General features: G+C 68.9%; 58 protein-coding genes (2 of these 58 cut by a window edge). 32 read left to right on the forward strand and 26 right to left on the reverse strand.

Annotation, left to right across the window (positions count from 1 at the left end):
* Together Pmi06nite_RS18290 and Pmi06nite_RS18295 are read right to left on the reverse strand one after the other, a co-directional pair.
* Window positions 1-159, reverse strand: the beginning of a protein-coding gene (locus Pmi06nite_RS18290; RefSeq protein WP_239094923.1) for a tetratricopeptide repeat protein. It extends 174 nt beyond the left edge of the window; only the first 159 of its 333 coding nucleotides appear in the window; its start codon is at window positions 157-159; its stop codon lies beyond the left edge, outside the window.
* An 88-nt stretch (window positions 160-247) separates the two neighbouring features.
* Window positions 248-1,102: an alpha/beta fold hydrolase gene (locus tag Pmi06nite_RS18295; RefSeq protein ID WP_203954248.1), complete on the reverse strand. Its 855-nt coding sequence runs from the start codon at window positions 1,100-1,102 to the stop codon at window positions 248-250.
* 240 nt (window positions 1,103-1,342) lie between these two features.
* Here Pmi06nite_RS18295 and Pmi06nite_RS18300 point away from each other — a divergent pair, with 240 nt between their 5' ends.
* Window positions 1,343-2,116, forward strand: coding sequence for an SDR family NAD(P)-dependent oxidoreductase (locus Pmi06nite_RS18300; RefSeq protein WP_203954249.1), 774 nt, complete (start codon window positions 1,343-1,345; stop codon window positions 2,114-2,116).
* A gap of 23 nt (window positions 2,117-2,139) precedes the next feature.
* On the opposite strand, the gene Pmi06nite_RS18305 is transcribed toward Pmi06nite_RS18300, so the two are convergent.
* A complete protein-coding gene (locus Pmi06nite_RS18305; protein ID WP_203954250.1) occupies window positions 2,140-2,949 on the reverse strand; it encodes an ion transporter in 810 nt (269 codons plus the stop codon).
* A gap of 164 nt (window positions 2,950-3,113) precedes the next feature.
* Between Pmi06nite_RS18305 and Pmi06nite_RS18310 the strand changes: the two genes are divergently transcribed.
* Window positions 3,114-3,521: an IclR family transcriptional regulator gene (locus Pmi06nite_RS18310; protein WP_444544156.1), complete on the forward strand. Its 408-nt coding sequence runs from the start codon at window positions 3,114-3,116 to the stop codon at window positions 3,519-3,521.
* On the opposite strand, the gene Pmi06nite_RS18315 is transcribed toward Pmi06nite_RS18310, so the two are convergent.
* The gene (locus Pmi06nite_RS18315) at window positions 3,518-4,432 is read right to left on the reverse strand and encodes an SDR family oxidoreductase (RefSeq protein ID WP_203954252.1); all 915 of its coding nucleotides are present in this window, start codon (window positions 4,430-4,432) and stop codon (window positions 3,518-3,520) included. The two genes, Pmi06nite_RS18310 and Pmi06nite_RS18315, sit on opposite strands and share 4 nt — an antisense overlap.
* A 201-nt stretch (window positions 4,433-4,633) precedes the next feature.
* On the opposite strand from Pmi06nite_RS18315, the gene Pmi06nite_RS18320 reads away from it, so the two are divergent.
* Together Pmi06nite_RS18320 and Pmi06nite_RS18325 are read left to right on the forward strand one after the other, a co-directional pair.
* Window positions 4,634-5,572 carry a LysR family transcriptional regulator gene (locus Pmi06nite_RS18320; RefSeq protein WP_203954253.1) on the forward strand — a complete coding sequence of 313 codons (939 nt, stop codon included), beginning with the start codon at window positions 4,634-4,636 and terminating at the stop codon, window positions 5,570-5,572.
* Between the two features lie 73 nt (window positions 5,573-5,645).
* Window positions 5,646-5,846 (forward strand): hypothetical protein, encoded by a 201-nt coding sequence (locus Pmi06nite_RS18325; protein WP_203954254.1) that lies wholly within the window; start codon window positions 5,646-5,648, stop codon window positions 5,844-5,846.
* A 3-nt stretch (window positions 5,847-5,849) separates the two neighbouring features.
* On the opposite strand, the gene Pmi06nite_RS18330 is transcribed toward Pmi06nite_RS18325, so the two are convergent.
* Window positions 5,850-6,935 (reverse strand): mandelate racemase/muconate lactonizing enzyme family protein, encoded by a 1,086-nt coding sequence (locus Pmi06nite_RS18330; RefSeq protein ID WP_203954255.1) that lies wholly within the window; start codon window positions 6,933-6,935, stop codon window positions 5,850-5,852.
* A gap of 127 nt (window positions 6,936-7,062) precedes the next feature.
* Between Pmi06nite_RS18330 and Pmi06nite_RS18335 the strand changes: the two genes are divergently transcribed.
* Together Pmi06nite_RS18335 and Pmi06nite_RS18340 are read left to right on the forward strand one after the other, a co-directional pair.
* On the forward strand, window positions 7,063-7,731 hold the full coding sequence (locus Pmi06nite_RS18335) for a GntR family transcriptional regulator (protein ID WP_203954256.1): 669 nt from the start codon (window positions 7,063-7,065) through the stop codon (window positions 7,729-7,731).
* A gap of 193 nt (window positions 7,732-7,924) precedes the next feature.
* Window positions 7,925-8,917, forward strand: a complete 993-nt coding sequence (locus Pmi06nite_RS18340; protein WP_203954257.1) for a YihY/virulence factor BrkB family protein — start codon at window positions 7,925-7,927, stop codon at window positions 8,915-8,917.
* A 21-nt stretch (window positions 8,918-8,938) separates the two neighbouring features.
* On the opposite strand, the gene Pmi06nite_RS18345 is transcribed toward Pmi06nite_RS18340, so the two are convergent.
* Window positions 8,939-9,124, reverse strand: coding sequence for a hypothetical protein (locus tag Pmi06nite_RS18345; protein WP_203954258.1), 186 nt, complete (start codon window positions 9,122-9,124; stop codon window positions 8,939-8,941).
* A 64-nt stretch (window positions 9,125-9,188) separates the two neighbouring features.
* Entirely contained in the window at window positions 9,189-10,034 is an 846-nt protein-coding gene (locus Pmi06nite_RS18350) for a sulfurtransferase (protein WP_203954259.1), read from the reverse strand.
* 131 nt (window positions 10,035-10,165) lie between these two features.
* On the opposite strand from Pmi06nite_RS18350, the gene Pmi06nite_RS18355 reads away from it, so the two are divergent.
* Window positions 10,166-10,657, forward strand: a complete 492-nt coding sequence (locus tag Pmi06nite_RS18355; RefSeq protein ID WP_239113999.1) for a MarR family winged helix-turn-helix transcriptional regulator — start codon at window positions 10,166-10,168, stop codon at window positions 10,655-10,657.
* 24 nt (window positions 10,658-10,681) lie between these two features.
* On the opposite strand, the gene Pmi06nite_RS18360 is transcribed toward Pmi06nite_RS18355, so the two are convergent.
* The 6 genes from Pmi06nite_RS18360 to Pmi06nite_RS18385 form a co-directional block, all read right to left on the reverse strand.
* Window positions 10,682-12,163, reverse strand: a complete 1,482-nt coding sequence (locus Pmi06nite_RS18360; RefSeq protein WP_203954261.1) for a glycoside hydrolase family 130 protein — start codon at window positions 12,161-12,163, stop codon at window positions 10,682-10,684.
* 5 nt (window positions 12,164-12,168) lie between these two features.
* A complete protein-coding gene (locus tag Pmi06nite_RS18365) occupies window positions 12,169-13,188 on the reverse strand; it encodes a glycosyltransferase (RefSeq protein WP_239114000.1) in 1,020 nt (339 codons plus the stop codon).
* Window positions 13,185-14,345 (reverse strand): glycosyltransferase, encoded by a 1,161-nt coding sequence (locus Pmi06nite_RS18370; protein ID WP_239114001.1) that lies wholly within the window; start codon window positions 14,343-14,345, stop codon window positions 13,185-13,187. Before Pmi06nite_RS18370 ends, Pmi06nite_RS18365 begins: the two co-directional genes overlap by 4 nt.
* Before the next feature lie 160 nt (window positions 14,346-14,505).
* Window positions 14,506-15,513 carry a glycosyltransferase family 4 protein gene (locus tag Pmi06nite_RS18375; RefSeq protein WP_203954262.1) on the reverse strand — a complete coding sequence of 336 codons (1,008 nt, stop codon included), beginning with the start codon at window positions 15,511-15,513 and terminating at the stop codon, window positions 14,506-14,508.
* A 57-nt stretch (window positions 15,514-15,570) separates the two neighbouring features.
* Complete coding sequence (locus Pmi06nite_RS18380) at window positions 15,571-16,407, reverse strand: undecaprenyl-diphosphate phosphatase (RefSeq protein WP_203954263.1); 837 nt, start codon at window positions 16,405-16,407, stop codon at window positions 15,571-15,573.
* Window positions 16,404-17,057: a DedA family protein gene (locus Pmi06nite_RS18385; RefSeq protein ID WP_239114002.1), complete on the reverse strand. Its 654-nt coding sequence runs from the start codon at window positions 17,055-17,057 to the stop codon at window positions 16,404-16,406. Before Pmi06nite_RS18385 ends, Pmi06nite_RS18380 begins: the two co-directional genes overlap by 4 nt.
* 127 nt (window positions 17,058-17,184) lie before the next feature.
* Here Pmi06nite_RS18385 and Pmi06nite_RS18390 point away from each other — a divergent pair, with 127 nt between their 5' ends.
* The 5 genes from Pmi06nite_RS18390 to Pmi06nite_RS18405 all read left to right on the forward strand — a co-directional run bounded on the left by Pmi06nite_RS18390 (window position 17,185) and on the right by Pmi06nite_RS18405 (window position 21,094).
* A complete protein-coding gene (locus tag Pmi06nite_RS18390; protein ID WP_239114003.1) occupies window positions 17,185-17,574 on the forward strand; it encodes a BlaI/MecI/CopY family transcriptional regulator in 390 nt (129 codons plus the stop codon).
* 10 nt (window positions 17,575-17,584) lie between these two features.
* Window positions 17,585-18,523, forward strand: a complete 939-nt coding sequence (locus Pmi06nite_RS18395; RefSeq protein WP_203954265.1) for a M56 family metallopeptidase — start codon at window positions 17,585-17,587, stop codon at window positions 18,521-18,523.
* A gap of 186 nt (window positions 18,524-18,709) precedes the next feature.
* Window positions 18,710-19,714 carry a metallophosphoesterase family protein gene (locus Pmi06nite_RS18400; RefSeq protein WP_203954266.1) on the forward strand — a complete coding sequence of 335 codons (1,005 nt, stop codon included), beginning with the start codon at window positions 18,710-18,712 and terminating at the stop codon, window positions 19,712-19,714.
* A 187-nt stretch (window positions 19,715-19,901) separates the two neighbouring features.
* Window positions 19,902-20,261, forward strand: a complete 360-nt coding sequence (locus Pmi06nite_RS41950; RefSeq protein ID WP_239114037.1) for an MFS transporter — start codon at window positions 19,902-19,904, stop codon at window positions 20,259-20,261.
* Complete coding sequence (locus tag Pmi06nite_RS18405) at window positions 20,198-21,094, forward strand: MFS transporter (RefSeq protein WP_239114034.1); 897 nt, start codon at window positions 20,198-20,200, stop codon at window positions 21,092-21,094. The genes Pmi06nite_RS41950 and Pmi06nite_RS18405 overlap by 64 nt, the downstream gene beginning before the upstream one ends.
* Before the next feature lie 7 nt (window positions 21,095-21,101).
* On the opposite strand, the gene Pmi06nite_RS18410 is transcribed toward Pmi06nite_RS18405, so the two are convergent.
* The 7 genes from Pmi06nite_RS18410 to Pmi06nite_RS18440 all read right to left on the reverse strand — a co-directional run bounded on the left by Pmi06nite_RS18410 (window position 21,102) and on the right by Pmi06nite_RS18440 (window position 29,363).
* Complete coding sequence (locus tag Pmi06nite_RS18410) at window positions 21,102-21,899, reverse strand: COG4705 family protein (RefSeq protein ID WP_203954268.1); 798 nt, start codon at window positions 21,897-21,899, stop codon at window positions 21,102-21,104.
* A 566-nt stretch (window positions 21,900-22,465) separates the two neighbouring features.
* Window positions 22,466-23,773, reverse strand: a complete 1,308-nt coding sequence (locus Pmi06nite_RS18415; RefSeq protein WP_203954269.1) for an MFS transporter — start codon at window positions 23,771-23,773, stop codon at window positions 22,466-22,468.
* A gap of 9 nt (window positions 23,774-23,782) precedes the next feature.
* Window positions 23,783-24,931, reverse strand: a complete 1,149-nt coding sequence (locus Pmi06nite_RS18420) for an ABC transporter ATP-binding protein (RefSeq protein WP_239114004.1) — start codon at window positions 24,929-24,931, stop codon at window positions 23,783-23,785.
* Between the two features lie 27 nt (window positions 24,932-24,958).
* The gene (locus tag Pmi06nite_RS18425; RefSeq protein ID WP_203954270.1) at window positions 24,959-26,686 is read right to left on the reverse strand and encodes an ABC transporter permease; all 1,728 of its coding nucleotides are present in this window, start codon (window positions 26,684-26,686) and stop codon (window positions 24,959-24,961) included.
* 85 nt (window positions 26,687-26,771) lie between these two features.
* Window positions 26,772-27,923 (reverse strand): ABC transporter substrate-binding protein, encoded by a 1,152-nt coding sequence (locus Pmi06nite_RS18430; protein ID WP_203954271.1) that lies wholly within the window; start codon window positions 27,921-27,923, stop codon window positions 26,772-26,774.
* Window positions 27,920-29,044, reverse strand: a complete 1,125-nt coding sequence (locus tag Pmi06nite_RS18435) for an ABC transporter substrate-binding protein (protein WP_203954272.1) — start codon at window positions 29,042-29,044, stop codon at window positions 27,920-27,922. Before Pmi06nite_RS18435 ends, Pmi06nite_RS18430 begins: the two co-directional genes overlap by 4 nt.
* A gap of 88 nt (window positions 29,045-29,132) precedes the next feature.
* Entirely contained in the window at window positions 29,133-29,363 is a 231-nt protein-coding gene (locus Pmi06nite_RS18440; RefSeq protein WP_203954273.1) for a hypothetical protein, read from the reverse strand.
* Window positions 29,364-29,673: 310 nt separating this feature from the next.
* On the opposite strand from Pmi06nite_RS18440, the gene Pmi06nite_RS18445 reads away from it, so the two are divergent.
* Entirely contained in the window at window positions 29,674-30,927 is a 1,254-nt protein-coding gene (locus tag Pmi06nite_RS18445; protein ID WP_203954274.1) for an MFS transporter, read from the forward strand.
* Between the two features lie 66 nt (window positions 30,928-30,993).
* Here the strand turns inward: Pmi06nite_RS18445 and phtC are convergent, their stop codons facing one another.
* Together phtC and Pmi06nite_RS41955 are read right to left on the reverse strand one after the other, a co-directional pair.
* Window positions 30,994-31,740 carry a 3,4-dihydroxyphthalate decarboxylase gene (phtC, locus tag Pmi06nite_RS18450; RefSeq protein WP_239114005.1) on the reverse strand — a complete coding sequence of 249 codons (747 nt, stop codon included), beginning with the start codon at window positions 31,738-31,740 and terminating at the stop codon, window positions 30,994-30,996.
* Window positions 31,727-32,095, reverse strand: a complete 369-nt coding sequence (locus Pmi06nite_RS41955; RefSeq protein ID WP_239114006.1) for a hypothetical protein — start codon at window positions 32,093-32,095, stop codon at window positions 31,727-31,729. The genes phtC and Pmi06nite_RS41955 overlap by 14 nt, the downstream gene beginning before the upstream one ends.
* Window positions 32,096-32,203: 108 nt before the next feature.
* Between Pmi06nite_RS41955 and Pmi06nite_RS18455 the strand changes: the two genes are divergently transcribed.
* Window positions 32,204-32,971, forward strand: a complete 768-nt coding sequence (locus tag Pmi06nite_RS18455) for a FadR/GntR family transcriptional regulator (RefSeq protein ID WP_203954276.1) — start codon at window positions 32,204-32,206, stop codon at window positions 32,969-32,971.
* Window positions 32,972-33,199: 228 nt separating this feature from the next.
* Here Pmi06nite_RS18455 and Pmi06nite_RS18460 read toward each other — a convergent pair whose 3' ends face one another.
* The 3 genes from Pmi06nite_RS18460 to Pmi06nite_RS18470 all read right to left on the reverse strand — a co-directional run bounded on the left by Pmi06nite_RS18460 (window position 33,200) and on the right by Pmi06nite_RS18470 (window position 36,529).
* A complete protein-coding gene (locus tag Pmi06nite_RS18460) occupies window positions 33,200-34,204 on the reverse strand; it encodes a PhnD/SsuA/transferrin family substrate-binding protein (RefSeq protein ID WP_203954277.1) in 1,005 nt (334 codons plus the stop codon).
* Between the two features lie 179 nt (window positions 34,205-34,383).
* Window positions 34,384-35,565 carry an FAD-dependent monooxygenase gene (locus Pmi06nite_RS18465; RefSeq protein ID WP_203954278.1) on the reverse strand — a complete coding sequence of 394 codons (1,182 nt, stop codon included), beginning with the start codon at window positions 35,563-35,565 and terminating at the stop codon, window positions 34,384-34,386.
* Between the two features lie 169 nt (window positions 35,566-35,734).
* A complete protein-coding gene (locus Pmi06nite_RS18470; protein ID WP_203954279.1) occupies window positions 35,735-36,529 on the reverse strand; it encodes an IclR family transcriptional regulator domain-containing protein in 795 nt (264 codons plus the stop codon).
* A 578-nt stretch (window positions 36,530-37,107) separates the two neighbouring features.
* On the opposite strand from Pmi06nite_RS18470, the gene Pmi06nite_RS18475 reads away from it, so the two are divergent.
* From Pmi06nite_RS18475 to Pmi06nite_RS18545, 15 genes are all read left to right on the forward strand, one after another.
* Entirely contained in the window at window positions 37,108-38,106 is a 999-nt protein-coding gene (locus Pmi06nite_RS18475; RefSeq protein WP_203954280.1) for a cupin domain-containing protein, read from the forward strand.
* Between the two features lie 203 nt (window positions 38,107-38,309).
* Complete coding sequence (locus Pmi06nite_RS18480; RefSeq protein ID WP_203954281.1) at window positions 38,310-38,558, forward strand: hypothetical protein; 249 nt, start codon at window positions 38,310-38,312, stop codon at window positions 38,556-38,558.
* A 426-nt stretch (window positions 38,559-38,984) separates the two neighbouring features.
* Complete coding sequence (locus tag Pmi06nite_RS18485; RefSeq protein WP_203954282.1) at window positions 38,985-40,268, forward strand: NAD(P)/FAD-dependent oxidoreductase; 1,284 nt, start codon at window positions 38,985-38,987, stop codon at window positions 40,266-40,268.
* 107 nt (window positions 40,269-40,375) lie between these two features.
* Window positions 40,376-40,708, forward strand: a complete 333-nt coding sequence (locus tag Pmi06nite_RS18490) for a 2Fe-2S iron-sulfur cluster-binding protein (RefSeq protein WP_203954283.1) — start codon at window positions 40,376-40,378, stop codon at window positions 40,706-40,708.
* Between the two features lie 108 nt (window positions 40,709-40,816).
* The gene (locus tag Pmi06nite_RS18495) at window positions 40,817-42,103 is read left to right on the forward strand and encodes an aromatic ring-hydroxylating dioxygenase subunit alpha (RefSeq protein WP_203954284.1); all 1,287 of its coding nucleotides are present in this window, start codon (window positions 40,817-40,819) and stop codon (window positions 42,101-42,103) included.
* A 16-nt stretch (window positions 42,104-42,119) separates the two neighbouring features.
* Window positions 42,120-42,608, forward strand: coding sequence for a hypothetical protein (locus Pmi06nite_RS18500; protein WP_203954285.1), 489 nt, complete (start codon window positions 42,120-42,122; stop codon window positions 42,606-42,608).
* 89 nt (window positions 42,609-42,697) lie between these two features.
* Window positions 42,698-43,531 (forward strand): 3-methyl-2-oxobutanoate hydroxymethyltransferase, encoded by an 834-nt coding sequence (locus tag Pmi06nite_RS18505; protein WP_203954286.1) that lies wholly within the window; start codon window positions 42,698-42,700, stop codon window positions 43,529-43,531.
* Window positions 43,532-43,612: 81 nt separating this feature from the next.
* Window positions 43,613-44,461 (forward strand): alpha/beta fold hydrolase, encoded by an 849-nt coding sequence (locus Pmi06nite_RS18510; protein WP_203954287.1) that lies wholly within the window; start codon window positions 43,613-43,615, stop codon window positions 44,459-44,461.
* Between the two features lie 143 nt (window positions 44,462-44,604).
* Window positions 44,605-45,723 carry a zinc-dependent alcohol dehydrogenase gene (locus Pmi06nite_RS18515; RefSeq protein WP_203954288.1) on the forward strand — a complete coding sequence of 373 codons (1,119 nt, stop codon included), beginning with the start codon at window positions 44,605-44,607 and terminating at the stop codon, window positions 45,721-45,723.
* Window positions 45,720-46,409, forward strand: coding sequence for a 4-carboxy-4-hydroxy-2-oxoadipate aldolase/oxaloacetate decarboxylase (locus Pmi06nite_RS18520; protein WP_239114007.1), 690 nt, complete (start codon window positions 45,720-45,722; stop codon window positions 46,407-46,409). Before Pmi06nite_RS18515 ends, Pmi06nite_RS18520 begins: the two co-directional genes overlap by 4 nt.
* 37 nt (window positions 46,410-46,446) lie before the next feature.
* Complete coding sequence (locus Pmi06nite_RS18525; RefSeq protein ID WP_203954289.1) at window positions 46,447-47,469, forward strand: amidohydrolase family protein; 1,023 nt, start codon at window positions 46,447-46,449, stop codon at window positions 47,467-47,469.
* 3 nt (window positions 47,470-47,472) lie between these two features.
* Entirely contained in the window at window positions 47,473-48,465 is a 993-nt protein-coding gene (locus Pmi06nite_RS18530; RefSeq protein WP_203954290.1) for a substrate-binding domain-containing protein, read from the forward strand.
* Window positions 48,466-48,496: 31 nt separating this feature from the next.
* Window positions 48,497-49,309 carry a phosphoglyceromutase gene (locus Pmi06nite_RS18535; protein ID WP_203954291.1) on the forward strand — a complete coding sequence of 271 codons (813 nt, stop codon included), beginning with the start codon at window positions 48,497-48,499 and terminating at the stop codon, window positions 49,307-49,309.
* Window positions 49,310-49,386: 77 nt separating this feature from the next.
* Entirely contained in the window at window positions 49,387-50,502 is a 1,116-nt protein-coding gene (locus tag Pmi06nite_RS18540; protein WP_203954292.1) for a cupin domain-containing protein, read from the forward strand.
* Window positions 50,503-50,548: 46 nt separating this feature from the next.
* Window positions 50,549-52,189, forward strand: a complete 1,641-nt coding sequence (locus Pmi06nite_RS18545; protein ID WP_203954293.1) for an ethanolamine ammonia-lyase reactivating factor EutA — start codon at window positions 50,549-50,551, stop codon at window positions 52,187-52,189.
* 70 nt (window positions 52,190-52,259) lie between these two features.
* Here the strand turns inward: Pmi06nite_RS18545 and Pmi06nite_RS18550 are convergent, their stop codons facing one another.
* On the reverse strand, window positions 52,260-52,973 hold the full coding sequence (locus Pmi06nite_RS18550) for a FadR/GntR family transcriptional regulator (protein WP_203954294.1): 714 nt from the start codon (window positions 52,971-52,973) through the stop codon (window positions 52,260-52,262).
* 344 nt (window positions 52,974-53,317) lie between these two features.
* On the opposite strand from Pmi06nite_RS18550, the gene Pmi06nite_RS18555 reads away from it, so the two are divergent.
* The 3 genes from Pmi06nite_RS18555 to Pmi06nite_RS18565 form a co-directional block, all read left to right on the forward strand.
* Complete coding sequence (locus Pmi06nite_RS18555) at window positions 53,318-54,265, forward strand: ABC transporter substrate-binding protein (protein ID WP_203954295.1); 948 nt, start codon at window positions 53,318-53,320, stop codon at window positions 54,263-54,265.
* Window positions 54,266-54,351: 86 nt separating this feature from the next.
* Window positions 54,352-54,807: an RpiB/LacA/LacB family sugar-phosphate isomerase gene (locus tag Pmi06nite_RS18560; protein WP_275409582.1), complete on the forward strand. Its 456-nt coding sequence runs from the start codon at window positions 54,352-54,354 to the stop codon at window positions 54,805-54,807.
* Window positions 54,808-54,922: 115 nt separating this feature from the next.
* A protein-coding gene (locus tag Pmi06nite_RS18565) for a sensor histidine kinase (protein ID WP_203954297.1) crosses the window boundary here: on the forward strand, window positions 54,923-55,776 show its 5' portion. The gene runs 691 nt beyond the window's last position; 854 of the gene's 1,545 nt are visible here — the first part of the coding sequence; the start codon lies at window positions 54,923-54,925; the stop codon falls past the right edge of the window.

Below are 55,776 nucleotides of genomic sequence, written 5' to 3' on the forward strand. Positions count from 1 at the left end.
CACCAGCGTCCGGAAGGCGTCCTCCGCGCGGCTGAGCTGGGCGCTGTGGAAGTACGCACGCCCCAGCAGTTCGACGACCGCGCGATTGCCCGGATCCCCCTCGGCGATGGGCGCGAGGATACGGCTCGCCTCGGCGTAATCCTTGGCGTCGAAGAACATCTGGCCGCGCTGGAACTCGTCGTAGGACACCGCTTGTCTTCCTCTCCACGTGGCCGCCGCCGCACCGATGCGGCGGTGCCCGATCCCCTCAACCATCCGCCGTGTCCACGTCTTCCCGGCCGGACTTCGCCCCCGGCCAGGCCAGGACGTCGCCCAGGATCGCCGCGAACTCGCCGGGATGGGACCAGTAGCCCGTGTGGTCACCCGGGAAGTCGACGACCTGCTTCTCCCATCGGACGGCCAGGGCGGCAGCCGGGCGATAGGGGAAATGTCGCCGCGAGTCGCGGCCGCCTGCCGGCACGATCCGCGCCCGCTGAGCGTCCAGTGCCACGAGGTCAGGGTGGTGGCCCGGGGCCTGCCGCACCTCATGACGGAGGAAGTGGTCGAGGTTGCCGGACAGCCGGCCCATCAGCTCGGGGCCGACGTCGGCCGGACGCTCGAGCGAGTCGGCACCGGTGCCGGCCATGAACGATCGCATGGCCGGCGCCGTACCCTCACGCAGGTAGGTGTCGTAGACCTTCGCGAAGAACGCCCGCCAGTCCGCCGCGTCCGGCAGCACCTCGGCGAGGGGCGGCTCGTGAGCGATCAGCCGGGTGACCAGGTCGGGGCTCCGGCTCATGAGGGCGAGCCCGACCACGGCGCCCGCACTGCTGCCGAAGACCTGCGAGGGTCCTCCGGCGACGGTCTCCATGAGGCGACGCGCGTCATCCGCATGCGTCTCGCTCCACCCGGTCGGCTGGGGGCCGTCCAGCGTGCTGCGGGAGAACCCGCGCCGGTCGTAGCTGATGACGGTGTGACGGCCGGCGAGCAGGTCCGCGACGGCGTCGAAGAGCTCGGCGTCGCCGTTGCTCCCGGGGATCATCAGAAGGGCGGGCCCGCGGCCGCGCACCTCATAGTGCAGGCGAGCCCCGGGCACCTCCAGGGTGTGCGTCGAAGAAGGCATGGCATCGTCCTCGGATTGCTTACTTGCCGCCAGGTAAGCAGATTACTGACCGGCCGTCAAGTAAGTAGGAGTTCGCCATGGTTTCACCCTGTTTCAGAAAGTGGGGTTGCTCTCCGGAACCTCGCGGGCACCATCGGGCTCGTCGGCCCAGACCCTGGACTCGTCTCCCGGCACTCCACTCCTGCACGTGACCGGTCCGCTCACCGGCGGCCGGGCGGATGACCAATGAGGATCACGGCCATGGCCACTCCCGTCGTACTCGTCACCGGGGCGCTGACCGGCATCGGCCGCTCGACCGCGTTCACCTTCGCGAAGAACGGCGCGAAACTCGTCGTCTCGGGACGGCACGACGACGCCGGCGAGGCCCTGGTCGGCGAACTGCGCGCACTCGGCACGGAGGCGGAGTTCGTGCGCGCCGACGTACGCCACGAAGCGGAGGTCGAAGGCCTGATAGATCAGGCGGTCGAGCGGTTCGGCCGGCTCGACGTGGCCGTCAACAACGCGGGGACCGAGGGCCGGGTCGCCCCGATCGTCGAGCAGACCCCCGAGAGCTACGCGGCCACCTTCGACACCAACGTGCTCGGCATGCTGTTGAGCATGAAGCACGAATTCCGGGTGATGCTGGCCCAGGGCGGCGGAAGCATCGTCAACATCACGTCCATCTACGGCGAGCTCGGACTGGCCTCGGGCTCGGTCTACGTCGGCAGCAAACACGCCGTCATCGGCATGACCAGGGTCGCGGCCCTCGAAGGAGCCGCTTCGGGCATCCGCGTCAACGCAGTGGCCCCGGGATTCACCGAGACCGCCATGATGCACCGCACCACGGGCACCGACGAGGTGAGGTCGGCGGTCCTGGAGATCATCCCCCAGCGCCGTTTCGGCCGCCCCGACGAGATCGGGGCCGTCATCGCCCTGCTCGCGTCCGACGCGTGCTCCTATCTGACCGGACAGGTCATCACGGTGGACGGTGGCCTCACCGCGGGCTGGCCTCTCATGACGGAGGGACAGGCGTAGGCGTGGGCCACCCCACCCGGGCGTCACCGGCTGAGCGCGGCCCCTTCCTGTTCCTGCCGCGAGTCGCGGAGCTCCGCCCGTAAGGCCTTGAGCTCTGCCATGACGCCCTCGATGGTGTGCTGCTCGGCCTGGCGGGCCTCTTCGGCCTCCTTGGCGTGATCGTCCTCCATCGCCCGCACGACCACGGCGATGAACAGGTTGAGCACGACGAAGGTGCAGATCAGGATGAAGATGACGAAGAAGATCCAGGCGGCGGGATGGACGGCCATGACCTCGCGGGCGACGTCCGACCACGCCTCCCCGGTCATCACCTGGAACAGGGTGAACAACGAGGTGCCCAGGTCACCGAAGTAGTGCGGGGTGGTGGCCGCGAACAGTTTGGTGGAGATCACCGCGGCGACGTAGAGGACCAGGCTGAGCAGCACGGCGATCGAGGCCATGCCGGGCACCGCGGCGAGCAGCGCCGAGACGACGCGGCGCAGGCTGGGCACCACGGAGATCAGCCGCAGCGCTCTCATGATCCGCAGTGCGCGGAGCACCGACAACTCACCGGAATGCGGCAGGAGGGAGGTGCCGATGATCACGCTGTCGAAGATGTTCCACGGGTCGCGCAGGAACTTCATCCGGTAGACGTACACCTTGGCCAGGAGTTCGGCCACGAAGACGTAGAGCGCCACGTGGTCGACGAGCCTGAGCAGGCTCCCGTGGCGGCTCATCAGTGCGGGTGACGTCTCCAGTCCCAGCGTCGCTGCGTTGATCAAGATCACTACAGTGATCACGTGCTGGGTTCGCGGGGCTTCCACTACGGTGCGAACTCGGTCGCGCCAGGCCACGGGGACTCCTGATTCATGCCCGGGTGCAGATGGTCACGTGTGATCGTAGTGAGGTCACGGCGTCACTTGATCACCGACCGAGGAGCGCCCGTGCCCGCCCGGAGGCGGGCGAGGCCGCCTCCATCGCCTGATCCCTGCCGGAGCGGAGCAGATTCACCGAGTCGATCGAGACGACGAGATCGTTGCGCGTCGGCGCACGGACGGGGATGACCCTGCCCGCGCACGGCACGTCGTCGGGCAAGGTGCTCCTCGCCTGGCTGGACCCCGATGAGGTCCGGCGACTGCTCCCTCATGCCAAGCTCGCTCCCCTGACGGATCGGACCCTGACGAGCCGGCGCGATCTGGAGGCGCATCTGGTCCAGGTCCGCGAACTGGGATATGCGGCCAACTTCGGTGAGAGCGAGGACGAGGTGAGGTCGGTGGCGGTGCCGGTGCGGGACACGGGCGGCAACGTGCGTGCGGCCCTGGCCATCTCCGCGCCGCCGTCCCGGCTGGATGAGGCCGCGGTGGCAGGCGTGGCCGCGGTGCTCAAGGAGGGCGCCGCCAGGATCAGCACCGTGCTGCCCGCCTAGATGTCGGTGAAGTAGTGACCTTCTTCCAGGTCCGGGATCAGTGCGGGGTGCTCTGGTCGCCATCCCAGGAGTTCTCTGGTCCGCGTGCTCGATGTCGGGTTGTCGAGCGAAACGAAGGCGGAGAGGAATCCGAAGTGGCCGTCCGCCTCTTCGCGGGAGATGCCGACCGCCGGCAGGTCCAGGCGGCGGCCGATGACGTCGGCGATGTCACGGAACGGCACACCCTCGTCGCCGACTCCGTGCAACCGCGACCCGGCCGGCGCCGCTTCCAGAGCCAGCCGGAAGAGGCGGGCCGCGTCGAGCGTGTGCACGGCGGGCCAGCGGGTGGCGCCGTCTCCCACGTAGGCCGACAGGCCCTTGTCGCGGGCGATGCCGATCAACGCCGGGACGAAACCGTGGTGATCGGCCGAGCTGTGCACGGACGGTGCGAGACGGACGACCGATGATCGCACCCCGCGTTCGGCCAGCGCGATCGCCGCGTTCTCCGCCTCGACCCGGGGCAGCGGGGGCGACCCCGGGGCGATCGCGTCCAGCTCCGTCCCAAGGCGTCCTGATGGGTGCGCGAGCGCGAGCATCAGCGTTCCCGAGGTGACCACGAAGGGCTTGCCGGAGCCCTCGAGCGTCGCGCCGATCGTTTCGACGGCGCGCAGATCGGCTGTGATGGCACCGGCGTAGTCGGAGAAGTCGTGCTTGAAGGCCAGGTGAATGACGCCGTCCGCTGCGGCGGCGCCGCCACTGAGGCTGTCGAGGTCGTCGAGGGCGCCTCGGTGCACCCCGGCGCCGGCGGCCGTCAACGCGGCGGCGGACTCGTCCGAGCGGGCCAGGCCGACGACCTCGTGCCCGGCTCCGAGGAGTTCGAGGACGACTGCGGACCCGACGTGTCCGGTCGCACCGGTGACAAATACGCGCATGTTGCAATCCTTCTGGGCAATTAGGGAGTACCGGCCGGAGACGGCACCCGACGGTGCCCGGCCAGTGATTCCACCTTGCAGCCGCGGGCCGCCGCGGGTCCAATGAATGTTCCGTATGCCGCAATACGGTTCGCGTATCTCCACAGTTCACCGCCATCGCCCGGGACATCGGCCGAGGAAGGCGAGGGCTACGCTGGAGACATGTCCGACTCGCCGCTGCCCCCAGCGGACCTCGACCTGCGGCTGGTGCGGTGCTTCACCATCGTCGCCGAGCACCTGCACTTCGGCCGCGCCGCCGAAGCCCTTCACACCACGCAACCGTCGCTGAGCCGCCAGATTCGCCGCCTCGAACAGCAACTGGGCGCCCGCCTCTTCGACCGCACGCCTCAGGGCAGCCGGCTCACCGAGGCCGGGAACGTCTTCCTGCCTCGCGCCAGGGCGCTGCTGCGCTCGGCCGACCAGGCCGCGGCCCACACCCGGGCCGCCGCGCAGCCGAACCGGATCACCATCGGGTACACGACGGGTCTCATCGTCACCCCCGCGGTGCGCGAGCTGCGCCGACGGCACCCGGACGCCGACGTGCACACCCTGCATCTGGCCTGGAACGAAGCGCGCGCGGCGCTGCTCGATCACGGAGTGGACGCACTGGTGACCCGGCTGCCGTTCCCGACCGACCAACTGCACGTGACGGTCCTCTACGAAGAACCCCGGGTGCTGGTGGTGCCCCTCGACCACCGCCTGGCCGGCAAGGAGTCCGTCACCCTCGACGACATCGCCGACGAACCCCTGCCAAGGGTGCGGCAATCCGACCCGGCCTGGAGCGCCTTCTGGCGCATCGACCCCCGGCCCGACGGACGCCCGGCACCCGACGGCCCGCTCATCGAGGCCCTCGAGGACAAGTTCGAGGTCATCGCCGCCGGGCAGGCCGTGGCCATCTCGGCCGCCCCCCGCTCCGCCAGCCTCCGCCCCGACCTCACCACGATCCCCCTCGAAGGCGTCGAGCCGAGCCATGTCGTGCTGGCGACCCGCGCGGGCGACCGCAACCGCCTGGTGGCGGCCTTCCGCAAGTTCGCCGAAGCCCATCTCACGGGTCCGGGCCCCGCGAGACCGGCGAGCGTCCCGCCCACACGATCCGGGTGATGACCGTCACCGCGCCTGCGACGCCGGTCGGCTCGCACCACGGCCTTCGGCTCTCCCCCTCAGAGAAGTGTGGGTGCACGCCGTCGACCTCGTCGCCGGCGCGGAGCGGCGATGGGAGATCGGCACGCCGGTGGAGGGGACGGCGCGGGGCGAGGCCCCTCCGGTCGTCTCGGGGAGACCGGCCGACCTCACGGCGTACCTGCTCGGACGGCCCGTCCCCGGCCGGCTGGAAAGCACGGCGGGCGGCCCGCCGCCGTTGCCCGGCTGGCTGTAGTGCTCATCCCACCCTTCGGTCGTCGATCGCGTCACGGTCCCACTCGATGCCGAGTCCGGGGGTGGCCGGCGCCAGAGCCTGCCCGTCCACCACCTCGATCTCCCCGTGCGTGATCGCGCGCAACTGCGGGATGTGCTCCAGGTAGCCGCTGTTCGGCACCGCGCAGCACAGGCTCACGTGCAACTCCATCAGGAAGTGCGGGCAGACCGGCACGTTGTACGCCTCGGCCAGGTGCGCGACCTTCAGCCAGGGGGTGATCCCGCCGATGCGGGCCACGTCGACCTGGACGATGCCCGCCGCGCCCCGGTGCAGGTACTCGCGGAACTGCGCCACCGAGTACAGCGACTCGCCGACGGCGACCGGTATCGAACTCGCCGCCGCCAGCGTCTCGTGCCCGGAGACGTCGTCGCCCGGCATCGGCTCCTCGAACCAGTACGGGTCCGCCGGCTCCAGCAGCCTCGCCCGCCGTACGGCCTCGGCCGCCGTGAGCGACTGGTTGGCGTCGAGCATCAGGTCGAAGTGGGGCCCCACGGCCGCGCGCACGGCGGCCAGCCGCTCGGCGTCCTCCACCGGCGAACGGCCGATCTTCAGCTTCGCCCCGCGCCAGCCCGCGGCCCGGCTCGCCGTCGCGCCGACGATCAGCTCGTCCGTGCTCAGGTGCAACCAGCCGCCCTCGGTGTCGTAGAGCGGGATGCGGTCCTTCGCGCCTCCCGCGAGCACCCACAACGGCTGACCGGCGTCGCGGCACCGCCAGTCCCACAGGGCCGTGTCCACGGCGGCCAGGGCCAGCGACGTGATCGCGCCCACGGTGGTGGCCCGGGTCGCGGCGAACAGGTCGTGCCACACCGCCTCCACCCGGCGGGGATCCGCGCCGACCAGCCGGGGTGCCAGGTAGTCGCGGAGAAGGGCGAGCACGGCCGTGCCGCCGGTGCCGATCGTGTAGGAGTAACCAGTTCCGGTGCCGCCGTCGCCGGTCCTGATCTCGACGAAGACGGTCTCCTGCTTCAGGAACGACTGGACTGCGTCGGTGCGTACGGTCTCGACCTCCAGGTCGACCAGATACGCCTCGACATGACTGATCGTGGGCAACGAAGCTCCTCGCGGGGACGTGATTCGTGATCCTATAGGATGTTTCATGGATGATTGGTGGTCCACCCTTCGGACCGTCACGGCTTAACATTCATGAAATTGAGCCGACCGCCGGAAGGAAGCCCGAATGGCACGCCCCGAACCGATCCGATTCCGGCGCTCGACGCTGGGCGAGGACGTGTACGAGACGCTCAAGGGCCTGGTGCTGGAGCACACCCTGTCCCCCGGCGACCGGATCAACATCGACGCGCTGGCCCGCGAGTTCGCGGTGTCGCCCACTCCCATCCGCGAGGCGCTGGCCCGCCTCGAGTCGGACGGCCTCGTGCGCAAGCGTCCCCTGGTCGGCTACACGGTGAGCCCTCTGCTCACCCGCGCCGAGTTCACCGACATGTTCGAGATGCGCCTGCTGCTGGAGTGCGCCGCGACGCGGTGGGCGGCCGAGCGCACCGACGCGGCGCGCCGATCGGCGATCACCACCGAGGCGGCCACGACGGTCGTGCCCGAGGAGGACGACCCCGACGGCTGGCACGGCGCGTTCACGGTGCTCGACGCCCGGTTCCACGACCTCATCGCCGAGGCGTCCGGCAACGATCTGCTCCGCGACGGCATCAACCGGCTGCACGCACACCTGCACCTGCACCGGCGCTACTTCCCCTACGCCCAGGCGGGCGCGACCGTCGAGGAGCACCGGCGCATCGCCGCAGCCATCCAGGCCGCCGATCCGGACGGCGCGGAGGCCGCCATGCGGGAGCACCTGACCCGGGCGCGCGAACGCCATCTGCCGGCGTTCGACTGAGGATCGCGTACGGCGTATCACGACAGGGCGGCGGACGGGCCGCCGACTACAGCGCGATCGCAAATCCGGCGTAACAGGTCTACTCGGATGTTCGACACGTCTTCCCCCGGGCAGCGGAAGCCCATGCGGACACCGCCGGCCCGGGAACGCGCCCGGGCGGCCGGTGAACCCGATGGCGGAAGTGAGGACGGACATGGGAACCGCGACCACGGTGCCGGAGACCCGGGGCATGGCCGGAGAGCAACTTTCCGCCGATGACGCCTACGCCACCATCAAGCGGTACGGCGGCCGGCGACTGATCCACGACTCGTACGTGCGGTTCAGGTACGGCGACGGCGTCAGCAATGCACGCGCCCTGGCATTCCAGGTCTGCCTGGCGATCATCCCCGGGGCGATCGCCGTCGTGGGCCTCAGCTCGGTGCTCGACCACGGCGACATCGGCCGGGTCCTCGAGTTCACGCTCCGGCGCCTCACACCGGGGGGCGGTTCCCAGATCGTCGAGGAGACGTTGTCACCGGGCAGCCGTGGCACGGGCGGCGGGGAGGCGCTCGCCCTGTGGTCCGGCCTGGTGACCGCCCTCGTGTCGCTCACGAGCGCGATGGCCCAGTTCGAGCGCGGCGCCAACCGCATCTACGGCGTCGAGCGCGACCGGCCGTTCCGGCACAAGTACGGCAAGGCGCTGCTGATGGCGGTGACGGCGGGCCTTCTCATGGGGGTCGGCCTGGTGATCCTCGTCGGCGGCGCGGCCGCCGGGGAGGCGGCGGCCGCGGTTTACGGCTGGGGTGACACCACCCGGGCGGTCTGGCAGTGGCTGCGCTGGCCGGTCGGCTTCCTGCTCGCCGTCCTGTCGATCTCTGTGCTGTTCCGCTCGTCACCGAGACGTCGCCAGCCGGCCCACACGTGGCTCGCGGTCGGCGCGACCGTCGCCGTCCTGCTCTGGATGTCGCTCACCTACCTGCTGTCCCTCTACATGGCGGGCAGCGGGACCTTCGGAGCGATGTACGGCCCGCTTACCGCGGTCATGGCGCTGTTGTTGTGGTCGTTCCTCACCTCCACGGCCCTGCTGCTGGGCATGGCGTTCGCCGCCCAACTGGAGGCGTGCCGGACCAGCCGGAGTGAGCCGGTGACACCCGATCCCACCCCCACGCCGCAGAAGGAGGGCCGGGCCGCGGCCCACACCCGATGAGCCGGTCGGCGGGGAGGGCGATCAAGCGTCCAGCACCATGAGGACGATGAGGCCGACGAGGTGGAGCACCACGACGAACACGATGAGGAAGATGAACACGAACTTGGCGGGTCCGTGCTCGAAGTCCTTCCCCTCCTTCAGCGGGGGTCTCAGCGCCTGCCGGTCGGCGATCCGCTCCTCTAGCGACTTCCTCTTCTGACGAGGCATGACAGTTCCCTTGGTGGAGTGAGTACTCATCCGGCCGCCCGCGTATGCCGGTGCGGGCGGCGGTTCACGAGGCGGCGGATCCGCGCTCGACGGGTGCGCCCACGAGTGAGCCGTACTCGACCCATGAGCCGTCGTAGTTCTTGACTCCCGGCCGATCGAGCAGCTCACTCAGCACGAACCACGTGTGGGCGCTGCGCTCGCCGATGCGGCAGTAGACGATGGTCTCCCCTGCTTCCAGGTCGACCGACGCCTCGCCGTACAGGCTGCGGAGCTGTTCGTCGGACTTGAACGTGCCGTCGTCGTTGGCGGCCTTGGACCACGGGACGTTCTTGGCCGTGGGGACGTGGCCGGCCACCTGAGGCTGCTCCTGCGGGAAGTGCGCGGGGGCGAGGATCCGGCCGGAGAACTCGTCCGGGGACCGGACGTCGACGATGGTCTTGGTGCCGATGGAGGCGATGACCTCGTCACGGAAGGCGCGGATCGAGGCGTCGGGTTCCTCGGCGCGATAGTCCGTGGCGGGGCGCCCGACCGGCTCGCCGGACAGCTCACGACCGTCGAGTTCCCACTTCTTGCGTCCTCCGTCGAGCAGGCGGACGTCGCGGTGGCCGTAGATCTTGAAGTACCAGTAGGCGTAGGCGGCGAACCAGTTGTTGTTGCCGCCGTAGAGGACGACGGTGTCGTCGTTCGCGATGCCCTTGCGCGACAGCAGGGCCTCGAAGCCGCTCTTGTCGATGAAGTCGCGGCGGATCGGGTCCTGAAGGTCGTCCCTCCAGTCGATCTTCACGGCTCCGCGGATGTGGTTCTTGTCGTACGCCCTGGTGTCCTCGTCGACCTCGACCAGGACGACACCGGAGTCGTGGAGGCGCTCCAGGACCCAGGCGGCGTCGACGAGCACGTTGGAGCGGGTCATGGCTTCTCTCTCCGACGATGGGGGACGGCATCGGTGACGGATGCCGGCGATGGCGGCCACATAGTTAGTGCACTAACTGTTTGCACGCTAACTGTTATAGCATGACAGTCCGCTGCCCATGGAGGTGCCCTTTGAGTGACCTTGGCGACATTCCTGACCCGCTGGCCCTGGAGAATCAGGTGTGCTTCGCCTTGGCCGTCGCCTCGCGGAGTGTGATCGCGGTCTACCGCCCCGTGCTGGAGCCGATGGGGCTGACCCATCCCCAGTACCTGGTGATGCTGGCGCTGTGGCAACACGCGCCGTTGTCGGTCAAGGACCTCAGCCGGTTGCTCCAGTTGGAGCCCGCCACGCTCTCACCGCTGCTCAAGCGCCTTGAGGCCAACGGGTTCGTCCACCGTCAGCGCACCAGCGACGACGAGCGCTCTCTCGCGGTGACCCTCACCCCGGCCGGGCGTCGATTGCGCGACGAGGCCGAGAAGATCCCCGCGACGATCGTCGGGCGTCTGGGAATGGAGCTGTCCGAGCTTCAGCTCCTCCACCAGATGCTGACGCGGGTGATCGCCGCCGCCAACAACGCCAACCACTCCCACCAGGCCGTCCACGGGCAGGCGCCGGCCTCGTAAGGAGCCCGCGCCACGTCGCCGGCTTCACGCCGCGCGCATCGACCGGATGAGGGTCTCCAGCCGGATGTGGGCGAAGCCGATCCGGGCGTCGCCGGCGCCGTACGGCACCCAGAGGGTGCCCTCGTGCACGAGGCCGCCGCAGGAGTAGACGACGTTGGGGACGTAGCCTTCGCGTTCAGCGGGCCTGGGGGCGAGAAGCGCGCCGGGGAGTTCGGCGATGACGCGCTCGGGGGCGTGCAGGTCCAGCAGGAGGGCCCCGATGGAGTAGCGGCGCATCGGGCCGACGCCGTGGGTGAGGACGAGCCATCCCTGCTCGGTCTCGATGGGAGAGCCGCAGTTGCCGACCTGGATCAGTTCCCAGCCGTGGACCGGGCGGTGCAGCGGGATCGGGCTTCGCCAGCGGTTGTGCCCGTCCAGGGAGGTCAGGCCGATGGTCTCGCCGTCGGAGCGGCACAGGGCCAGGCTCTGGCCGGCGACCGGGCGCGGGAACAGGGCCAGGCCCTTGTTCGCCGCGGCGGGGCCGCGCATGGGGGTGATCTCGAAATGGCGCAGGTCGTCACTGGCCAGCATCCGGGCGTGGATGTGCCGCCCGTCATAGGCGGTGTAGGTGGCCCGGTAGGACGGGACGCCGTCCTCCCCGACCACCTGAACGAAGCGGGCGTCCTCCATGCCCTGGCTCTCGGCCGCCGTGGCGGGCCACAGGACGCGCCGGTCCAGGGGTACCTCGGCGGGGAAGGACACCGCGTAGTCGGCGGCGATCACGCGGCGCAGCGTCTCCAGCGTGCGGTGCGTGGTGGTACGCGAGATCAGGTCGCCGGGGAGTCGCGCGACGGCGCTTTCGAAGTCGTCGTCGTCGAAGAGTTCGGGCAGTGAGTCCAGGACGGTGGCGGAGACCTCGTCGTCCCAGTCCTCGTCGGCGAGCCCGGCGCCGAGCAGATCACGCCGGTGCCGGGTGGCCCCGCGCCGGCCCACGGCCAGCGGCCCGGATCGTTCGCCGACGGCCAGCGCCGTACCGGGGCCGATCATCGCGGTGGCGAAGCCGATGGAGGACAGGTGCCCCTCGCCGATCTGGCGCACGCTGATCGCCACCCGGAGCTCCCCCGGCCCCAGCTCCGACTGGTCGGGGTGGGCCACCATCGACGGATTGCACAGCGCGGCGCCCTCGACCGCGTACTCGTGGCTGAAGTAGGCGCCCACCAGGAGCCGTACCGCCGGAGCAAGCTCGACGTCCTGCGGCACCCGATGCCGGACCAGGTCGTAATGGTGCAGGAAGACCGCCGGCAGGTCGTGGTGACGCCGGCCGAAGCGGCGCAGCGTCTCCTCCAGCATCACGCCGGCCTCGTCCTCGTCCAGATGCCTGATCCGGTCGATCAGACCTCCCGCGCGGCTGCGGGCCAGCGCGGCGTCCTCTCCTGGGACGAACAGCTTGATGATCACTCGGCGCGGGTCGGGGGTGAGCGTCAGGTCCAGGCGGGCGGCCAGGTCCTGGGGCAAGCGCGCGTTCATGTCGGTCATAACAGCCCTCTGGCGTGCTGCATGGTGGAGATGAGGGCGATGGTCGACTCGGCCCCCTGGTTGAGATTGGGGCCGTGCGCGGTGAGGCCGTCGTAGCCGCCCCCGGTCTCCGGGTCGCCCATGGGGGTGCCCCGGTCGTTGGCGCCGTCGAACCAGGCGACCGCCTGGCGGACACGTTCGAGCCACACGGCGTCGCCGGTGACGGCCGCGGCCGTGACGCAGGCGTCGGCGAGGGCGGCGACCTCGATGGGCTGCTGGTCGTAGCGGGCCCGCGGCCCCTCCTCCCTGCACCAGCCGCCGGCGGGGACGACCGACAACATGCCGTCAGCACGCTGGACGTCGCAGAGCCAGCCCAGCGCCCGCAGGCCTCCGGCGAGCGCCGTACGGTCCCCGGCGTGGTGCGCCGCGGCGATGAGCACCTCGGCGAGGGCGGCGTTGGCGTAGGTCAGCCGCTGTTCCGGCCACGGCCAGTCCGGGTCCTCTGCGGGCACGCCGACCGCGACGGCCGCGTCGCCGAGCAGGGCCGCGGCCTGATCGTCGTCCGGGTGGGCGCGCAGCACCTCGGCGGCGCCGAGACCGGCGAAGACCATCGCCCGCCGGTGCGGCGACCGGCGGGCCGCCCCCCGGGTGAAGGCGACGAGCGCTTCCTCGCGGATCCACCGGGCCGGGTCGCGGGCGGCGGCGGTGCCGAGGCCCCACAACGCGCGTCCCCACCAGTCGCCCAGGCCGGGCTGGTCGCTCCAGCGCCGGTCGAAGGCGAGCCGGTTGCGGAACGCCCCGGACTGGTCCTGGGCATGGGTGAGGAAGGCGAGGTAGGTCTCCGCGAGCCGCCCCACCTCGAGCGGCCGGCTCGGCTCCCGGGACGCGACGACGAGACCGCGTGCGACGTCGTCGGTGCAATAGCCGTGCTCGCGGCGGACGATGGAGTGCCGGGCATGCTCGAATAATCCGGTGTCGTCGCTCAGCCGGATCAGGTGCTCGAACAGGCCGTCGTCGACGGGCCGGACGAGCGTCACCCGGTGGCCACGACCGCGACGGTCCGGCGTGCGGCGAGAAGGCCGTAGGCCAGGTCCGCGTACCGGGCGGCGACCGCGGGCCACATCAGGGTCGGCGCGACCTCGCGGGTACGGCCGGCAAGGACGTCGGCGAGGCCCGGTTCCGTGAGGACACGCCGGACGGCGGCGGCCAGCGCCTCGGGGTCCTGGTGCGGCACGAGCAGGCCGGGCCCACCGGTGAGCATCTCGACCGCATGGGGGAAGGCCGTGGCGACGATCGGGATGCCGGCCGAGACCGCCTCGATGAGGACGCCGGAGGTGACCTGCTCGGGCGAGTCGTAGGGCAGCAGGACGACGTCGGCCGAACGGATCAGCCGCCCCAACGTGGCCTGGTCGCGGTAGACGGGGTCGTACCGGACCGAGGTGGAGACGCCGAGCCGGGCGCCGAGCCGGTACAGCCGGTTGCGGTAGGCCTCACCCTGGTGCTCAAGCACCTTGGGGTGGGTCCTGCCTGCGACCGTGTAGGTGGGCGGCGGGGTGAGGTCGCCGAGCAGGGCGAGCGCCCGCAGTGCCCACTCGATGCCCTTGCCGGGGCCGATCAGACCCCAGGTGAGCAGGTGCGGTCGCAGGCGGCGCCGGGACGGGACGCCGCGGTGGTCTGCGGCGCCGTGCGGGATGACGGAGATCTTGCTCGGTGAGACGCGATATCCCGAGAGCAGCCGGTCCCTGGCGGTGGCGGTCATGGTGACGACCGCCCCTGCCGCTTCGACGATCTGCTCGAGCAGCCGCCTCTGGCGTGGAGTGGGATGGGTCAGGACGGTGTGCAGCACGACGATGCTCGGCACGGCGAGGCTGCCCAGCAGCGGCAGCACGTCCTGGCCGTCGGCTCCGGGATAGATGCCGTACTCGTGCTGGACGACGGCGACGTCGAAACGTTCGAGGGCGCCGGCCGCGGCCTGCCAGCCGTCGGCCCGGCCGGGTGACCAGGTGTGGACGACCCCGGCGGCGGGCGTCTCGTCGTCGCCCTCGGAGGTGACGCGGACGACGCCGGTCATCATGCCGTCCCGGGTCAATTGGGCGGCCAGGGCCGAATTGAAGGTGGCGAGGCCGCACTGGGTCGGCGGATGGGTGCTGAGGAATCCGTATGAGCAGGCCACGTGGCTGTGCCTTCCGGTCATCGGCCGCTCCCGGATCGCGGGAACGCACCTCACGCGGTGAAGACATCCATCGCCCAGCGTGTGTGGAGGGATGGAGGTGGGCCTGAAACCAGGGCCGCCCTCCTTCGGTGCCCGGTGTGGACGGCGCGATCGCCGTGCGATTTCCGACAGTAGCAGGGCGTTACACGCTACCCACAAGGCCGCCGTACACACCCAGGTAGTCCGTGACCATCCGGTCGACGCCGAACCTGCGCTCGGCCTGGGCCCGGCAACCCGCCCGGTCGACCGAGGCCACCCGGGAGACCGCTTCGACGGCCTCCTCGACGGTGTCGACCAGGAATCCGGTGACGCCCGGGTCGACGACCTCGGGCATCGACCCCCGCCGGTAGGCGATGACGGGCGTGCCGCAGGCCATCGACTCGACCACGGAAAGCCCGAACGGCTCGGCGAAGGCGATGGGGTGCAGCAGCGCCAGCGCGCCGCCGAGGATCTCCGCGCGCCGTCGCGGCCCCACCGAGCCCAGGAAGACGACCTTCTCACCGTCGACGTGCGGCGCCACCTTCTCCTCGTAATACCGCTGGTCCTGGATGATGCCGCAGATGGTCAGCGGCAGCCCGGCCCGCCGCGCGATCTCGATCGCCGCGTCGGTGCCCTTGTCGGGGTGGATACGCCCGAATGCGACGAGCCCCTCGCCACCGTGCGGATCGAAGGGCAGCGCGGCGAGGTCGATGCCGTGATGGACGGTCGCGACGTAGTCCAACTCGGGGGCGCGATCGGCGTCGGAGATCGACACGTAGGCCGATCCCGCCTGGGCGTAGGCGGGCAGGATCCCCGACCCCGAGAACCCGTGCACGGTGGTGAGCAGCGGCGCCCGGCAGTGCTCGGCGAAGGCCAGCGGCAGCCAGTCCAGGTGGCTGTGCACGAGGTCGAACCCGGCGGAGCGGCCCAGCGCGTACGAGACGTGCATGGCCTCCCAGATCCGCCCGTCCATGGAGGCGTCCTCGGCGTAGCCGTGCGGGGCGATCCCGTCCAGAGAGGCCGAGGTGATCGAGTCGAGGGTGGCGAAGAGCGTCACGTCGACGCCCCGGGCGACGAGGCCCTCGGCGAGCAGGCTGGTCACCAGCTCCCACGGCCCGTAGTGGCGAGGCGGGGTGCGCCAGGCGATCGGGCCCAGCAGGGCCACTCTCATCGCGGGTCGTTCGGAAGGGTCATCGCCCGACCCTACGCTCCCGGCCCGGCCTGGCCGTCAGGCGCCGACGACCCCGGTGCCGAGCAGGCCGAACAGCGCCACACCGACGATGATCCGGTAGAGCACGAAGGCGTTGAAGGAGTGCTTGGCCACGAACCTCAGCAGCCAGGCGATCGAGGCGTACGCGACGACGAACGACGCGACCGTGCCGACGGCCAGCGGCGCGGCGCCCACTCCGGCGCCGAGCGCGTCCTTCAACTCGTACAGGCCGGCGCCGGTGAGTGCGGGAATGCCCAGGAAGAAGGAGAGCCGGGTGGCGGCGACCCGGTCCAGATCCCTGATGAGCGCGGTCGAAATCGTCGCCCCGGAGCGGGAGAAGCCGGGAAAGAGCAGGGCGAGGATCTGCGAGCAGCCGACGATCATGGCGTCGGCGAAGGTGACGTCGCCCTCCCCGCGCTTGTGGCGGCCCATCCGGTCGGCGGCCCACATGAAGCCGCTGCCGATGATCAGCGATGCGCCGACCACCCACAACGAGGCCAGCGGGCCCTCGATCAGGGGCTTGGCGAGCAGTCCCACCGCGACGATCGGAATGGTGGCGTAGACGACCCACCAGGCGAACTTGTAGTCGTGGTTCCGCCGCTCGGCCGGATGGGTGAGACCGCGCACCCAGGCGGAGGCGAAGCGCGCGATGTCCGTGAAGAAGTACAGCAGGACCGCGGCGATCGCGCCCACCTGGATGACCGCGGTGAAGCCGACGACCGCGCCGTCGGTGACGGGGATTTTCATCAGCCCCTCAACGATCTTGAGGTGGCCGGTGGAGGAGACCGGGAGGAACTCGGTGAGCCCCTCCACCACTCCGAGCACGAGGGCTTGGCCGACACTGATGACGCTCATGGGATCCGTTTCTGCGGGGTCGGTGTCGTGGTCGAGCCGCGGCGGGCTCGTAGGAGTTCCAGGCCGAGCGGCAGCAGGGAGGCCAGGACGATGACGCCGACCAGGGGGAGCAGGTAGCGGTCGACGTTCGGAACCGCGGAGCCCAGCCCGTATCCGGCGAGCACCAGGCCGACCGTCCACACGAGCCCGCCCGCGGTCTGCCAGATCGTGAAGGTGCGCGCGGGCACCTCCAGCACCCCGGCCAGCGGGTTGAGCACAGTGCGGACGACGGGGACGAAGCGGGCGAGCACGATGGCCTTGCCGTGGCCGTACCGGGCAAGCATTTCCTCGGCCCGCGCGGCGCCGGCGTGCAGGCGCGCGTTACGCGTACGGTCCAGCAACGCCCGGCCGGCGCGGCGCCCGAGGACGTAGCCGGCCTGCGCGCCGAGCAGCGCGCCCGCCGCCGCGGCCACCAGCACGAGGGGAAGCGACAGGCGCATCCCGGCGGACTGGGTGGCGCACAGCAGCCCGGCGGTGAACAGCAGCGAGTCACCCGGCAGGAAGAAGCCGATGAGCAGGCCGGTCTCGGCGAACAGCACAATGAAGACACCGAGAACACCGAGAGAGGTCAGCAGCGACGTGGCGTCGAGGGGATTGAGCGCCAGAGGCACCGGGGGATCCTTTCCCGCCTGCGCCGCCTCCGGGCTCGGATGCGTGGCACACTCGAGAGGTAGCAGCTTTTACAGGACTGTAGAAGTTCTACACGACTGTAGAAGATGGACGGAGGTACAGCAAGTCGTGGTCGCGAACAGTCATGAACCGGGTCGGCGCCGGGCGAACGGGGAACGCGAAGCCGAGATCCTGGCGGTGCTGCAGGAGGCGGGCACTCCCCTGACTCCCGGCGAAGTCGTCGAGCACCTCGGTGACGACCTGACCTACAGCACGGTGGTGACGATCCTCAGCCGCCTGCACACCAAGCAGTTGCTCACCCGCACCCCACGGGGCCGCGCCTACGCCTACTCCCCCGTCGCCGACGAACCGGGGCTGGCGGCCCGCCGCATGCGCGGGGTCCTGGACGAACGGCCCGACCGCGAGGCGGTCCTGACCCGCTTCGTCGACGGCCTGTCCAGCGCGGACGAGGAACTGCTGCGCCACCTGCTCGGGCCCGAGCAGGATCTGGACCGGTAAGGCCCGCCGAATGCACGTCGCCGTCTATCTCCCGCTCCTGCTGTCCCTGCTGGCCGCTCCCGGCGCGCGGATCCTGGCCGAACGCTGCGAGCCACGGCTGGCCACCTGGCTGCTCACCGTCTCGGCGGTCGTGCTGGCGGCGGCGAGCACCGCCTCCCTGGCCCTGCTGGCCGTGACCGGCCTCATCCGCATCCCGCCCCTCGCCGCGATCGGCCACTGGTCCCTGCAGGTCGTCCAGCGCGACGACCCCGCCGAACTGTCGGTCGCCGTCGTCGCCGGAGTGCTGCTCGCCGCGGCCGCGTTCGCCGCGGCCCGCATGATGGGGCGCCGCGTGCGGTCGCTGGCGAGAGCGGCACTGGACGCCGCCTGCGTGCCCGCACCTGACGGCCTCATGATCCTCGACGACCCGGCCCCCGACGCCTTCGCCCTCCCGGGGCTGCCCGGCCGCGTCGTCGTCTCCACCGGCATGCTCCGCGTCCTGGACGAGGGCGAGCAGCGCATCCTGCTGGCGCACGAACGCGCCCACCTGGACAACCACCACTACCTCTTCGTCGCCCTCGCACAGTTCGGCGCAGCGGCCAACCCCCTGTTGCGGCCCCTGGCACATGCCGCCACGTACACCGTCGAGCGCTGGGCCGACGAGCGCGCCGCCGCCATCACCACCGGCGACCGCGACCGGGTCGCCCGCACCGTCGGCAAGGCCGCCCTGGCCGTCCGTCGCACGCCGGCCCGCTCTCCGGTCCTCGGCATGATCGGCATGATCGGCCGCCGTTCGCCCCTCAGCGGCGCGGGCCCGGTCCCCCGTCGCGTCGCCGCCCTCCTCGCACCGCCGACCGGCCGGCGAATCGCGCCGGCACTCATCACCGCTGCCGTGCTCCTCGCCGCCGTCGTGTCCACCGGCCATGCCGCGCTCGACCTCCACTTTCTCCTGGAGCTCGCCGGCGCCTGACCAGCGGAAAACATCGAGCGATAGATCAAAAAACGGCGCATAGAGGCCCCTAAATGACGAAGATCACTAAACCCGTACACAGAGGTTCGTCGGCGGTTCACCAGAAACACCCCCTTCCGTCGCCGGTCTGCCACGCGAACGGGCTGGGATCCACGAGTTTGATCGTGCGATGCCTGGAGGATCGGAATGCGCAGAACATTGGCTGCAGCGGCCGTCGGAGCCGTGGTGCTGCTCGGCGGAACACTCACCGCCAACGCCAGCGACGGCTCGAAGCGGAACGACGACCACGGCGGGTCCAACCGAACCTACGAGATCGCGCTCATCGGTGACATGCCGTACGGGGACGTCGGCCGCGCCCAGTTCCCTCGGGTGATCGACGAGATCAACGCCGACCACGGCATCGCGTTCACCGTGTTCGACGGCGACATCAAGAACGGCAGCGAGCGCTGCGACCAGCCGGCATACGACCTGGCCGTGAAGAACTTCGCCTCGTTCCGCCGGCCGCTCGTCTACGTCCCCGGCGACAACGAGTGGACCGACTGCGACCGGGCCAACAACGGCAGTTACGACCCCAACGAGCGGCTCGCCCTCGTCCGCAGGATGTTCGCCGCCAAGCCGTACTCCCTCGGCAGGCAGATGCTCAAGCTGGACCGCCAGTCCCCGGCCTTCCCCGAGAACGTGCGCTGGCAGTACGGCGCGGTGACCTACATGGGCCTGAACATCCCGGGCAGCGACAACAACGCCGCGCAGTTCGACGCGACCGGCAAGCAGATCGACGGTGACCAGGCCGAGTACACCGCGCGCAACGCGGCCAACCTGGACTGGCTGGGCAAGGGCTTCGCCGCGGCCAAGGCCGCCCACTCGAAGGCGATCGTCATCGTTCTGCAGGCCGACATGTGGACCACCGAGCCGACCGCCCACTTCGCGGACACCAAGCGGAAGCTGGCCCAGCTGTCCATCGCCTTCCCGGGTCAGATCCTGCTGGTCAACGGCGACAGCCACGTCCTGAAGATCGACAAGCCGCTGACGGATGCGAACGACCAGGCGATCCAGAACGTCACCCGGGTGCAGACCTTCGGCAGCGCCCAGAACCACTGGGTGAGCGCGGAGATCGACCCGACGAACCCGGACGTGTTCACCTTCCACCAGCACATCGTCACGGCGAACCTGCCCACCTACGTCAGCCCCTGACACGTCGCCGGACGCCCGCCGCGGGGCCGCCTGTGCGGCCCCGCGTCCAGCCCCCATGATCAACCCTGCTGAGCCGATCCGATGAAAACGCGGAGGCTAAGCTGCCCCTGGCTGTGCGATCCAGGTCGTGCCGTGCGGGGAAGGGGTGCCGATCATGGGCGTGTCCTCAGCTGGGAGGCCGGGACGCGTGGCTCATGGGCGAATGTGGCCGCTGTACGCGGCGGGTTTCACGACCGCGTTCGGCGCGCATTCCATCGCCGCGAACCTCGGCGGGTTCACCTCGGGCGGCGCCTCTTCCTTCCTGGTCCTCGGAGGCCTGCTGGCTCTGTACGACGGGGCCGAGGTGCTACTCAAGCCCGTGTTCGGCGCCCTGGCGGATCGGATAGGGACACGTCCGCTGCTGCTCGGCGGGCTGGTCGGGTTCGCCGCCGCCTCGGCCCTGTTGTCCTCGCCGACGATGGGGGGCTGCTGTGGCTGGCGCGCCTGGGGCAGGGTGCGGCGGCCTCCGCGTTCTCCCCGGCCGCCTCCGCGATGGTGGCCCGGCTGAGCCCGAAGAGCGGGCACGGCCGGGCGTTCGGTTCCTATGGTTTCTTCAAGAGCATCGGCTACACCGCGGGCCCGCTGCTGGGCGGAGCGGCGGTGGCGCTGGGCGGGCTGCCCCTCCTGTTCGGCGTGCTGTCGGTCCTGGCAGCGGGGGTGGCCGTGTGGACGGCGGTGGCCGTCCCTGCGCTGCCGCCCCTGCCCCGAGCACGGCAGACGGTGCTGGACCTCGCCAGACGTCTGGGCGAAGGCGGCTTTCTCCGGCCCACGGCCGCGCTGGGCGCCGCCACCGCGGCGCTGTCGGTGGGGGTGGGCTTCCTGCCCGTCTCGGGGGCTGCCGCCGGTCTGGGCCCGGTCGCCACCGGCGCGGTGGTCTCGCTGCTGGCCGCGTGCACCGCCCTCGTACAGCCATGGGCCGGCCGGGCATTGGACTCCGGGCGTATGACCTCCGGGACGGGCATCGGCGCCGGACTGCTGCTGACGACGGGGGGACTGGCAGCGGCGATGCTGCCGGGTCTGACCGGGGTATTGTCGGCGGCGCTCGCCATCGGCGTCGGCGCCGGGCTGATCACCCCGCTGGCCTTCGCGGCCCTGGCCGCCGCGACCGCTCCTGAGCGCTTGGGGCAGACGATGGGTGCCGCGGAGATCGGTCGCGAGGTCGGTGACGCAGGCGGCCCGCTCCTGGTGGGCGGCGTCGCCACGGCCGCCGCCCTTGCCGGCGGCTTCGCCGCCCTGGCGGGTGTCACCGCCGTCCTCTCCCTGGCGCTGGTTCCCCGCCGCGCGGGGGCCAGGCCGAAACGCCCTCGCCCTCCTGAGGCCTCAGCCGATCAGTTCGGGTGAGGCGACATCAGCTGTTGGCCAATGAAGACCGCGACCGTCCGGCTTGGTGGGCGATCAGTGCGAGGAGGACGGTGGTGAGGATGAGGGAGGCGCCGATCGTGCCGTAGCCGAGGCCACCCGCGGCGATCGGCTTGCTGAAGAAGTCTCCGGTCGTCGCACCGAGGGGGCGGGTCAGCACGAACGCGATCCAGAACAGCAGCGTGGTCGAGATGGGGCTGGTGTACTTGGCGATGACGATCAGGACCAGCAGACCGCCGACCACCAGTGCGCCGCCGGCGAAGCCGAGGCTGGTGTCATCGGCGAGGAAGTCGCCCAGGGAGGTGCCCAGGGTGTTGGAGACCAAGATCGCGGCCCAGTACAGCACCTCACCCCGGAAGGTGGCGATGCGCGTGACGTCGAAGGGGTGGCCGCTGAGCTTCCAAACCACGAACACCGCTGACAGCGCCGTGATCAGAACCAGCGCCCCGTTGAGGTAACCGAGGCCGGCGGTGCGGTTCATGAAGTCCGACATGGTGGTGCCGGCCGTGCTGGTGGACAGGATGACCGTCCAGTAGAGCACCGGGTGGAACCGTTTGGCCCTGAGCTGGGCCACAAGGCTGACGACGAACAACCCGATCAGGATCATCGAGCTGACGGCGTAGCCGACCTTCATGGTCTGGGCGAGGAGATCCCCGGCCGTCTCCCCGAGCGTGGTCGCGGCGATCTTCATGATCCAGAAGACCAGGGTGATCTGGGGAAGCTTCTTCAAGCCCTCCATGCCGCCCCCGATATGCGGATGCGCGGGTACGGCTGCAGGTCTCCCCATGTCGCGCTTCTTGATCAAGCCGAGCCCTCCATCAGCACGCAACTACGCTCAGTAATGAATCGTCGCTGTATGTTACATGCACATGGCGACCCATCCCCGAGCCGGGCTCGGCGAGGTGGGGCGCACAGGTGCGGTGACGACCGCGAATCGCGACGTCTTGGCGGCACCATTGCCGACGGTGCGGAAAGGTAATACCGTTCACCTTCGCCGTACGGATCCGCGAGCGAGCGCGTGGGTGGACACACAGCTACGGAGCATGTTCGAAGTGAACGTGCTGATCATCGGCGCCGGCCCCGTGGGACTCTGCGGCGGGTGCGCGCGCCAGTCTCGAACGCCACGTCGTGACCACGCGGACGACGACCGGAGTCACCCGCTGCCGTGCCCCAAGAGCCGGCGCGCCAGGTCCATCGATGACTGGCGGCAGAACCACCGTGACGTCGTCCCCGCGAAGGCGTCGAGCTTCCATCACGCGGAGCGAGGCACCCGCGCCGGCGCCCTACCTGGGCGCCGGCGGCGTCGCCGGGGAGAAGCACACCAGTCGCACTGCGGCGCGCGGACCCCCGGCGTCATGCCCCCGCCACGGGGCGCCGCTCCCCTTCGGGATTCTCATCGGCGTCGCCGACCCCGTCTTCGCCGGCCGGCGCGGCCCCGTCCTCGTCGGCCTCGACGATCCCGGTGTAGGAGCGCACCACGCCGGCCCGCAGCCACGACCACCCGGCGACGACCATCGGGCCCAGGCCTCCGATGGTGAGCGCGGCCACGGGCCCGATCACGCCGGCCACCGCCCCCACGACCACGTCACCGATCGCCGGACCTCCCCGCGAGGACATCTGGTAGAAGGCGGTGACCCGGCCGCGGATCTCGTCCGGGGTGTCGATCTGGACCGCGGCATGCCGAATCGTGGTCGACATGGCGTCGAAGGCACCGAGGAGCAACGCGGCGAGCACGGCCAGGGGGAATGCCGGTGAGTGCGCCAGGAGGATGGCGGAGACGCCGTAAAGCGCGGTGGACACCAGCAGGACCCGGCCCTGCCGCCTGCTCCCCTGCACGGTACGGAAGACCGCGTAGGTCGCGATCAACGCGCCCGCGGACGGAGCGCCGGACAGAACTCCATAGCCGGTCGCGCCGACATGGAGCACGTCCAGCGCGAGGGCCGGGAGTAGGACGCGGTAGGCGCTGAACACGGTCGCCGACAGGTCCAGGGCCATCAGGTTGTAGATGAGCGGCCGGTGGGCGATGTACTGCGCCCCTTCGACGATCGACCCCAGTATCGACCGGCGCTCCGCCGGCGACGCGAGCGCCGGCATCCGGAGCATGGCGAGCACTCCCACCAGCAGCCCATAGGTCACAGCGTCGACGACGTACATCAGACCGGGCCCCGCCACGCTGATGAGGACGCCCGCCAGAAGCGGGCCCACCAAGACGGCGAGCTCCCTTGAGGGGTTGAGCAGCGCGACCGCCGACCCGATCTGGCTCCGCGGCACCAGGGCGGGGATCAGGGCCTGCCGGGCCGGCTGATCGAAGGTCGCAGCGGCCGTGGTGAGCACCACGGAGAGCACGACGTGCCAGGCCTCGGCCCGCCCTGTCAGCGTGAGCCAGGAGAGCGCCGCGGCGACGAGCAGCGCGACACCCTGCGCGGCCTGCAGCAGGCGGCGCCGGTCCAACCGGTCGGCGAGCGCTCCGCCCAGCGGGCTGAGAAGCACAAGCGCGACAGCCTGACCGGCGCCGACCAGCCCTGTGTAGGCGACAGAGCCGGTGAGCTGGTAGACCTGGTAGAAATTCGCCGCCACCGTGCCGCGGGTGCCGATCTGGGACAGGACGACCCCGGCCCAGTACAGGGTGAAGTCCCGGTTGCGCAAGATCGCGGGGCTCACGCGGCGGCCTCAGTCAACCGGCACCAGCACGAGCTTGGCGGGATCCATCCGCAGATAGACCGTGGTCCCGGGTTCGATCGAGGTCGAGGGGTTTCCGCGGGTCCTGAGCTCGTGCTTGCCCAGTCCCACCACGTGATCGAGGCTGTCTCCGAGGTAGGCACGGGTCAGGACCGTACCCTTCCACTCGTTGGGCACCTCGCCCGCCCGGGATGTGGTGCTGACCTCCACGGCTTCCGGCCTCACGGACACGATCACGTCGGTGCCTATGGGAAGGGTCGCGGCCGAGTCCAGTACGAGCTGCCCGTCGACCGTGTTGACGGTGTATCGATCACCGTCCTTCGACACCACGTTGCCGGACAGGAAGTTGGACGTGCCGATGAACTCGGCGACGAACCGGCAGTTGGGGTTCTCGTATATCTCGCGGGGGCGGCCGAGCTGCACGACGTTGCCGTTCCGCATCACCGCGATCGAGTTGCTGAGGGCCAGGGCCTCGACCTGGTCATGCGTGACGTACACCGAGGTGATACCGAGCTCGCGCTGCACCCTCTTGAGCTCGTAGCGCAGTGACTCCCGCAGTTTCGCGTCGAGGTTGGACAGCGGCTCGTCAAGCAGCAGGAGCGGGGGTTCGATGACGAGTGCCCGGGCAAGGGCGAGCCGCTGCTGCTGGCCGCCGGACAGTTTGGTCGCCTGGCGGTCGGCGAAGTTGGCGAGCTCCATCGTCTCGAGCACGCGCATCACCCGCTCGGAGATCTCCTTACGGCTCACCCGGTCGCCGCGCTTTTTCACCTGTAAGGGGAAGGCGACGTTGTCGAAAACCGACATGTGCGGCCAGATGGCATAGGACTGGAAAACCATGCCCAGCCCCCGCTCGTTCGCGGGGACGTTCACCGGCTTCTTCCCCTCGTTGGTGGAGAAGAGGACGCGACCGCCGACTTCGATGGTCCCCGAGTCAGGGCGTTCCAGCCCCGCGATCGAGCGGAGCGTCGTCGTCTTGCCGCACCCCGAGGGGCCGAGCAGGGTGAACAGCTGACCGTTCTCGACGTTGAAGCTGACGTCGTTGACCGCGAACACCCGGGCCTCCTCGGGCGTCGCCGCGTGCGAGTGACGCCGCCGGCGCTCTCCGTCGAAGGTCTTGACGAGGTTGTTGATGCGGAGCACCTGGTCCTCCTGATAAGGGCCTGTTGTTCAGTCCTGGCGGAGGCCGACCTTGGCCCCGAGCTTGTAGGCGATGACGACGAGTACGGCGAGAGTCAGCACCATGACGACACCGAGTGCCGCAAGGACGGTGAACTGGCCGTTCTCGTACTGCTCGAAGATGAGAATGGAAAGTACCTCGTTGCCGGGGCTGTAGAGCAGGATCGAGCTCGACAACTCACGGAACGAGACGACGAGGATGTAGATCCAGCCGGCCAGGAGGCCGGGGGACAGCAGCGGCAGGAGCACCCTGCGGAACGTCTGCCACCAGCTGGCCCCGCTGACCTGGGCGGACTCCTCGAGTTCCGAGGAGATCTGGTGCATCGACGTGACCGCGTACCGCATGCCGTACGGCATGTACCGCGTGCAGTAGGCGATCAGCAGGATGAAGATCGTGCCGTAGATGGGGACGGGGCTGCGCAGGTACACGAAGGACAGCGCGAGCCCGAGCACCAGGCCGGGGACCACGAGTGGGGTGAACGAGAAGTAGTCCACGAGCTGCCGCCCGGGAATCCGCGACCGCACGACCATCCAGGCGCCGACCGCCATCAGGGCCATGACGAGCGTCGCTGAACCGACCCCCAGCAGGAGGGAGTTCTTCAGCGCCGTCGTCGCATCCGATATGTGGAACAGCTCGCTGTAGTTGTCCAGCGACATCGAGGCGAAGGCCTCGGTCGAGGGCGCCTGGTAGAACTTCAGCAACGACGTGTAGAGGAGCACGAGTAGCGGCCCGACGACGGTGAGGAAGAAGTACACCACGATGGCGCCGCCCATGACCGGACGCCACTTGCCCAGTTCCATCGGGCGGGGCCGAAATCCCTTGCCGGTCACGGTCTGGTAGTTCTTGCTCGACCTGCCGACGAGGTTGGAGATCGCGACCCCGATCACCGCGAGCACCAGAAGACCCACCGCCAGCGCTCCCGCGGCGGCGAGGTCCGGCGGGTATGAGCGCAGGACGAAGTAGATGCGGCTGGTGAAGACGTAGATCCCGTTCTGCAGGCCGAGCAGGGCAGGAACCTCGAAACTCTCCAGACTGCGCACGACCATGATGAGCACCGCCGCGACGATCGCCGGGCGCGTCAGCGGCACGGTGATCCTGCGGAAGACCTGCCACCTGCTGGCACCGCTCATCAGTGCGGACTCCTCCAGCGAGGGGTCCATCGACCGGAAGGCGGCGACCATCAGGAGGAAGACGATGGGAGAAAGGTGCAGGCCCTCGACCCAGACCATCCCCCAGACCGTGAAGACATCGAAGAAACCGGGGCCGAGGACGGGTTCGATCAACTTGTTGAGCAGGCCGATGTCCGGGCTCGCGAGGAAGATCCACGAGATCGTGTACAGGATTCCCGGGATGATCAGCGGAATGATCGACGCGGCGAAGAACAGCCCCTTGAACGGGACGTCCGTCCGGACGTTGAGATAGGCCAGCGCGGTGCCGACGGCCAACGAGAGCACGGCCGCTCCGATCGCGAACCACAACGAGTTCCCGATCATGCCACCGACGCGCGGATCGCCGTAGGCACGGGCGAACCCGCCCATGGTGAACCCGTTGGCGTCGAAGAAAGTGCCCCAGATCAGGTAGTACAGGGGCACGAGTGCGAGATAGCCGATCAATCCGGCGACCACGACGATGATCAACGTCTTGGGGGTCGCCACCCGGCGCAGCCATCCGGGCATGGCTCTCTCGCGGGCAGGTACGGTGGGAGATGCCGTGATCATGCCCTCACCTCTTTCTGAACCAGTCCTGCGATGATCGCGGGCGCGGCGGCACCGCCGATGCCGGTGCCGCCGCGCGCTTGGAGACTCAATTTCCTTCGACCTGCTCACCGTTGGAGATGACCTGGTCGTATCGCTTGTTCCACTCGTCGCCGTGCTGAGTCAACTCCTGGACGTCGATCGGGATGATCTCCACATCCTTAAGGGGATCGTCTCCCTCGACGATGGCGGGGGTGAGCCCCTGCTTCACGAGGACCGCCTGGCCCTCCTGGAGCAGCCAGTCCGTGAAGAGCATCGCCGCGGCGGGATGCTTCGCCGTCTTCATCAGCCCGATGCCGTTGGGCCGGGCGATGACCGGCTGGACATAGGGCAGGTAGTCGACGGGCGCGCCCTTGGTCTTGGCCTGCTGGACGATGTAGGAGTAGTTGGAGGCGGCGACGGAGAACTGGCCGGCGGACAACAACTGGCCCTGCACGGTGTGGCCCTTGACGACCTTCGCGCCCTTGGCCATGCCCTCGAAGAGCTTGTTGATCTCGTCGTCGCTCTTTCCCTGCTTCTTCCAGTACCCGTAGAGCGTCAGGTACCAGTCGGAGTCGCTGAGTTCCATGGACAGCTTGCCGTCCCACTTGGGGTCGGCGAGGTCCTCCCAGGTCTTCGGCGCCTGATCAGGGGTGACAAGCTTGGTGTTCCAGCTTGGCGCGAACAGATTGAACCTCGTCGCGGTCCATCCCTGCTGCCTGCCGGCGTCCGGAACCATCTGGCGCCGCTCACCGTCGTACGTGGCGAGAACGCCTTCGTTGTTCAGGTCGAACAGCTCGGTCGCGTTGGTCTCCACCACGTCGTTGCCCTGGTAGTGGGCCTTCTGCTCCTGCACCACGCGCTGGAGCACCGTCTCCGACCCGGCGCGGTACAGGTTCACCGTGACGTTGTACTGGTCTTCGAACGCCTTGATGACCACGTCCACGACATCGCTCGTCATGGAGGTGTAGAGGTCGAGTGTGCCTTCCTTCTCGGCCAGCGGGACGAGCTTGTCCCGCCGCTGCTGACCGGTCATGCCGTTGACCTCGGCGTAGAGCTTCTCTGCCGCGGTCGGCCCACCGGCGGTCGTGGCCTGTGGTGCGGTGGCCGTGGGCGAGCCTCCGCAGCCTGCGAGCAGGAGCACAAGTGCGGATCCTGCGGCTACCGCGCGTTTCGCGGGCCTGCCACTACGGCGGCCCGACAGGGGGGGTGCGGTGTTCACTTGACCTCCTGGCCTGACTGGACGACTTCTTCGTAGAGCGCGTCCCACTTCTTGGGATCGTCGAGCATTTCCTTCTCGGGCACGGAAATCGCGTTAAGTCCGGCCAGAGGATCGTTCGCCGTGGGGATCGAGCCGACCCGGAAGGACTCGTGGAGGATCTTCTGGCCCTCGGAGAGCTCGTAGTCGACGAACAGCATCGCCGCTGCCGGGTGGGTCGCCGTCTTCATCAGGGCCACGCCGTTGGGGCGTATCACGATGGGCTGGATCGGAGTTCCCGAGGCCGGATGCCAGCTCACCGGGGCGCCCTGGTCGGCGGCCTTGTCGATCGTGTGGCTGTAGGAGGAGGCGGTCACCGCGAACTGCCCCGCAGAGAGCAGCTCACCCTGCGCCGTGTGCCCCTTGGCGATCTTCGCGTTGGCGGCGACCCGCTTGAACAGGTCGCGGACCTCGGCGTCGGTCTTGCCCTGGTCGAGGTAGTGCTTGTACATGGCGGCGAACCAGTCGACGTCGCCGATCTCCAGAGAGATGCGCCCCTTCCACTTCGGGTCGGCGAGTTCCTCGAACGACTTCGGCTCCTCGCCGGGCTTCACCTTGGTGGTGTTCCAGCCGATCACGAACACGTTGAACCGGGTGGCGGTCCAGCCGTCGGCCTGGCCCTCCTTGCGTACGGCGTCGCGCAGCGCGCCTTCGTACGGGTAGAGCATCTTCTGGCCGTTCATGATGTTGAGCTCGCCGGCGTTCGTCTCGACGAGATCGTTGCCGTCGTAGTTCGCCTGCTGCTCTTGCATTACGCGCTGAAGGACCGACTCGGAGTTCCCGCGGTAGACCTTCACCTCGATCGGGTAGGTCTTCTTGAACCCATCGATGACCTTGTCGAGGTCGGTGTTGGAGGTGTAGATCGAAACCGTGCCCTCTTTTTTCGCGAGGTCGAGGAGGGTCTTGGTCCGTTCGTCACCGGTGAGCCGGTTGATGCGGCCGTAAACCTCCTGAGCTTTCGTGTTGGACTTGTCGGCCCCGGCGGCCGAAGTAGGGCCTCCAGAGGTCGGCGAGGCGCCACAGGCCCCAAGGAAGAGGACGACGGCGACCGCAGCCACCGATCCGAGGATTTTCTGGTGTTGCATTGATGCTCTCCCGCGAGCTCGGCGAGTCGGCGCGAGCCCCGACCCGGCGGATGCACGTTTCTCCCCCCCGCGAGAAATACTGTTTAAATCACGCCCGTGTCGGTCTGGTCAGGTTGAAGCGCTGGTGCCACGCCCAGCGCGGGGGCGCGATGTCACGCCAGGGACGTTCCGGCAGCTTCATCTTCCGTAGGTCGTGCGGGAGCACGAGTCCCTTGATCGGAGCATGCTCCCCGTCGAACTCGTCACGAGCGGCGATCTCCGACGCATCCCGGTTTCCCTTCTCGTTGGCCGACACTCCGGGCAGATCGTCATCGCGCATTTTGCCTCCCTTTGGCGAGTGACCCGAGTAGACACCGCTGCGGACTAAAGGTCTAACCCTTGAGCCACAGTTTTACCGGACCGTTACACAGCGGACAAGTCCCGGACCAGGCCCCCTGATAGACGCCCAGCCGTCTCCCCGCACCGAGATCGAGCATGGCCCCGCCAGCGGTCCTTCCCCGGCCGGCGCGCGCAAGGAGGTGGCAAGGACGGCCTGCCCGGCGACAAGAGTCGGAGGAAGTGGCCCCGATCCCCTTCCTTGGAGACAAAAAGGTAATACCATTAGCCTGATTTAGGAAGAGAGGCTCTCGGTGGGCTCAGTAGGTAACACGTTCCTCGCCCGATCCCGCACAGCCCACCGGCGTGTCTTCCGCTCACTCACCGTGCCCAACTACCGACGTTTCTTCGCCGGTCACGCGGTGAGCGTGATCGGAACCTGGATGCAGCGGGTGGCGCAGGACTGGCTGGTGCTCGAACTGACGGGCTCCCCCGTCGCGCTCGGAATTTCGACCGCGCTGCAGTTCCTGCCCACCCTCTTGTTCGGTCTATGGGGAGGCGTCCTCGTCGACCGGCTCGACCGGCGTCGCACGATCATGGCGACCCAGGCGGCCAGCGCCGTCCTCGCGGCCGCCCTCGCGGTGCTCGTGCTGAGCAACCTCGCGCAGCTCTGGATGGTCTACGCGCTCACCCTCGGACTCGGTCTCGTCACCGTGCTCGACACGCCCGCGCGACAGGCCTTCGTCACCGAGATGGTCAGTCCGGAGAACTACGTGAACGCGCAGGCCCTGAACTCGACGGTGCACAATGTCGGCCGCCTCGTCGGCCCGGCGATCGCCGGGGTCCTGATCGCGACCGTCGATGTCGGAGCGGCGTTCGCGGTCAACGCGCTGTCGTTCGCCGCGGTCCTGCTCGGGCTCGCGCGCATGAACCCCAAGGAGCTGCACCGGGTTCCGGCCCTTCCGCGAGCGAAGGGCCAGGCCAGGCAGGGCCTGCGATATGTGTGGGAGCACCCGGAACTACGCGCATGCCTGTTCCTCGTCGCCGTGGTCGCGCTGCTCGGGCAGAACTTCCGCGTCGTGTTCCCCATACTCGCCCGCGAGACCTTCGGCGGAGGCGCTGAGGTCTACGGCTGGCTCACCTCCGCCCTCGGAGTAGGCGCGGTGCTCGGTGCCCTCGCGAGCGCCGCGCGTGTGGACGCCACCGCGTGGTCTCTGCTGCTGTGGACGTTCGCCTTCGCCGGCGTGAACGTCGCCGCCGCGGCCGCTCCCGCGCTCGGCCTGGCGATGGCGGCGATCGTCGCTCTCGGTATCGCGAACATCTGCTTCAACACGCTCGCCCGCACGCTGTTGCAGATCAGGACGGATCCCACCATGCAGGGGCGGGTGATCGCCTTGCACAGCCTGGTCTTTCTCGGCAGCACTCCCCTGGGAGCCCCGATCACGGGGTGGGTGTGCGAGCAGTGGGGACCTCGTGCTGGGCTCCTGCTGGCCGGGATCTCGGCGGGGCTCGCAGCCCTCGCGGTGTTGCCGTGGTTGCGGAAGGTGCGCGCCCGGCGCGAGGAGTGACCGCCGGTCAGTCGATCGCGAGCCCGGCCACACGCGGCCGGGCCCAAGGCGCGAGTGACGGACAGGTCAGTCGAGCGCCAGCCCGGCCAGCCGCAGCCTGGCGACATGGTGACGCCAGACGTTCACGTCGTTGAACGACGAGCCGAGGTCGGGAAGCTCCGCGATGTCCTCAGCGGAGAGGTCCGCGGCCCGGTCACCGAGCCGGGCCCGCTCGACGCTGACGCGGGCCAGCGCGTCCAGGCTCAACGCCCGCGAAATGGCCTGCTCCACCGCGTGCTCGCCCGACCCGAGCGTGGTGATCCCGTGCCCCCGCATGACACACACGGCCGATCCTCCCATGGCCTCGGCCAACTCCCGTCCGAGTTCCGGGCGCCGGACGAGGACGGCCCTGGGGTAGACGGGGACGCCGTCCAGGGCCATCCGTGCCGCGGGGATGTTGTAGGCGCCGAAGACCGGCCGCAACGGGATGTCCTCCACGCCCGCCACCAGGACCGACAGGGGGTGGCAATGGAGCACGACATCGACGTCGGGGCGGGCGCGCAACACCTCTGCGTGGATGGGCAACTCGTTCGGGACCGCCCAAGGGCCGAGATCGCCGCCCTTGCCACTGAAGTCGACCAGCCGCACGTCCTCGTCGAGGGTGAACAGCAGTCCCTCTTCCTGCGGGCCGCGGCAGCGCACGAGCATCGCGTCGGGTCCGACACGCACGCTCACGTGACCCAAGACGTCCTCCGCGAGCCCGGCGTTCGCCAAGATGCGGCAGGCCAGCGCGATCTTGCGGCGCAGAGGGGCGAGGTCGTCAGGGAGCGTCACGGTGCTTCTCCGTTGGGCAGGATGCCGACATGGGCGGCCCCGGATCGGTCCTGTCGCCTGCGGCGCGCAACGCGTCGTGCGCCGCCTCCAGGGGGAACCGATGCGTGCACAACAGCTCGAGCGGGTGGCGCCCGGCTTGGATGATCTCGATGGCCGGCTCGACACTATGAAGATCATTGCCATGGCCGTCCTTGCGGCGGGACCTGGTTGACGCGTGGGCGACGAACGCCCAACCGCGCCCGAAGATCCGCGGATCTCGACGTCGGCTGGACTCGTATATTTGAGGTCCCACCTTAAATGTATCCTTCGTCTCCTTTACCAGTTCGGGAAAGGAAACCTCGGGTGCTGTGCCCATGCGCTTTCCCTTGGGAGCCTAGGACTATTGGTATGACCATAGTGGTCGGTTAGGCCGTAAGGTGTCAACGAAGGCGCCTCAGAACCACCCGATGCTGGAGGATGACGCATGACCGTCGAACAGCGCAAGACTGAGTCGGGAAGAGCGGGCTCGGGACCAGGGGCGGGCCTGTTCAGCCCGGTGAGCGCGGTGCGGGTCTCCCAGGTCATCGTCGATCAGATCCGCCTGCTCATCCAGCAGGGCCGCCTCAAGGCCGACGACAGGCTTCCGAGCGAACGGGATCTGTGTGAACAGTTCGGCGTGAGCCGCGTTACGGTCCGCGAGGCACTGCGGGTCCTGGAGGCCAGCGGCCTGATCGAGATCCGGGTCGGGGCGCGCGGCGGAGCGTTCGTGTCCACGCCTTCGAGCGCGCGTGTCGGTGAGGGGTTAGCCGTCCTGCTCAAGCTCAGTCCGCTCACGGCGACGGAGGTGACGGAGGCCCGCATGGTCTTCGAGCTCGGGATCGTCCCCATCGTGGTCGACCGCGCGACCCCCGAGGACATCGCCGCACTCAAGGAGATCTGCGACAGGCAGCAGGACGCCCTGAAGGACGAGTCCTACTCGATGACGTTGTCCGCCGAGTTCCATGTGCGGGTCGCGGCATGCACGCACAATGCGGCGATCGAGATGCTGGTCAAGAGCTTCCACGGACCACTGCTGATGTCACTCGAAGAGGCGAAGATCGTCGCCCCCGTGATGGGCCGACGCGGCAGCACCGAACACCGTGAGTTCGTCGACGCCATCGAGCGCCGCGACGCCGGCCAGGCCGCGGCGATCATGCGTGCCCACGTCCAGCGCACCGCTGATCGGGTCGCCCCGAACACTCTGGAGTGCTGACGCGTGCGTGAGCCGGGGGCGGCAGGTCGCCGCCTCCTTACAAAGGCGACAACGGTATTCCTCGAACCGCTCGTCGGCCATGGGCACGAGGCGCCGTCGGCCATGTGTCGCATTCATCCTTTATAAGGGTGGCCAACAAGCCATATCTCAGCTCCATTGCTCGTATCAGGCGCAATCGGCGACTCCCCCCTTGTGCGCCCCGTGAACTGCCCCGGCGTGTCGGATGCCTCAGGTGGCCAGGGTGCTGCTCGCGAACAGGTTCTCCACGACCGCCGGGACCGAGGTCAGGCCCTGCTCGTGGGAGTAGCCGGCGAGGGTGCGCAGGGCCGCCGCTGAGCTCTCGAACCCGTACGGGAACGGGTCGTCGCCGAACACCTCCTGTTGCTCGTCCAGCCTCGGCCCGGCCATCAACAGACTGGACCGCTCGATGCTGCGCACGTTGGCGTAGGCCAGCCGCTTGGCTTCGGAGAAGGCCAGGAACAGGTTCATGGCGAGCTCGGGATCCTGCTCCAGGTGCCGGTTCTGCACCACGACGGTGTGGTTGCAGTGGAGGAAACCGTACTTGCGGTAGGTGCGCGCCGCTTCGGCCCACGGGTCGGCGAACAGTCTGCGCACACCAGGCGTCGCCCTCAGGTCGTGCGCGCTGGTCCGGTTGAGCCGCGAGGCCATCCCCGGGTACGGGCTCGGCATCACCGCCTCGACCTCGCCCGCGACGAGCATCGAGTGCAGCGTCTCCCCCTCGGGCACCTGGCTCACCCGGATCCCGGGAGCGGGACGGAACCCGGTCTCGCCACCGTGGCTGAGTTCGGGGCGACGCTCGATGAACCATTCAACGCTTGTGGGATCGACGCCGAAGTCGTGGGCGAGCGCGCCCCTGGTCCACACCGCGGCCGTCATCTGATACTCGGGCAGGCCGATCCGCTTCCCTCGCAGCGCCTCCGGCCTTTTGATGCCGGACCGCTCGTGCACGAAGAGCGAGGTGTGGAAGGCGGTCCGGTTCGGGAACACGGGGATCGCGGTCCATTGCCTGCCCTGCTCCCTGGCGATGAGGAAGCTGGACAGCGACATCTCGCTGACGTCGAAAGCATCTTCGTGCAGCATCCGGTAGAACGTCTCCGACGGCGCCAGAGTCCGCAACTCGAGCTCGACCCCCGGGACGGTGACCCGCCCGTCGGCGAGCGCGGCGACCCGGTCGTAGTCGGCGATCGCCAGGGTCAGACGTCGATCTGACATGCTGATTCTCTCCTTTGTCATGAAATCTCGGGCAATCGACCTAGGCGGACGTTCAGGTGTTCGCGCGGATCACGCTCTGGAAGGCCGGATCGGACTTGAGCACCGAGTCGACCAACCGGCCGGTCTCCTCACCGTCTGGATCGCTGTCAGCCATGTCGTACGGACCTTCCTGCCGAAGATCAATGGGCCGGCGCGAGAGCCCTGGCCTCGGCTTCGGCGTCGTGGTCGTAGAGCCAGGAGCGAAACCTCACCGAGTCGGCGATCTCGGCGTCCCGCTCGTCGAGGTCGTCGTAGGCGGAGTCGTAGCGGCGCCCGTTCGCCCGGGCGCCGCGCTGGACCTGCGCGACCCGCTGCCGGCGCAGTTCCTCGTAGGCCCTCAGCGCTCGCGGCGCGCCCGCCCGGTCGACGCCGGTCAGCAATACGGCCAGGGCGACAGCGTCCTCGATGGCCTGGTTCGCGCCCTGCCCGAGATGAGGCAGCATCGGGTGAGCGGCGTCCCCGAGCAACGCCAGCCGGCCCTTGGTCCAGGTGCTGAGCGGCTCACGGTCGTACAGCCCCCACCAGTAGGTGGTTTCCACCTGGGCCAGCAGCCCTTCGATGCGCGGGTCCCAGCCCGCGAACGCCGCGGCGAGCGCGACCGGGTCGCCAGGGGCGGACCAGGACTCGGCAGTGCGCTCGTCGCTCGGCACGAAACCGACGTAGTTCAGCAGCGCGCCCGCGCGCACGGGATAGACCAGGAAGTGCTTGCCCTCTCCCATCCACAGCTGCGATACGCCATACGGCCACTCGGGAAGCCTTTCGACCGGGATCAGGCCGCGATAGGCGACCGATCCGGAGTGCACGGGGCTGGACGGTTCGACCACGTAGGGCTGGAGTACGGAGTTGATCCCGTCCGCCGCGATGACGACGTCGGCCTCCGCCGACTCGCCGTTGTCGAAGGCCAGGTGCACGCCCGCGGCGTCCTGCTCCATACCCACGCACCGGTGGCCGGTGCGCACCGCCTCCGCGGGCAGGCCGTCGGCGAGGATGGCGAGCAGGTCGGCGCGGTGCATGCCGTACATGCCGTTCCAGCCACTGGAATCGGTGGTGAGGATGGGAGCGACGGGGGTGCCGTCCATCCGGTAGTACTGCGACCCCTTGCCGATGCGTGCGCCCGCGGCGGCCAGCGCGGCCCCCATCTCCATCCGTTCCAGGTGGCGCACGCTGTTGGGGGTCATCAGCACCCCCGCGCCGATCTCGCCGAGCTGTGGTGCCTGTTCGAAGACCGTGACGTCGATACCGCACCGCACGAGAGCCTTCGCGGTGGTCATGCCACCGATTCCACCGCCCACGACCGCCACCCGAAGTGCGGGTGAACTCATGCCGACCCCTTTTTCGTTTAGCGAAAGATTTTCGGTAAATTCACCGTAATCTTGGGCACAGCAGGTGTCAACGGTTGTGAGCAGGACCGCCGAAGGCCGGTCATGCAAAGGAAAAAGCCCGCGCAGCGGGCGGGCGGTGTGCAGGTTCAGATGACGGGCGAGAACCCGCTCACAGCATCCGGCCCAGGCGGGCCGCCTCCCGGCGGACCACGGGCAGGTATCTCTCCCGCATGGCCTCCAGGGAGGAACGGGCGGTGGAGGTGCTGACGCTCATGGCGGCATGCGTCCGCCCAAGGTTGTCGCGGACCGGGACCGCCACGGTCAGCACGCCCGGTTCGAGTTCCTCATCGGTGAAGGCCGCATCATCCTCCCGGGCCTGCTGGATCTTCTGGCGGACCTGCAGGAGGGTGGCGGGCGTATTCGGGGTCATGGGCTGCGGTCGGCAGTGGGCGAGATAGTCCTCCAGTTCCCGGTCGGGAAGCGCCGCCAGCATCACGCGCCCGGTAGAGGAGCCGTACGCGGGCAGTCGCGCGCCCACCCGCACGCCCGCCGACACGATGCGCGTGGCCTCGGCCCTCGCGACGAACAGCGCGTATCCGTCGTCGAGAACGGCCAGGGACGCGGACTCGTCCAGTTCGTCGCGCACGGCAACCAGGCAGGGCTGGGCGAGCACGGTCAGGGAGGAGGTGTTGGCATACGACGCGCTCAGGCGCATCATCCTGGGAGTCGGCCGGAAGTACTTGCCGTCATGGCTGAGGTAACCCAACTCCTCCAAGGTCAGCAGGCAGCGGCGGGCGGACGCCGGCGTCGTGCCCGTCGCCGCGGCGGCCTCGCTGACGGTGAGCTGCGGATGGCGAAGATCGAACGCCTCTATGATCGCCAGCCCCTTGGCGAGCCCAGCCATGCCCTCACGCCGGTTCGCCTTGATCGGCGGCTCTCCATCGATTTCTTCGCTACTAGACACGATTTCGTTATACGAAGAAAGTTACCGCTGGTCAAACGCGGTCGATGAGGAGACGGGCACGCCGCATTGTGAGCGGAATCGGGCTGCACCATTGCGGCTGATGGTACGAAGGTAATACCATTTGATATCTGGGGTCGGAGCCCTGCGAGGGGAGTACATGGACACGCAGCCACGGCACGCGTTCGAGGTCGCCGTCCCGATCATCGGCGCCGGCCCCGTGAAAGTGCCCCGTCGACCGCACACACGAAGGCGACAGGCATCTCCACCCCAACCCGCAGAAGTGCATCGAGCGCGGCGCATGCCACCCGGTCTGCCCGATCGACGCGATCGTCGGTGACAAGAGCCGGCGAGATGCCCGAAAAGGCGCGGGAGCACAGACAGGGCAACGCGCCTTTTTTCAACGACCTCCTGCCCGGCCACCTCACTCCGCCGGGGAACCTCGGCGGAGCCACGAAGGTGGACGGGTAGGCGTGGACACGGCTCTGACGATCCGGCTGGCCGAATCGAAGTGACCGTGCCCCGGGTACCGGTGGCGCACCGGCGCCCGAGCAGGACGATGACCGAGAATCGGAGGATCAATGGGCAAGAGCGGACGCGTGTTCGTACGGGGTCTGACCTCGCAGACGTACGGCCTCGGGGAGTTCCGGCGCCGCCAACTGGCGGTCGACCGGGTGCGTGACGACAGCGTCGTCGTCGACGACGCGAAGGTCGGCCACTCTGGCGACAGCGCGAAGAGCCGGACCTGGTGGCGGATCGGTCCAGGTGACGACGACTTCCTCACCCAGACGATCCAGGTCCACTTCGTCGAGCTTCCGCCGGAGTCGTCGAATCACGGCCACGGCCACCAGAACGAGGCCGCCTTCTACATTCTGGAGGGCAGGGGCTACGAGATCCACGACGACCAGCGCTACGACTGGAACAAGGACGACCTCGTCTTCGTGCACACCGACTCGGTGCACCGGCACTTCAACCCGTACCAGGAGCGGGCCGTCGCCCTCGTGGTGAAGGCGAAGTGCACATGGATGTTCATGGGGCTCATCCAGCAGGGCCGGTCGGGACCGGTCGAAGAGGAGGAGCGGTTCGGACCCCGTGAGGACTGGTCCCGGATCTGGACGCCCGGAGTCCTCGACCGCAAGAAGGTGATCTCCCCCGCGGACACGACCTGGCAGGACACCCCCCTCGGACGGGTCCGCGTCATGTCCTCGCCCGAGCGCACGGACGCCCGCATCTTCAGCGTGGACGCCTTCGAACTCGACATCCCCGCGGGTGGCCACAGCGGCAAGTACTGGAAGATGGCCGACGAGGTCTACTACGTGCTCGACGGCGGCGGGTACGCGCTCCAGTGGGAGGTCGAGGCGGAGATCGCGGAGAAGTACTACGCCCGAATCGCCCGCGAACCCAAGCGTTACGAGATCAGGCGCGGCGACACCCTCTACATCCCGCAGAACCACGTCTGCCAGATCTTCGCCGCGGACGGGACCCCGTTGCGCCTGTTCAACGCCCAGAACCGCGTCTTCAAGCACCTCGGATACGACACCGTCCACTACTTCGAACCGGCCTCGAACGCCACGTCGTGACCACGCGGACGACGACCGGAGTCACCCGCTGCCGTGCCCCAAGAGCCGGCGCGCCAGGTCCATCGATGACTGGCGGCAGAACCACCGTGACGTCGTCCATATGAAGAGCGCCTCGCTCCAGCACTCGGAGCGAGGCAGTCACGTCGGCGGACGGCGCGCTGAAGAACGAGCGCCAGCCGGGCAAGGTCGACAAGCATCTCGACATGTACTCCCCGAGTTGCGGTTACGATCCCGACGGCTCCGAGTACTCCCCCACGTTCCGCCGTGACTACCTGCAGGCCCAGGCCGAGCGCATACAGCGGCTCACGAAGAGCGCGCAGGGCTCACTATGTGAGCCGAGGCTGATCGTGTTGTCGGCCCGGCATCTGTTCTGCGACGGCGACGCGTTGTGCATGGCAGACGCGGATCAGATCCGGGCCAGACCACGGAACCGTCTACTTCACCGCATCTGACGAGTCGGCCGTGTCCGCCGCGTTGGAGGGTGCCGGCATCGATTTCAGCGCATCCGGCGCTTCAGATCACCTGACCGGTTCCGTCGTCGATCACGCCCTGCGCGGCCGTGCTTCTGGTGGGTCCGAGCTGCCGACATCCTGTCCCCGGAACCCCCGCTCGGCCTGATCACTCGTAAGCATGCCCCGCCGCTTGGATCCATGGCGAGCTCGATCACACCGCATCGGTGGCCGAGCTCCACGATCCGATGACCCGCGCCCAGAACGCACGGGGACGCCCGTCGCCTTTGGTGGTTTAATGGTATTACCTAACCGCGCGGGAGAGGATTCCATGTCACGTATGGACCAGCGGTGTCGCCCTTGGCGGGCTCAGGATGCCTGGCCACCCCCGCAGAGGCGGCCGTTCCGACCCGACGTTCGGGGGGCCCGATGAGCAACGGGACACTGATCGTCGGCGGCAGCCAGGCCGGCCTGCAAGTGGCCGTGTCCCTGCGGCAGCTCGGCGACACCTCACCGATCATCTTGGTCGGCGAGGAGGATCATCCGCCGTATCAGCGGCCGCCCCTTTCCAAGGAGTTCCTCGCCGGCGAGGCGGAGCTCGACTCGCTGGCCTTCCGCACGCCCGGCTTCTACGCCGACTCCGGAATCGACCTGGTATGCGGTGAGCGGGTGAGCGGGGTGAGCCTGTCCACGTCGGGCCCACGGGGCTCAGGAGTCGCGATGACCGCGAGCGGGCGCGAACTGCCCTTCAACCGGCTGGCGTTGACCGTGGGAGCGGGCGCCAGGCGGCTCCCCCTGCCCGGCGCCGACCTCGGCGGAATCTGCTACCTGCGCGAGTACAACGACGCCGCCGACCTGCGGACGGAGCTCTCGACCGCCACAAACGTCGTCGTCGTCGGCGGCGGATTCATCGGCCTGGAGGTGGCTTCGGCGGCCCGCGCCCTTGGCCGATCCGTCACTGTGGTCGAGGCCGCGGAACGGCTGATGGCCCGGTCCGTGGGACCTGTGGTCTCCGAGTTCTATCGTCAGGCGCACCTGCGCCGCGGCATCGACGTCCGGCTCTCGTCCGCGGTGTCCGGCTTCCAGGGTGAACGCGGCAGGGTCACCGGCGTCACGCTGTCCGACGGCGCGCGCCTGCCGGCCGATCTGGTCCTGGTCGGGGTCGGCGTCCTCCCGCGCACCGAGCTCGCCGGACAACTGGGACTCGTGTGCGACCAGGGCATCGTCGTCGATGCCCACGCCCGCACCAGCGACCCCTGGATCGTCGCCGCCGGCGACTGCACCGTGCAGCCGCACCCGATCACCGGGCAAGGGCGGGTACGGCTCGAGTCGGTTCAGAACGCCGTGGCCCAGGCCCAGGTGGCGGCCGCGACGCTGCTCGGCCGGCTTGACAACGTGATATCGGTACCGTGGTTCTGGTCCTACCAGGGTGACCTCAGGTTGCAGATCGCCGGCCTCGCCGCCGGCTACGACACCCAGGTCGTGCGCGGTGACCCGGCTGACGAGCAATTCTCCGTCCTGTACTACCGGCATGACCGGCTGCTGGCCGTTGACGCCGTCAACCGCCCGGCCGACTACATGGCTGTACGCAAGGCCCTCGGCCAGGGGGCGAGCATCGCTCCGGACCGCGCCACCGATCCCGATATTCCCCTGAGGTCCCTCATCGGCGGTCCGGCCCCGGCGGCGCCGGCCGTTCATCGGGCGGAGGCGTGAGCGTGTAGGGCAAGCCGCTTGTGCCGGATAATCGCTTCTGGTCTAATGGACATACCATAGCAACTTCAGCGGCGCGCGGCCCGGCACATGGAAGTCGAAGAGAGGACATGGGCACCTTGTCCAAAGTGATCTACATCGACAGCGCCGGTCGCGAGTACGCCGTGGACGCGACGATCGGTGACACGGTCATGGCGACCGCGGTCAGGAACGGCATCCCCGGGATCGTCGCGGAGTGCGGCGGGAACTGTTCGTGCGCCACCTGCCACGTGTGGGTGCGCGAGGAGTTCGCACCCGTTGTGGGGCCTCCCAATGACATGGAGGAGGACCTGCTCGACATGGGGGTCTCGGAGCGGCGCAGCACCAGTCGTCTCTCATGCCAGATACGCATCACAGAGGCCCTCGACGGCCTGACGGTGGAGATCCCTCCGGAGCAGCCATGACACCCGGCCACGGACGCACCATCGGTCGCCCGGTGGGACCGCGGACCAGCATCGCGGATCCGATACCGCCAGTCCGGCGCCGGTCCATCACATGAAAGGGAAACGGCCGTGTTAAGGCAGGACATCAACGAGCTTTTAACGCAGACCGGTCCCGGGACGCCGATGGGCGACTTGTTCCGGCAGTACTGGATTCCCGCGCTGCTCGCCGAGGAGCTTCCGGAGAACGACTCACCGCCGGTGCGCGTGAAGCTCCTGTCCGAACGCTTGATCGCCTTCCGCGACAGCGAAGGGCGATATGGCCTAATCGACGAATTCTGCGCGCACCGCGGCGCTTCGCTGTGGTTCGGTCGTAATGAGGGGTCCGGCCTGCGCTGCCCCTACCACGGCTGGAAATACGACGTCACCGGCCAGTGCGTGGAGGTGCCGTCGGAAGCGGACAACAGCAGCTTCTGTGAGAACGTGAAGCTGCGCGCGTACCCGCTGGTCAAGGTCGGCGACATCCTGTGGACCTACATGGGCGACCCGGCCAAGCGGCCAGACCTGCCGGAATTCGAGTTCGCGCACGTCCCGCCGGAGCAGACCTACACCTCCAAGCGGTGGCAGCAGTGCAACTGGCTGCAGGCGTTCGAGGGCGGCATCGACTCCAGCCACGTGACGTTCCTGCACTCCGGCGGCCTGAAGTCCGACCCGTTGTTCAAGGGTGCCAAGGGCAACGAGTACAACATGAAGGACACCAAGCCGTTCTTCGAGGTCGCCGACAGCGAGGGCGGGCTCTTCGTCGGCGCCCGCCGCAACGCCGAGGAGGGCACCTACTACTGGCGGATCACGCCGTGGGTGATGCCGGCGTTCACGATGGTGCCGCCACGCGGTGACCACCCGGTGCACGGCCATTTCTGGGTGCCGATCGACGACGAGAACTGCTGGACGTACTCCTTCGACTACCACCCGGCCCGTCCGCTGACGGCCGCGGAACGCCAGGCCATGATCGACGGCCACGGAGTCCACAGCAAGAACATCCCGGGGACCTACCGGCCTGTGGCCAACATGGACAACGACTACCTGATCGACCGCGAGGCGCAGAAGCGTGGGGAGACCTACTCCGGCGTGGCGGGCATCGCCATGCAGGACGCCTCCCTGCAGGAGAGCATGGGGCCGATCGTGGACCGTACGAAGGAGCGACTGGTCCCGGCCGACAGCGGGATCATCAAGGCCCGCCAGAAGTTGCGCAAGGCCGCGATCGCGCTGCGGGATGAAGGCGTGACGCCTCCCGGGGTGGACACGGCGCACCACCGGGTGCGCTCGGCGGCGGTTGTGCTGCCGCAGGCCGAGTCGTTCCTGGACTCCTGCCGCGACGCGGTCAAGGCCACTCCCGGCGTGCCGCACTCGTCGGTCTGAGATGGCGACGCTGCCGATGTATGCGAGCGAAAGCGCCAGGGCGGCCTCCGCGAGCGAGTCGCGCTACCGGATCACCGTGCCGATCGCACCCGCGAGGAACGCGCGCGTCATCGCGCTGGACGCGAGAGCCGCGGCGGTCGCCCGGCGCATCTCCGACGGCCCCTGGGCCAACGCCCGGTTCTACACATGCGAGGCCACACGCGGCGGCGGGCCGGCGGACGAGTTCCTGCTGTACGGGCTCGACGGTGTGCCGGCCACACTGGACGACACGCTGAGGGGCACCGACGTGGTGGTCGTCATCGGGACCGATGACTCGGGAGGGACTCGGGCCGCCGCCATCGGCAACGCCTGTAGCGCGCGCGCCATCACCACGGCGGGGGTGGTACTCGGCGACGGCTTCGAGGCCGACGACGCCGTCGCCGCACTGCGGCCGCATGCCCGGGTGCTGTTGTTGTCGGCGGACGAGAGCGATGCCTTCGAACTGCTCATGGCCCTGAGGGTCTAGCGAGCCGGCCTGGACCGGGCGGCGGGGGCGCCGTCCCTGCCGCCCCATCATCCACCCCCACGATCACGACGGAGGAAGGCGACGGCGAGATGCCGGAGAAGATCACCCTGCGCACCCTGCAGCAGATGAAGGACGACGGCCGCAAGATCGTCGGTGTCGTGGCCTGGGATTACCAGATCGCCCGTATCGTCGACCGGGCCGGCGTGGACATCGTTTCGGTGGGCGACACGGTCGGCGTGAACCTGTGGGGGCACTCCAACCCCTTCGAGGTCACGATGGACCAGATGATCGTGGTCACGCAGGCGGTCCGCCGGGGGGTGCGCAGGGCCCTGCTCAGCGCCGACTTCCCGTTCGGCCCCCTCCAGGAGGGCACGGACAGCGCCTTGCGAGCGGCCATCCGGTTCGTCAAGGAGGCCGGCGTCGACATGGTCAAACTGGACGCGGCCTCGGACTTCCTCGACTCGGTCGAGGCGATCACGCGTGCGGGCATTCCGGTGTTCGCGCAGTTCGGGATCACTCCGCAGACCGCGCTGCGCTACGGAGTCGAGTACAACGCGATCCCGTCCAGCGCCGACCAGGTGCCGGCGACGATGAAGGACGCTCTGGTCACCGAGGCCAAGCGGCTGGAGGACGCGGGTGCCGTACTGCTCAACTTCACCAACTCCGGGCCGGTCGTCGGAGCGGCCGTCGCCGAGGCCGTCTCCATTCCGGTCGTCGGAGGATTCGGCGGCGGCCCTTGGCTCGACGGCCGGATGCGCATGGCGCACGCCGCCATCGGCTATGCCGCGTCGGCCATCGACGACCCTCCTGACACCTACGCGAACGTCGCGCGGACAACCCTCGATGCGATCACGGCCTATGCCGAGGACGTGCGCGCCGCACGTCAGGTCGCCGGCGGCATCCCCGTCCCGCCCACCTCCTGACCCCGTCCCCATCCCACCCCCGGCACCGCCCGCGTCACGAACCCGAGGCGCCCGGAAGGCGACCACGAGGAGCCACCGTTCATGCCCACCGCCGTTGTCGACGGGATCCCCACCCGCTACGAGGTGGCCGGCTCCGGCCCACCGCTGCTGATGTTCTCTCCCGGCGGTTTCGACTCGAACCTGGAGAGCTGGCGGACGACGGGGATCTACCGGCGCCTGCGGCTGCTCGACCACCTCAGCGAGAAGTACACCTGCATCGCCTTCGACCGGCGGGAGTCGGGCCGGTCCGGCGGCCGGCTGCAGCGGATCTCCTGGGCCGACTACGTGGCGCAGGGTGTGGGACTACTCGATCATCTGGGCATCGCGCAGGCGCATCTGATCGGCGGCTGCGTCGGTTGCTCCACCGTCGCCGCTGTCGGGGTGGCCCATCGCGAGCGCGTCCTGAGCATGGTGCTGTACTCGCCGGCGGGCGGGGTGAAATACCGCATGAAGCAGCACGCCCGGTTCGTCCAGCACCTGGCCTATGCGGGCGAGCACGGCCTGGAACAGGTGGCGGCGCTCGCGAAGAGCTCGGACAAGGGTTTCTCCGCGGACCCCCGGCTCGGCCCCTGGGCGAGCGTGCTCCGCAGCGATCCGGAGTTCGCCGACATATACGCGCGTACGGACCCGGACCGCTACCAGGTGCTGGTCAGCGGCATGGCCCGGCTGCTGTTCGACCGCGACACGGTTCCCGGGCCGGAACCGGAGGACCTTCTGCGGCTCGACATCCCCGCGCTCGTGGTCCCCGGGCAGGACGACTCGCACGCGCCGTCGGCCGCCCGTTACCTCCAGGAATGCCTCCCACGCGCGGAGTACTGGGACGTCCCGGTGGCCGAGCAGACGGAGAAAACGGCTCCCGCCCGGATACTGCGGTTCCTGGACGGAGCGTAGGGGCGCCGGACGGTCGGCGCCCGGCACGAGGCGGCACCGGCGAGCCGGCTCCAGAGCCGGCCTGCTAAAGAAAAGATCATGTGGCCAGTCCAGCAGATCGCCGATCTAGGTGCGTTGGACAGGCCCGAGGATGAGGAGATGGCATGGCAGAGCAGGTGCTGGCAGCGGTCAGGACCGGGCCCGGCACAACCGAACTGCGCGAGTTCTCGATGCCGGACATCCCCGAAGACGGCGCCCTGCTCAAGGTCGAGGTCGCCGGGATCTGCGGCACTGACGTGAAGATGTACGCCAAGCCGCCGTTCGCCGATCCGGTGATCATGGGCCACGAGAACGTCGGCGTCATCGTGAAGGCGGGCCGTACGTTCTCCGAGCGCAAGGGCCTGATGGAAGGCGACCGCGTCTTCGTCGAGCACTACGTCGGCTGCTTCCGCTGCGAGTGGTGCCACCAGGGCGAGTACCGTCACTGCGAGGCGACGGACTGGCGTACCAACCCCGACGCCCGCCGCTACGGCTACACCTCCGCGAACAACCCCTACCACCTGTGGGGCGGCTTCTCGCAGTACCTCTACCTTCCCTGGAACTCGGTGACGCACCACGTTCCCGACGGTGTCTCCGCCGAACTCGCGGGACTGGTGACCCCGCTTTCGAACGGCATCGAGTGGGCGCTGGTCACCGCAGGCGTCGGCTACGCCTCGACGGTCCTCATCCAGGGCCCCGGGCAGCAGGGACTCTCCCAGGTCGTCGCCTGCAAGCAGGCCGGCGCGTCCCGCATCATCGTCACCGGAACGACGCGGGACACCGCGCGGCTCGCTCTGGCGAAGGAGCTGGGAGCAGACGACGTCATCGATGTCGCGCGGGAGGACGCCCTCGAGCGCGTCCTGGAAATCACCGGCGGCAGGGGGGTCGACGTCGTGCTGGACTGCACGGCCGGCGCCGGCACCGCGCCCATCCTGCTCGGCATCGACGCGCTCAAACGCCGCGAGGGCACGATGGTGGTGCAGGGCGAGCTCGCCGCCTTCCCCGACTTCCCGCTCAAGAAGGTCACCGAAAAGTCCATCAGCATCAAGAGCGCCCGCGGCCACAGTTACCGCTCCTGCGAGCTCGCCCTCGAACAGCTCGCCTCCGGACGCTTCCCGCTGGAAAAGCTCAGCACCCACAGCTTCGGGCTGAAGGACGTCGACCTCGCCATCCGGACCGTCGGCGGCGAAGGCGCCACGGACGTCGTCCATGTCTCCCTGCTGCCCTGGGCGGAGGAAGCGTGAGCATCGTCGTCCGCACCCCGCGCCGTACGGACAAGTCGACGGTCGACGCCCTCGGCGAGTTCGGCGTGTCCACCATCCACGAGGCGCAGGGACGCACCGGGCTGCTCGCGCCCGCCCTGCGCCCCATCTACTCCGGCGCTCGCATCGCGGGCACCGCGGTCACGGTGAGCGTGCCGCCGGCGGACAACTGGATGATCCATGTGGCGGTGGAGCAGTGCCAGGACGGTGACGTCCTCGTCGTCGCGCCCACCTCTCCCTCGGAGGCCGGCTACTTCGGCGAGCTGCTCGCCACGTCGCTCGCCGCACGCGGCGTACGGGGGCTGGTCATCGACGCCGGCTGCCGCGACGTCGCCGAACTGCAGCGGATGGGGTTCCCCGTGTGGGCGCGGCACATCTGCGCGTTCGGCACAGTGAAGGAGACCCTGGGCGACGTCAACGTCGGCGTGGTCTGCGGCGGCCAGTGGATCGAGCCGGGAGACGTCGTCGTCGCGGACGACGACGGGGTCGTGGTCGTCCAACGCCGCCGGGCGGCACAGGTGCTGGAGGCGTCACGGGCGCGGGAAGAACGGGAGGCGGTGCTCCGCGAACGCTATGCCCGCGGTGAGCTCGGCCTCGACGTCAATTCCATGCGCGAACGGCTCGCGCAAAGGGGGCTGACCTACGTCGACCAGGCGCCGGACGAGTGAACCCGCCGCCGCGCTCTCACAGAAAGCACACGCACCGATGATCATCGATTGCCATGGGCACTACACCACCACGCCGCGGCAACACCAGGCGTTCCGCGACGCGCAGCTCGCCCGGCTCGCCGATGCCTCCCTGCCCGCGCCGACGCCGGCCACGATCAGCGACGACGAGATCCGCGAGAGCGTCGAGAACAACCAGCTGAAGCTGATGCGCGAGCGCGGCGCCGACCTGACGCTTTTTTCGCCGAAGGCCTCAGGGATGGAGCACCACGTGCCCGACCCGGCGACCGCACGCGTATGGGCGCAGGTGAGCAACGACCTCATCTACCGGGTGGTCGGCCTGTTCCCGCAATACTTCGCCGGCGTGTGCCAGCTGCCCCAGACGCCCGGCGGCACGCTCGACGACGCGACGGCCGAACTCCGCAGGTGCGTGGAGAGCCTCGGCTTCGTCGGGTGCAACCTCAACCCGGACCCGTCCGGGGGGTACTGGACCTCGCCGCCGCTGACTGATGAGTATTGGTTCCCCCTGTACGAGGCGATGGTGGAGCTGGACGTCCCAGCGATGATCCACGTCTCGACGTCCTGCAACCCGAGCTTCCACACCCTCGGCGCGCACTACCTCAACGCTGACACCTCGGTGTTCATGCAGCTCGTCCAGGCAGACCTGTTCGACCGTTTCCCGACCCTGCGGTTCGTCATCCCGCACGGCGGCGGAGCGGTGCCCTACCACTGGGGCCGTTACCGGGGCCTGGCCGTACGGATGGACCGTCCGGACCCGTCGGAGCACGTCATGAAGAACGTCTTCTTCGATACGTGTGTGTACCATCAGGCCGGTATCGACCTGCTGCACCGGGTCGTCCCCACGGACAACATCCTGTTCGCGTCGGAGATGCTGGGTGCCGTCCGCGGCGTCGACCCCGAAACCGGGATCGCCTGGGACGACACCAAGCGTTACGTCGACCGGGCCGACCTCACCGACGAGCAGCGGGACAAGGTCTTCGAGGCGAACACCCGGCGCGTCTACCCCCGTCTGGACGCGCGGCTGACCGCGGAAGGCAGGTAGACCGTGTCCCGGCTGCATCTCACCTTCGCCTGCGGCGACTACGACCGCACGCGGGCCCTCGCTGAGGAGACGATCCGCCCCGACGGGATCGACCTGACCTATCTGCGGCTGCCCGTCGAGGAGACGTTCTTCCGCATGATGCGGCACCAGGAGTTCGAGGTGGCGGAGCTGTCGCTGTCCTCCTACGTGGTCTCGCTGCGTGCCGAGAACTCGCCGTTCGTGGCCCTGCCGGTCTTCACCTCCCGGATGTTCCGGCACGGGTCGCTGTACTGCCACGCCGACGCCGGCATCTCGTCGCCGGAGGATCTGCGGGGCAAGGTGGTCGGCACACCGGAGTACCAGCTCACCGCCTGCGTGTGGATGCGCGGCATCCTCGGCGACCGGCACGGCGTCCCCTTCGACTCGGTCACCTACGTCACGGGCGGGCAGGAGACGGCCGGACGCATCGAGAAGGCGGGCCTCGACCTACCGGAGTCGGTGCGGATCAGCCGCATCCCCGAGGACAAGACACTCTCCGCGATGCTGGCCGAGGGTGAGATCGACGCCCTTTGCACTCCGCGCGTGCCAAGCCCGTTCGTCGCCGGCGACCCCCGTGTGCGGCGGGTGTTCACCGACGTCGTCGCCAGCGAGAAGGAGTACTACGCGGCGACGGGCATCTTCCCGATCATGCACGTGGTCGTGATCCGGCGCGATGTGTACGACCGCCATCCCTGGGTCGCCCAGTCGCTCTACAAGGCCCTGCTGGCGGCCAAGGAGGAGGCATACGCCGACCTCTACGACACCTCGGCACTGCGGTTCATGCTTCCCTGGCTGACCCCGCAACTGGAGGAGGCACGCGCCTTCCTGGGCAGGGACTACTGGTCCTACGGGCTCGAAGGCAACCACGAAACACTGGCCACCTTCCTTCGTTACCACCACGAGCAGGGGCTGTCGAGGCGGCTGTGGAGGCCCGAGGAGCTGTTCGCTCCCGAGTCGACGGAGTCGGCGGTCATCTGATGACGCGCCGGCTCAGGATGCGGAAGGCACGATGAGACTGGTTCTCCTTCGGCACGGCGAGAGCGAGTGGAACTCCAAGAACCTGTTCACGGGGTGGGTCGATGTCGACCTGACGCCGTTCGGTGAGGAGCAGGCACGGCAGGGCGGGCGACTGCTGCGCAAGGCCGGACTGCTGCCGACCGTGGTGCACACCTCCCTGCTCACGCGCGCGGTGCGCACCGGGAATCTCGCGCTGGAGGCCGCCGGCCGGGTCTGGATCCCGGCCGGCCGGCATTGGCGGCTCAACGAGCGGCACTACGGCGCGCTGCAGGGCAAGGAGAAAGGGGCGATCCTCCAAAAGTACGGGGAGGAGCGGTTCCGGCTCTGGCGCCGGTCGTACGACGTGCCACCGCCGCCGGTCGACCCCGACGACGAGTGGCAGGTGGCGAGCGACCCGCGCTACGCCGGGCTGCCCCGCGACCTCATGCCGCAGGCCGAGTCACTCGCCGACGTCATCGCCCGCCTGCTGCCCTACTGGTACGACGTCATCGCGCCCGACCTGCGCGCCGGGCATACGGTGCTGGTCGTGGCGCACAGCAACTCGCTGCGGGCACTCGTCGCGCACCTCGACCGCCTGGACCGTGAGGAGGTCATGGCGCTGAACATCCCGACCGGCATTCCCCTGCGCTATGACCTCGACGACGATCTGACGCCGGTCCAGCGCGGTGGCCGCTACCTCGACCCGGAAGCGGCCGCCGTGGGCGCCCGGGCGGTGGCGGACCAGGGCGTCAGGGGGCGGCGGGATCGCGCGGTCGGCCACCTCGTTGACACCGGTCATTTTTGGACTTATGGTCATACCAAATAACCTATCCGGACCGTGACTCCGCCGTGCCGAGGCTCGGCACGGGGAACCTACGTCCGGCCATGAGGAAGGGCTGCTGAATGGCCAGGGACGCGCTCGTCAAAGACGAATTGGCGGCGAAGTTCGTCACCGAGAAGGACTCGCCCTACACCCGTTGGGTCGCCGCCGAGGGGCTGGACATCATCGCCGCCCACTACGTCCCGGATCTGCGCACGGTGGAGCTCAAGCCCTGGGCACGGCGAGGCGGGCGCGGTGTATTCATCAACCACGAGGCCACCCGCACGTCGAACGACTGCTATGTCTGTGAGATCCCGGCGGGCGGCAAGCTCGCGCCGCAGCGGCAGCTGTGCGAGGAGATGATCCTTATCCTCGACGGGCAGGGGTCCACAAAGGTCTGGAACGACGCCGGCGCCGAGGTCACGTTCGAGTGGCAGGCCGGCTCGCTGTTCGCCATCCCGCTCAACGCCCATCACCAGCACTTCAACGGGTCCGGGCAGAAGGCCGCGCGTTTCGTCTCCTCGACCAACCTGCCTCCGGTCCTCAACCTCTACGACAACGTCGACTTTGTCTTCAACACGCCCAAGGACTTCCCGAACCGCTTCGACGGCGAGCCCGACTACTTCTCCCCCAAGGGTGAGCAGAAGGGTCTGCTCCTGGACACGAACTTCGTCGCCGACGCGGTCAACCTGCCGCTGGTCGAGGCGAAGGAACGCGGCGCGGGCGGTGGGCACATCCGCTTCGCGATGGCCAAGGGCTCGATGAACAGCCACATCTCGCAGTTCCCTGTCGGGACGTACAAGAAGGGGCACCGCCACGGCCCGGGCGCTCACGTCATCATCCTGTCGGGCACGGGATACAGCCTGATGTGGCCGGAAGGAGAGGAGCCGCGGCGCTACGAGTGGGGCCCCGGCACGCTGATCGTCCCGCCGAACATGTGGTTCCACCAGCACTTCAACGTCGGCCTGGAGCCCGCCCGCTACCTCGCCTTCAAGCACGAGGTGGTGTCGGTGCGCAACGCGCAGGGCGTGCCTAAGGCGTGGATCAGCCAGCGCGTCGGCGGCGACCAGATCGACTACGCCGACGAGTCGACGTACGTCCGCGAGACCTTCCGCGAGGCCCTGGCCAAGTACGGCATCGAGCCGCGGATGGACAAGGTGTACGCGGCCGAGCTCGAGACGCTGCCGCCGAAGCCGTAGCCCCGGCGGCGACGGCCTGGTTCCGACGCACGTGAGGAGTACGACCGTGAGGCACACCGGTGCGCACGACCACATCCACGGTGATGGCCGTGGTGGCGGTCACCACCACGGCGACGTGCCCGCGGTCTACTCGGCGTACGTCCCGGACCACGACCACGCGCACGACGACGAGGCGCTGAGCCCGATCGAGGACAACCCGATCTGGCAGCAGGACAACGTCACGCTGCACAGCGTGGGCATCGACATCGGATCGTCCGGCACGCAGGTCCTCTTCTCCCGCCTGCACCTGCGGCGGATCGGCGAGGATCTGACGACCCGTTACATCGTGGTCCGCCGGCAGACGCTGTACCGTTCCCCGGTCTCGCTCACCCCGTACGCGAGCGCCGAGCACATCGACGCTGAGGCTCTGGGGTCGATCATCGACCAGGCCTACGACGCGGCGGACGTCCGCCCGCCCGACGTCGACACCGGCGTCGTGATACTAACCGGCGAGGCGCTGCGCCGCCGCAACGCCGAGGCCATCGCGAGCGTCCTGGCCGAGCGCGGGGGCGAGCTGGTCAACGCGACCGCGGGCCACAACATGGAGGCGATGCTCGCCGCCTACGGCTCGGGTGCGGCGAAGGCGTCGCACGACACCGGGCTGCGCATCCTGAACATCGACATCGGGGGCGGGACGACGAAGCTCGCGGTGCTGGACCGCGGCCGGGTCGTGACGACGGCCGCGGTCCACATCGGTGGCCGGCTCCTGGTCGTCAGTGATCAGGACCGCATCGTCCGCCTCGATCCGGCCGGGCGTCGTCACGCCGCCCGGGCCGGTTACGCCTGGGAGCTCGGCGACGTCGCCCGGCCGGAGGAGCTACAGCAAGTGGCGGAGATGATGGCGGACGCGATCGTCGCGGTGCTCATCGCTGATCCGCTTCCCGAGGACGTCGCGGAGCTGTACCTCACCGAGCGCTTGGCAGAGGCGGGGCCGATCGACGGGGTGATGTTCTCGGGCGGGGTCGCGGAGTACGTCTACGACCGGGAGAGCGGCACCTTCGGCGACCTCGGCCGGTGGCTCGGCCAGGCGTTGCGCCGCCGGGTCGACTCCGGGGCGCTACCGTTCCCGCTCCTGCCGCCGGGCGAATGCATTCGTGCGACCGCCCTGGGCGCGTCTGAGTACAGCGTGCAGCTCAGCGGGAACACCGGCTACATCACCGACCCCGACGCGCTGCTCCCGCGCCGCAACCTGCAGGTGATACGGCCGCACTACGAGCTCGGGGAGACGGTCGACGCGGCGGCCATCGCGGCGGCGATCCAGCGCCACCTCGTCGCCCTCGACGTCGGGCAGACCGGCGCCGACGTCGCCCTCGCCATGTCCTGGAACGGCCTGCCGAGCTACGACCGGCTCATATCCTTCGCGCGCGGCCTACGCGACGGCCTCGCGGACCGGATCGCGCCGGACCGGCCGGTGTATGTCATGCTCGACGGCGACGTGGCCATGACGCTCGGCAGACTGCTACGGGAAGAGCTCGGGGTCACCGGCGAGCTCCTGGTCATCGACGGTCTCAACCTGCGCGATTTCGACTACATCGACATCGGCCGGATACGGTTCCCGTCGAACACCGTACCGGTCACGATAAAGTCGCTCCTCTTCCAGCAGGACCCCCGGCACGACCGACCGACGTGTGACGGCGACCCATTCTGAACACTCGCGGATCGACATTCGGGCGATGGCTTGGCGAAGTACGCCGACGTGGCCGGCGCGACCTCGATCACTACTCCTCGCTGGCCAGATTCGCCAGACCCGGGTAGTCCGCCAGGCGGTCGGCGGTGCGCTGCAGGTGCCGGGTCATGATGTTGCGTGCTCGCTCGATATCCCGCTGTTCGATCGCCTCGACCAGCTCGAAGTGTTCGTGCGCTCCCCGGGGACCCATCAACGGCGCGGCGACATGTGCCTGTTGCAGCGACATGAGCATAGGGCCGTGGAAGGTCTGCACCAGCATCTCGATTGCCGGATTGTGCGCGGCGGAGGCGACCCGCACGTGGAATGCCGCCGACATCGCCATGGTGTAAGAGCCGCTCTCCAGCGCGTTCAGGCCCTGCTCGACGAGGGCCCGCAGGTCAGCGATGTCCTCTTCGGTGGCGCGCTCCACCACTAGCGGCAGGATGCCGAGCTCGAAGACCATGCGTGCCTCGGTGACGTCGCCGGCGGTCATCGAAGCCAAGGTCATGAGTTCAGCCAACCCCTTCCCGACGCGTTCGCTGGACGGCTGGGTGACGAAGGCGCCGCCTCGAGCCCCGACGCGGATCTCCACCAGCCCACTGGCCTCGAGCACCCGGAGAGCCTCGCGGACCGTCACTCTGCTGACGCCGAACTGCGTACACAGACTGCGCTCGCTGGGCAGCCGGTCGCCGGGGACGAGCTTGGCCTCTCTTATCAGGAGCCGCACCTGCTCCACGATGACCTCGGAGATGCGATCGACGCTCACCGGGCTGAACAGGTTAGCCTTCCCCCCGACGCCCGGCGTCCCATCCGATGGGCCCACTGACATACCGGCGTCCCTCCACGATCTTGGGTTGTCCCGCACCTTCATGTTACCAGGAATGGTCTGACCAATACGCTCAGCAACCATGCGGCAGATCGCGGCGCCTGACAGTGCAACGATCCCTGGTCATCCTGAGTGCCAGACCAAGCCCGCGCGACCACTATTGGGAAACGCATCACCATTGGGAAAATGGTCTGATTATTTGCTAATATCTCACAAGGCGCGAGTCGGAGCCACCGGGCAGCGTCGGCGCGCAGGCTCCGGACTGTCGGTGAGCGGGAGAGGACATGCCGAGCATGCGGCTACGGACGGTGACCCGAACCCAGGGGAACAACCGCGCCCTCAAGGACGGCACGGTCACTCCCAAGCGATTCGACTTCGCCTTCGAGGAGGTCCCGGTTCTCGTTGACGCCTTCCGCCGGATGGTCCGGGGGCTCGAATTCGACGTCTGCGAGATGGCGATGACGACTTACCTCTGCGCCAAAGCGCATGGCAAGCCGTTCACGGCACTGCCGATCTTCCTGGTGCGCGGGTTCCATCACGGCGCCATCGTGCGCGCCCCGGAGGCCGGCATCCGAGATCCGAAGGATCTCGAAGGTCGAAAGGTCGGCGTCAATCGCGGATACACCGTGACGACCGGCGTGTGGGCGCGCGGTGTCTTGCAGGACGAGCACGGCGTCGACCTCAGCAAGGTGACCTGGGTACCCTCCGGAGACGAACACGTCGCCGAGTACCGCCCCCCGGGAAACGTCGAGCCGCTGCAGCCGGGAGGGAGCCTCGCCGACCTGGTGGCCGCCGGCGAACTCGCGGCCGCGGTCGGCGTCGGTTCCAGCCCTCCCGACCTCCTGCCACTGATACCCGACGCAACGGAGGCCGGCTTCGCGGCGCTCCGCCGCCGCGGTCATTACCCCATCAACCATTTGGTGGTCGTGCGGGACGACCTGCTCGCGGGGCACCCCGGCTTGGCCACGGATGTGTTCGAAGCCTTCGTCGAGGCCAAGAACCTGTACGTCGACCGGCTACGCCGTGACGCGATCGAGGCACCGACACCGACGGATCTCATGTACCGGCGCGTCATGGAGATCACCGGCGCGGACCCGCTGCCCTATGGCATAGCGCCGAACCGTACTGTCATCGACGAGCTCATCGGGCATGCGGTAAGCCAACGCATCCTCGATACGCGGCCCGCTGTGGAGTCGCTGTTCGCGGAGCGGACGCTGGATCTGACCGGTTGAGCATGTCGGGCCGGCCCCTTGGAATACTCCCGCTCTTGGACCGATGTACGTAAACCGACCAGGCGACAGTTAGTGAGGGCGGCGGCATGCGGATAGCCATCGCGGCGGATCACCATGGACTTGCGTTGAAAGCGCGACTGATCGTCCGGCTCACCACACAGGGTCACGAGGTCGACGACCGCGGCGCGCACGCCGACGGGGTGACGGTGGACTATCCGCCGCTCTGCGCGGACGTCTGCGGCCGGGTCGTCGACGGTCACGCCGACCGCGCGATGGTGGTGGGTGGCAGCGGGATGGGCGAACTGATCGCCTGCAACAAGATCCGCGGTATCCGCGCCGGGCTGTGTCATGACCTGTTCACCACGGAGATCTCCCGCGCCCACAACGACGCCAATGTGATCGTCATCGGCGCCAAGGTCCTCGGCCCGGAACGCGCCGAGGAGATTGTCGACCTGTGGTTCAACACCCAGTTCAAGGGCGGCCGGCACCAGCAGCGGTTGGACCAGATCGCCATGCTCGAGCGTGGCGAGTCGCTGACCTGACGGGTCATGCCCCGGCAAGGGGGACGCCGCTCCTCTTCCGCGCCCTTGCCGGGTATCAGAGATGGTCCCCCTCTAGGGGGAGGATCGCGGCGAACCAGAACATTACGCTGCCGATATGGGACTCAGGCGCCGCATGGCCGCCTCGTATGTGCTCGTGACGGCGGCGGCCGTGCTGGTGGTCGAGTCGGTGCTGCTCGGTGTCTACGTGCCGTCGATCGTCGGCGACCCCGGTCTCCAGAACCGCCTCCAGGCCCAGGCGAACCGTGACGCGAAGATCCTCAGCCTCACCGTCAGCAACCTCAACGCGGACGCCCCCGCCGCACCTATGAAGAACCTGCTCCTCATGGCCAAGAAGGTGGCAAGCGGGCAGATCTCACTCAGCGGGGCAAGGGCGGACCCGAAGGGCGTGCCGATCACCGTCATCGACGGCAAGGCGGCGGACCAGCCCATCGAGGCCCTGGTCGACGTGGGCGGGCGGGTCGTCACCAGCTCCGCGAACGGCGCCTACCCCCCGGACTCCCCGCTCGACGTGCGTCTCCTCCCGGAGGGCGGCGGGGGCAGGGGGAAGACCCGCGTGGGAGACGCGACCTGGTGGTCGAGTCCAGTGCTGCTCTACCCTCCAGGCTCGCCGCCCGCCGGCACGGAGACGGACGCGGCGGCCAAGTACAAGATCGTCGGATACGTCTACGTGCAGGCGCCCTCCGGTTTCGGCGAGGCAGCCGACGTGCCCGACTACCTGTTGCGCGTGCTCGCACCCGGTGCCCTGGTGCTGATCCTGGTCGTGCCGGTAGGCCTGATCTTCGGGCTGCTGAGCACGCGGCGGCTGATCGGGCGGGTGCGGCGTCTGGCGGACGTCACCGGCGCGGTCACCCAGGGCGACTTCCGTCCGCGTGTCCCGGTGACCGAGGGAGACGAGGTGGGCCGGCTCGAGGAGTCGTTCAACCGGATGACCGAGCGGCTGGAGTCGGC

This window comes from Planotetraspora mira (assembly GCF_016863275.1).
In the GTDB taxonomy this organism is placed as follows: Bacteria; Actinomycetota; Actinomycetes; order Streptosporangiales; family Streptosporangiaceae; genus Planotetraspora; species Planotetraspora mira.

Coding starts and splice junctions, on each gene's coding strand:
- Pmi06nite_RS18295 (WP_203954248.1), bottom strand. CDS start 1,102: ATGCCTTCTTCGACGCACACCCTGGAGGTGCCCGGGGCTCGCCTGCAC.
- Pmi06nite_RS18300 (WP_203954249.1), top strand. CDS start 1,343: ATGGCCACTCCCGTCGTACTCGTCACCGGGGCGCTGACCGGCATCGGC.
- Pmi06nite_RS18315 (WP_203954252.1), bottom strand. CDS start 4,432: ATGCGCGTATTTGTCACCGGTGCGACCGGACACGTCGGGTCCGCAGTC.
- Pmi06nite_RS18320 (WP_203954253.1), top strand. CDS start 4,634: ATGTCCGACTCGCCGCTGCCCCCAGCGGACCTCGACCTGCGGCTGGTG.
- Pmi06nite_RS18335 (WP_203954256.1), top strand. CDS start 7,063: ATGGCACGCCCCGAACCGATCCGATTCCGGCGCTCGACGCTGGGCGAG.
- Pmi06nite_RS18340 (WP_203954257.1), top strand. CDS start 7,925: ATGGGAACCGCGACCACGGTGCCGGAGACCCGGGGCATGGCCGGAGAG.
- Pmi06nite_RS18345 (WP_203954258.1), bottom strand. CDS start 9,124: ATGCCTCGTCAGAAGAGGAAGTCGCTAGAGGAGCGGATCGCCGACCGG.
- Pmi06nite_RS18350 (WP_203954259.1), bottom strand. CDS start 10,034: ATGACCCGCTCCAACGTGCTCGTCGACGCCGCCTGGGTCCTGGAGCGC.
- Pmi06nite_RS18360 (WP_203954261.1), bottom strand. CDS start 12,163: ATGAACGCGCGCTTGCCCCAGGACCTGGCCGCCCGCCTGGACCTGACG.
- Pmi06nite_RS18370 (WP_239114001.1), bottom strand. CDS start 14,345: ATGACCGGAAGGCACAGCCACGTGGCCTGCTCATACGGATTCCTCAGC.
- Pmi06nite_RS18375 (WP_203954262.1), bottom strand. CDS start 15,513: ATGAGAGTGGCCCTGCTGGGCCCGATCGCCTGGCGCACCCCGCCTCGC.
- Pmi06nite_RS18380 (WP_203954263.1), bottom strand. CDS start 16,407: ATGAGCGTCATCAGTGTCGGCCAAGCCCTCGTGCTCGGAGTGGTGGAG.
- Pmi06nite_RS18395 (WP_203954265.1), top strand. CDS start 17,585: ATGCACGTCGCCGTCTATCTCCCGCTCCTGCTGTCCCTGCTGGCCGCT.
- Pmi06nite_RS18400 (WP_203954266.1), top strand. CDS start 18,710: ATGCGCAGAACATTGGCTGCAGCGGCCGTCGGAGCCGTGGTGCTGCTC.
- Pmi06nite_RS18410 (WP_203954268.1), bottom strand. CDS start 21,899: ATGGGGAGACCTGCAGCCGTACCCGCGCATCCGCATATCGGGGGCGGC.
- Pmi06nite_RS18425 (WP_203954270.1), bottom strand. CDS start 26,686: ATGATCACGGCATCTCCCACCGTACCTGCCCGCGAGAGAGCCATGCCC.
- Pmi06nite_RS18435 (WP_203954272.1), bottom strand. CDS start 29,044: ATGCAACACCAGAAAATCCTCGGATCGGTGGCTGCGGTCGCCGTCGTC.
- Pmi06nite_RS18440 (WP_203954273.1), bottom strand. CDS start 29,363: ATGCGCGATGACGATCTGCCCGGAGTGTCGGCCAACGAGAAGGGAAAC.
- Pmi06nite_RS41955 (WP_239114006.1), bottom strand. CDS start 32,095: ATGGGCACAGCACCCGAGGTTTCCTTTCCCGAACTGGTAAAGGAGACG.
- Pmi06nite_RS18455 (WP_203954276.1), top strand. CDS start 32,204: ATGACCGTCGAACAGCGCAAGACTGAGTCGGGAAGAGCGGGCTCGGGA.
- Pmi06nite_RS18460 (WP_203954277.1), bottom strand. CDS start 34,204: ATGTCAGATCGACGTCTGACCCTGGCGATCGCCGACTACGACCGGGTC.
- Pmi06nite_RS18465 (WP_203954278.1), bottom strand. CDS start 35,565: ATGAGTTCACCCGCACTTCGGGTGGCGGTCGTGGGCGGTGGAATCGGT.
- Pmi06nite_RS18475 (WP_203954280.1), top strand. CDS start 37,108: ATGGGCAAGAGCGGACGCGTGTTCGTACGGGGTCTGACCTCGCAGACG.
- Pmi06nite_RS18480 (WP_203954281.1), top strand. CDS start 38,310: ATGTACTCCCCGAGTTGCGGTTACGATCCCGACGGCTCCGAGTACTCC.
- Pmi06nite_RS18485 (WP_203954282.1), top strand. CDS start 38,985: ATGAGCAACGGGACACTGATCGTCGGCGGCAGCCAGGCCGGCCTGCAA.
- Pmi06nite_RS18490 (WP_203954283.1), top strand. CDS start 40,376: ATGGGCACCTTGTCCAAAGTGATCTACATCGACAGCGCCGGTCGCGAG.
- Pmi06nite_RS18500 (WP_203954285.1), top strand. CDS start 42,120: ATGTATGCGAGCGAAAGCGCCAGGGCGGCCTCCGCGAGCGAGTCGCGC.
- Pmi06nite_RS18505 (WP_203954286.1), top strand. CDS start 42,698: ATGCCGGAGAAGATCACCCTGCGCACCCTGCAGCAGATGAAGGACGAC.
- Pmi06nite_RS18510 (WP_203954287.1), top strand. CDS start 43,613: ATGCCCACCGCCGTTGTCGACGGGATCCCCACCCGCTACGAGGTGGCC.
- Pmi06nite_RS18515 (WP_203954288.1), top strand. CDS start 44,605: ATGGCAGAGCAGGTGCTGGCAGCGGTCAGGACCGGGCCCGGCACAACC.
- Pmi06nite_RS18525 (WP_203954289.1), top strand. CDS start 46,447: ATGATCATCGATTGCCATGGGCACTACACCACCACGCCGCGGCAACAC.
- Pmi06nite_RS18535 (WP_203954291.1), top strand. CDS start 48,497: ATGAGACTGGTTCTCCTTCGGCACGGCGAGAGCGAGTGGAACTCCAAG.
- Pmi06nite_RS18540 (WP_203954292.1), top strand. CDS start 49,387: ATGGCCAGGGACGCGCTCGTCAAAGACGAATTGGCGGCGAAGTTCGTC.
- Pmi06nite_RS18555 (WP_203954295.1), top strand. CDS start 53,318: ATGCCGAGCATGCGGCTACGGACGGTGACCCGAACCCAGGGGAACAAC.
- Pmi06nite_RS18560 (WP_275409582.1), top strand. CDS start 54,352: ATGCGGATAGCCATCGCGGCGGATCACCATGGACTTGCGTTGAAAGCG.